Genomic DNA, 57,671 nt, shown 5'->3' on the forward strand with positions numbered 1-57,671 from the left:
GCGTGCATCTCAACCATACGGCCAATACGCTCAGTCTTACCAGTAGCACTGTTAAGAATGGTGTCACCTTTCTTCAGTTTACCAGAATAAATACGGATAAACGTTAGGGCACCAAAACGGTCATCCATGATCTTGAACGCAAGTGCACGGAATGGTTCGTCAACAGAAACTGTTGCAACTTTACCAGTAGGCTCACCTGTTTCAGGATCAGTCAGATCTTGAGGTACAACTTCAGCTGGAGCTGGAAGATAATCAACAACGGCATCTAGTAGAAGTTGCATGCCTTTGTTTTTGAATGCTGAACCACAGAATGTAGGGAAGAACGCTAATTCACGAGTACCCTTACGGATACAAGCTTTTAGTTGCTCAATAGTTGGCTCTTCGCCTTCCATATAAGCCATCATTAGCTCGTCGTCTTGCTCTACTGCAGTTTCGATTAGCATTTCACGGTATTCTTCAACTTGCTCTACCATGTCTGCTGGAATTTCTTTGATTTCGTAGTTTTCTGGCTGACCTGAATCATCCCAAACGTAAGCTTGACGGTTTAATACGTCAACAACGCCAACGAATTCGTCTTCACGACCAATTGGAAGAGTCATAACAAGTGGGTTTGCGCCAAGAACTTTCTTCACTTGTCCTACAACGCGGAAGAAGTCTGCACCCATACGGTCTAGTTTGTTTACGAAGATCAGACGAGCTACTTCTGAATCGTTCGCGTAACGCCAGTTAGTTTCTGACTGAGGTTCAACACCGCCAGAACCACAGAATACACCAACACCGCCATCAAGAACTTTCAGAGAACGGTAAACTTCAACTGTGAAGTCAACGTGCCCAGGAGTATCGATAACGTTAAAACGGTGATCTTTCCAGAAACAAGTCGTCGCTGCTGATTGAATTGTGATACCGCGTTCAGCTTCTTGATCCATGAAATCCATGGTAGAAGCGCCATCGTGTACTTCACCTGTACGGTGGATTTTACCAGTAAGCTTAAGAATACGCTCAGTGGTAGTGGTTTTACCGGCATCAACGTGCGCGAAAATACCAATGTTTCTGTATTTTGATAAATCTGCCATTGTCTTACTCTGTTAATAAGGTATAAAGTGCGCGCAGAGTATATCACAATCTGTCAAGACTGATACCCTTGCATACGCTTGCTTGAAAAAAAATATAGTACGGTTACGAACTGTCGGTGAAATATAGGTCATAACCGTAAAAGAGGCGAGTTTAATTAAGATTTATAACTCATCAAATGCTTCAATTGCTTCAGATAATTTCTTCACACCGTGCAATTGCATGCCAGGTATTCCACCTTTAGGCATATTCGCCATCGGAATAATTGCTTTCTTAAAACCATGTTTAAATGCTTCATTTAATCGCTCTTGACCACTAGGTACTGGGCGAATTTCTCCGGCCAAACCGACTTCGCCAAACACCACAACATCTTTAGCAAGTGGTTTATCTCTGAAGCTTGAAAGCAGTGCCATGAGAAGTGCTAAGTCGGCGCTTGTTTCCGTCACTTTAACGCCACCAACCACATTAACAAACACATCTTGATCGGACATTTGTAAGCCACCGTGCTTGTGAAGCACTGCCAACAATAAAGATAAGCGATTTTGCTCAAGCCCAACGGCGACTCGCCTTGGGTTCGCTAATTGTGAATAGTCAACCAGTGCTTGGATCTCCACTAGCAGTGGACGCGTTCCTTCCCATACGACCATCACCGAACTGCCCGAAGTATCTTCTTCGCCTCGCGAAAGGAAAATGGCAGAAGGATTACTCACTTCACGCAAGCCCTGTCCCGTCATGGCAAAAACGCCGAGTTCATTGACCGCACCAAATCGGTTCTTGTGACTGCGCAATGTACGAAAACGACTATCAGTCCCTCCGTCGAGCAATACCGAGCAGTCAATAATATGCTCTAGCACTTTTGGACCAGCCAAAGAACCGTCTTTAGTAACGTGTCCGACTAAAAATACGGCAACGTTGTTTTGCTTAGCATAGCGTGTGAGCGTTGTCGCAGACTCGCGCACTTGTGCCACCGTACCGGGAGAGGATTGGACGTCGGCCACATGCATCACTTGAATTGAGTCTATGACCATGATGCGGGGCTGCTCTTTTTCAGCGATTTGGCAAATGCGATCTACATTGGTTTCCGACAGCATTTTAAGCTTATCTTTAGGTAAACCAAGACGAGAGGCTCGCATCGCGACTTGCTGAAGCGATTCTTCACCCGTGACATACAAAGCAGGCATTGACGCCGCGAGCTGACACATGGTTTGCAGTAATAAAGTCGATTTCCCAGCGCCAGGGTTACCACCGATTAAAATCGCCGCGCCGGGTACGACACCACCACCCAATACACGGTCCAACTCTTTAAAGCCGCTAGAAAACCGTGGGACTTCCTGCAGATTAATATCCGACAGCACTTGGACTTGTGATTCCGTTACTGCCCCAGCGTAACCACCTAGTCGCTCATTACGTGCAACCTGCGGCGATGCTGCCAAGCGTACTTCGGTGATAGTATTCCATGCACCACAAGCACTACATTGACCTTGCCAACGCGGAAAATCTGCGCCGCAATCATTACATACATAGGCGCGTTTTGCTTTTGCCATGCTTCCTCAACAATTCCTGTTTCTTGTTGGTAACCTATACTTTTCAAGCTTAAAGATTAAACTGTTAAGTAATCATGAAGTGATATAGGTTGATTTACGTTTAAATAAAGGTTGAACCTTCGCAACAGATAACTAAAGATTATGATAACGATGCCGATTAATCTTTAAGACGGACACTCTAACAGAAAAGTATGCAGCAATCTGAAATTCTATCAATCGCAGAGCGTTTGATCCCAGCTTACCGTTTACCTGATTTTGAATACCTTCTTTCACAAATGACAGAAGATGAATCACCGTCGGCAAAATTACTGGTCAAAATGGAGCTCAATCGCATCATGGCTCCTTGTGTTAAAAGCATTGACTTGCGAGGTCGGGTACAAGGGGAATGCCGAGAATATGAATTAGATGGCCGCAAACATTGGTTCGACGATGTGGCCTTTAACGCCTATCACAAAGGGGTCAAAAAATTTGGTGCGTATACGGAAGGTGTATGGGAAGCATTAAACAATACGCCAAACAACTTCCGCGTGATGCAACAACGTGGTGCCCAAAACCCACAAAAAGACGGTGGTGGCAGTACGTTTTTTGAGGCTGAGCCAATTAAGCTTGGTTATGATCTCAAGCGTCAAGAAAATCGCTTAAAAGTCACCTCACAAGTTGAAATTCACCTACCTAGTAAACAGTTGGTCAATGGCCTCAGTGTTGATCTATCCGTTTCGGGTGCAAAATTTAAAGTTCCCGCCGCTTTTAACTACAAGCTTGGTGAGGTGATCCAAGTCTATTTTTCCGAACTCAACAAAACGTCAGAAGTGGTTGGACTGCACCACGCCATTGAATATCGTATTTTAGGTATTGATGAGTCTTACGATAACGATGCCGTGAAATTTCTGCGTACACTAAAACTTTCCGACACTAACATCATCGAAAAAGTGATTACTGAATCGCTGCAAAATAACACTCAAAAAGCGCGCCACGATAACCAAGATAAACTCATCCGAGCTCGAACCCGTGGTTACGAGCACACCTATTTAAAACACACCTGTAACTTACCAGTGTTTTTTAGTGGCAGTGAATTGAAGTTGGTGCTGCTGACTGAAAATAACCAACCGATCTGGCAATACTGGCACGACGAGCGTAATCAACAAGCACTCGGTTCGTTATTCAATAAAGAGCGGATGGAACAGTTAACCAAGCCGGGGATGCGGGGTAGCAATAATGTGCTTTATGCTTTTAAGCATGAACATCAGGAAAAAACGCTCTTTTTTTCAATGATGATGCCCGAGGCCAACCGTGAACAAAGAAAAATGTTTTGGCATGTTGGCGCTCGTCGACAAAGTTGGAAAGCGTTTCGCTTATTTGTCTTTGAACTCTCGGATGAAGAGCGTCAAGAACTTGCGGTTCATGCCCATGAATTGTCAGATCGCTCAAGCCACTTAACGCACTGTGGCGTTTTACAAGAAATTGGCGATGAGGATTCGGCAAAAGATTACCTATTGACTGACAAACCCAATTTACCCAATAGCGAACTCAATAAATTTCGTCATCCAAGGCAGATCATTGGCCAACCTACAGGCATTTATTTTGATGCTCGCTCGCGTAGAAAAGAGCCTCGTTACCAATTCAAGACACCGCTGACTATCACTTCAGGATCTGGGGTAAATGCAACTGGCCACACGATTGATTTATCCAAACGTGGTTTAAGCATTATTGTGGATACACCATTGCCCGTGAAAGCAGGCGATAACGTCACCATCAATTACCACGAATTACAGCTTTACGACAAAAAGCTGCCACTGCATAGCCTTCCCTATAATGTTATTCGTATTGGGCCCGAAGGTCGGCGTTTACAATTGGTGATAGAAGAAAATATACATACCATCAAAACAATCGCTTTTTTCAATAGCATTATTGAAAACAATCAAGATAAGTTGTTACAGAAAGAAGAAGTACTACCAAGTCATAACTTGCTGGAAGGGTTGCACAACATCTTGCTTGATAAGATGATAAGTTCGCCGATTTTCGTTGATAAACACGGTGCAAATTTACGCCCTAAAGTGATTGGCGTGAATTATCCCTTGCCGCCTCATCTTGTGTTACTGGCTAAATTAGGCCAAGAAAATCGCATCACGTTAGAGCCAATATTCAAAGGTCACACCAATACTCTACTGGCTAAACCGATGCGGCGCATTGAAGGAGCGATACCGCAATATCACGACGTTTATATTGCGGCAATCAAATTTGGCACGCGTATTCAATCAATCCAATCGAAATTATTAAGTGATTTTGAAAACACTAAAGAGCGTATTGATTTCATTCAAAAAGCGCAGCACATGGGTGAAATTTACATCTTGAGGATTTGCAGTGCACCCGTCTTTGACCCAATCACTACGCTGCTGCGCAGTGATCTCAATGAGTTGGCACAAATTAGTCTTCATCACGCTCGTACGCTAGAAAAAGAGATCACCTCGATCATTGGTTATGGAGAGGTGATCGATATTACAGAAGAAGTATTGATTCGCTTAGAGCTGACCTTGTAAAAGCGACTGACTTTTGTAAAAGAGAGTATGGGTAAAAGAGAGAGTGGGCATCGCACACTCTCTTATCTCTTGCTGTTGAGCTTTACTTAAGGCTTCACTTTCCAACTCAGTTTTTGCTGCTTCACCAATGAGGCAGAGAGAATACAGAGCACGCCACCAAGGCCTGCAAAACGGACCGCCGCTTGTGCTTTTTCTTCAACTTTAGGTTTAGCATGATAAGCAACGCCTAACCCCGCGGCAGCCATCATAACTAAATCATTCGCCCCATCGCCAACCGCGACAGTATTGTGCAATTCAATCTCATAACGTTGTGCTAACTCAACCAAAATATCGGCTTTAGTTTGTGCCGAAACGACATCACCTAGCACTTGACCAGTAAGCTTGCCATCAACAATTTCCAACGTATTGGATTGCGCATGATCAAGTTGCAGTTCGCTTTTTAAATAATCTGAAAAATAGGTAAAGCCACCGGATGCAATCGCCGTTTTCCACTCCAATGCATGCAGTGTCGCCACCAGTTCACGTAAATCGGACATCATGGGTAATGTAGAGCGAACCGCTTCAAGAATCGACTCATCGGCACCAGCAAGCTTTCCAACCCGCTGACGCAAGCTTTGCTCAAAATCCAATTCACCTTGCATCGCTCGCTCAGTGACTTCGGCCACCTCCTCTCCGACACCCGCTAACTTAGCTATCTCATCAATACATTCAATTTGAATCGCCGTGGAGTCCATATCCATCACAATCAAACCCGGTTTAGAAAGGTCTGGTACTTCACACAAACGGGCATAATCAATTTCGAGCCCTTGTAAAATTTTCTCGTGCTCTGTTGTCAGCTCACCTGACATCAACGCCACTTCATAATGCCCCACTTTCCACATATCGAGGACAGCGTTGTAGTAACCGGTAAAAAAGTCAATATCATCAAAATGTTGAGTGGAGAGATAAGGTGCAAAAACAATCCAACTTGCTTTTGCTTTATCAAATTGTGAAGAGAAACGAGTTTCAGGCAAGCGGTTGAGCAGCGTTGTGTGCCTTTTGATCGGCAATGTTTTGAGGGCATCCATGTTTATCATTCCTTAATCAATCCTTTTCCTTCAGCCTGCTTAAACGCACCACAAGCAAAAAGGGATCAACTCGATTCAATGCTCGAGTATCAATAAATGGGTGTATGCCCCTGACGTTACCCTATTGCAATTTAAAAACGCAAGTCTCAATATGAGTAAAGTTTTTATTTATCCAATCAGGTGGGTTATGGACGGCTCTTTATTTTCATTTCGCGTCGCAATTCGTGTGCTTACCGTCATTTTATTAGCAGGCATGTTCTTCTTTACCGTAAAAAACAGCGTTGTGATCAGTAAAGGTAACGAACGAATTCAGGCCAACCAACTAGAAACATTAACTAAGGTTTTGATTTCACAGGCATCATTATCTGCGGGCAGCATGATATCAGAGCAAGATCAAGAGCGCCTGCTAGCCCTCACCAACCAGTTAGCTCAAGACAAACTGGTGTTTGATGCCACCATTTATGATTCCGAAGGGGTCAAATTAGCCGCCAGCGATAACGCGTTAAGCGTACGCGAAGTATTAGGATTGGATACACCACTGCGCACGGCCAGCATTGGCCGTCAGCAACTGGTTGAGCCTGTCTATCATGAAAGCAGTATCATTGGTTTTATCCGCATTACTTTTGAAACTGGCCGCGTCACCGCAATTTCAGATCACCACTATCGTAAAAGTGATCGCTACATGTATCTCATGCTGCTAACCAGCTTTGTCAGCGGTGTATTGCTCACACTGCTACTGCTGCGCCGAAAGCCAAAGAGTGGTGGAGAGAACCTGCTGCTACAGAATGTGGATGATATGACCTAGCAGGCTTTGTAAATAAAAAAACCTCAGTTGCGACACTGAGGTTTTTTTATAAAAGAAGATTATTGAGCGTCGCCAATCAATACTGAATCTAACGCAATTTCAATCATTTCATTGAAAGTGTTTTGACGCTCTTCTGACGTCGTTTGTTCGCCAGTTTTGATGTGATCAGAGACAGTGCAAATCGTCAGTGCTTTTGCGCCATATTCCGCCGCTACGCCGTAGATTCCTGCCGCTTCCATTTCTACACCAACAATGCCGTATTTATCCATCACATCGAACATCTCTGGATCTGGCGTGTAGAAAAGCTCTGCGGAGAACAAGTTACCCACTTTCACGTTAATACCACGCGCCGTAGCCGCTTCTTCTGCGGCTTTAACCATTTTGTAATCGGCAATCGCAGCAAAGTCGTGGTCTTTAAAACGGATACGGTTAACTTTGGAATCAGTACAAGCACCCATGCCAATCACAACATCACGCACTTTGATATCGTTGCTGACCGCACCACAACTTCCAACACGGATCACTTTTTTCACGCCAAAATCTTTGATAAGTTCCGTAACATAAATTGAGCATGAAGGAATCCCCATGCCGTGGCCCATTACCGAAATTTTGCGACCTTTGTACGTGCCTGTATAACCAAACATGTTACGCACATCACACACTTGTACCACATCATCCAGGAAAGTTTCTGCGATGTATTTGGCACGAAGCGGGTCACCCGGCATTAAAACGACGTCTGCAAATGCGCCCATTTCAGCATTAATATGTGGAGTTGCCATTAAAAGTATCCTTTATCTAAATTGACCAAAGAATAGAGAGTGATCTCTCTATTCATCCTCAAAAAGTGAATCGCTACGCTTACTGTAAGAAATTGGTGCCGTAATCCATCGCAGACGTACCGAAATAGTGCGCCAGTGACTGGCCAATATCAGCAAACGTCTCGCGACGGCCCAACGAACCGGGTGCCACTTTGTGACCATAAACTAGCACTGGAATGTGCTCACGCGTATGATCCGTGCCCGGCCAAGTTGGATCGCAACCATGATCCGCCGTAAGAATAAGCACATCGTCCTCTTCCATTAACTCAAGCACTTGTGGCAGACGCTTGTCAAAGTACTCCAGTGCCGCAGCGTAGCCCGCTACATCACGGCGATGACCATAAGCGGAATCAAAATCAACGAAGTTAGTGAAGACGATAGTGTTATCTTTCGCTTGTTTGATTTGTTCTAGTGTTGCATCAAATAAAGCCGGGATGCCTGTCGCTTTGACTTTATGAGTGATGCCGCAGTAGGCGTAAATATCAGCAATTTTACCAATAGAAACCACGTTACCTTGCTTCTCATCAACCAATTTTTGCAGCACGGTCGCCGCTGGCGGCTCAACGGATAAATCACGACGGTTGCCAGTGCGAGCAAATTCTCCCGCTTTCGGGCCAATGAACGGGCGCGCAATCACGCGGCCAATGTTGTAATCCGCCAATTCTTCACGTGCGATCTGGCAAAGTTCTAACAAACGATCAAGACCGAACGTCTCTTCGTGACAAGCAATTTGGAACACTGAGTCAGCTGAGGTATAGAAAATCGGTTTACCCGTTTTCATGTGCTCTTCACCCAAATCATCTAAAACCTGAGTGCCTGATGCATGGCAGTTACCAAGAAAACCATCCAAACCTGCGCGTTCAATAATGCGATCTGTCAGCTCTTTCGGGAAACTATTTTGCTTATCGCTGAAATAACCCCATTCAAACAGCACAGGAACACCAGCAATTTCCCAGTGACCCGAAGGAGTATCTTTACCTGATGAAAGCTCAGCTGCGTGGCCGTACGCACCGATAATATCAGCGTTGGCATCAAGCCCCGGAGCAAAACGCCCCGTTGACTCTTTATGCGCCATGGCAAGCCCCAGTTTCGATAAGTTTGGCAGCGTCAATGGGCCCTGGCGATCCGCGTTATTCGCTTCGCCTTTAGCACATTGGTCTGCGATGTGGCCCAAAGTGTCAGCGCCAACATCACCAAATTGTGGTGCATCAGCGGTTTCGCCGATACCAAATGAATCTAATACTAAAATAAATGCTCTTTTCATTGCTCTCTCCAACCGATATTTTTATACGTCTTCTGCGCGAATTTGGCCGTAGACATCGGGTGTTGGTGTGTATTCTCCGCCAATTTGAATGGCGCTTTGTAATGCTTTGGCCGCTTGTTGCCATTGCGCTTCATTACGCGCATGGATCACCGCCAACGGCTTGCTGCTATCGGCAACTTCACCTAGGCGAATAAATTGGTCAAACCCAACCGCGTAATCAATAGTGTCAGTTGCGACGCGGCGTCCACCGCCCATCTCCACCACGGCCATGCCAATCGCGCGAGTATCCATTGCCGATACAACGCCACTTTCTAGAGCGTAAACGGGCTTAACCAGCTCGGTTTTTTCAAGATAGTGATCGTAATTTTCAACAAAATCAGCGGGGCCGCCTAACCCTTTGACCATTTTGCCAAAGCATTCAGCCGCTTTTCCGTTATTAAGAACGGACATCAGTTTCGCACGAGCATCATTGCTGTCTTTTGCTAAATTGCCTAACAACAACATCTCAACGCAAGAGGCCAAGGTAATTTCCAGTAAGCGAGGGTTGCGATATTCACCAGTTAAAAAGCGTACCGCTTCACGCACTTCAAGGGCATTACCTGCCGAAGAGGCCAGCACTTGGTTCATATCCGTCAAAATAGCCGTGGTTTTCGTACCTGCGCCGTTAGCCACTGCGACGATAGATTTAGCCAACTCTTCAGAAGCTTCGTAAGTCGGCATAAATGCGCCAGAACCGACTTTGACATCCATCACCAAGGAATCTAACCCAGCGGCTAATTTTTTAGAAAGAATCGAGGCGGTGATGAGTGAAATATTGTCGACCGTTGCGGTAATGTCACGTGTGGCGTATACGCGTTTATCCGCTGGCGCGAGATCACCCGTTTGGCCGATGATAGCAACGCCCGCTTCTTTGGTTACTTGACCAAATACGTCATTACTTGGCGTGATGTTATAACCGGGAATCGACTCCAATTTATCCAGCGTGCCGCCCGTATGACCAAGGCCACGCCCTGAAATCATAGGAACAAAACCACCGCAGGCTGCGACCATGGGGCCAAGCATCAGCGAAGTGACATCGCCTACGCCGCCAGTTGAGTGTTTATCAACGATAGGGCCACCGAAGTTCATCGCATCCCAGTTGATCACCATCCCAGAATCACGCATAGCGCACGTCAGTGCAATGCGCTCTGGCATAGTCATTTCATTGAAGAAAATCGTCATGGCAAAGGCCGCAATTTGGCCTTCGGAGACGGTATTATTCGCCACACCTTGAATAAAAAAGTTAATTTCTTCGGTGGTGAGGATCTCGCCGTCACGCTTTTTGCGAATGATTTCTTGAGGTAAAAAAGTTTGAGTTGAATACATTAGTTGCCTCCCAAGCATGATGCTTTGGTCAGTAAGGTAAAGAGGTAATCGGGAGCTGATGGCTCAGCTCCACGAGTCAGACTTATTATTATCAGTCCTACTTCAGCGCATAATTAATACGCAGCTGGATCGGCTTTTTGGTCTGTTACTTCTAATGTATTCAAAAGATTGGTTAGCAGGCTTGAAGCCCCAAAACGGTAGTGCATGCTGTCGGCCCAATCTGCGCCAAGTAGCTCATCAGCCATCGCGAGATACAATGCAGCATCTTGCGCTGTGCGTACACCGCCCGCAGGTTTAAAGCCTACAGTTTTGGCAACGCCCATATCGCGAATCACTTCTAGCATCATGCGTGCGTATTCTGGTGTTGCATTCACAGGGACTTTACCCGTTGAGGTTTTGATGAAATCAGCGCCCGCTTCAATACAGATTTGAGACGCTTTTTTGATTAATGCTTCTTCTTTTAGCTCACCAGTTTCGATGATAACTTTAAGCAGAATGTCACCACACGCGGCTTTACATTGCTTAACAAGAGCAAAACCGACTTGCTCATTACCGGCGATTAATGCGCGGTAAGGGAACACAACGTCGACTTCATCAGCACCGTACGCAACAGCGGCTTTAGTTTCCGCTACGGCAATCTCAATATCATCATTACCGTGTGGGAAGTTGGTAACGGTTGCGATACGAATCTCTGGCGTGCCTTGCTCGCGAAGTGTCTTCTTCGCAATAGGAATAAAGCGAGGGTAAATACAAATTGCAGCGGTATTACCTACAGCCGTTTTGGCATCATGACAAAGGGCAATCACTTTCGCATCCGTGTCATCATCGTTTAGCGTAGTCAAATCCATCAATTTCAGTGCACGTAGTGCGGCTGCTTTTAAATCGCTCATTTCTATCTCCGATCAATATATTCAAATAGTTCACTAGTAAACCACACTCAGTGTTGAGAGCGAGATGGCTTGCTAGCCACAAATGAACGGACTTGGTTCCTTGAAGACTCGAAATGCACTTGCATTTCAATTGCTATCCCTGTCACCGCACAGTACCAATTTGGCCTATGGCACAACCATGATATGCCGCTTATTTGCACTCATCGCCGTGTCTAACGTATATCCGTGTGTAACTTATACCCGTATCTAATTTATATCAAAGCAACACGACATGATAAAACGGGCTGCCTTTGCGTCAAATCATACTCCATGTATTGATTGGCGCTAGCTGATATCTTCACTCTTCTATTGAAAATGAATCTCACTGATACAGTATAGATTTTCACTACAAAACTGTAGCGTCATTCATAGAGCAAACGGTTTGTATCTCAAAAAAGATCAGCGTCAACGATAATCTCGTTTACCGATAAACTCTGATCTATCCATTAAAAGCTAACTTATAAAAGAGAGCTTGAGGTGATAAACACTGACCACCCGACTAAAGAGTGAATCAAAGTATTCCTTTCGCCAAAACAAAAAAGCCCCGCAGCAATCTCTTGCTACGGGGCGATGTTAAACGGCGTCTATATCTCTTTCTCTTATTTAATTAGAAAGAAAGGAAGAAGCCAGCAATGGTTGCTGCCATTAAGTTAGACAGTGTACCAGCACAAACGGCTTTTACACCCATCTTCGCGATATCGTGACGACGGTTAGGAGCAAGACCACCTAAACCACCGAGTAGAATCGCAACAGAAGAAAGGTTGGCGAAGCCACACAGTGCAAATGAGATGATAGCTTGAGTTTTCTCAGACATCACCGCACCAGTAGCAGCAACAATCTGTGCGTTCTCACCCACGTAAGGTACGAAGTTTAGATAAGCAACAAATTCGTTTACAACCAGTTTTTGACCGATGAAAGAGCCCGCTAGCGTTGCTTCTTCCCATGGCACACCAATTAGGAATGCTAATGGAGAGAAAAGCCAACCAAGCAGTAGTTCTAGAGTCAGTTCAGGCATACCGAACCAACCACCCACACCACCAAGCATACCGTTAACTAACGCGATTAGACCAACGAAGGCAAGTAGCATTGCACCTACGTTTAGCGCAAGTTGCAGACCAACAGAAGCACCACCTGCAGCAGCATCGATTACGTTGGCAGGTTTATCATTGCCATCCATATCGCTACCCAGTTCTTCATCTGGAGTATCGGTTTCTGGTTTGATGATTTTTGCAAACAGTAGACCACCCGGTGCTGCCATGAAAGAGGCCGCAACAAGGTACTCTAGCGGCACACCCATCGATGCGTAACCAGCAAGTACACCACCCGCAACTGAAGCCAAACCACCACACATTACTGCAAACAGCTCAGATTGAGTCATTTTAGGTACAAACGGACGAACCACGAGTGGCGCTTCTGTTTGACCTACGAAAATGTTGGCTGCAGCAGACATCGATTCCGCACGAGAGGTACCGAGTGCTTTTTGTAAACCACCACCTAGAATCTTAATTACCCATTGCATAACGCCAATGTAGTAAAGCACAGAGATAAGTGCCGAGAAGAAGATTAGAGTAGGTAGAACTTGGAAAGCAAAGATGAAGCCAATACCGTCAACTGAAAAGTTAACTAGGCTGCCGAATAGAAAACCAGTACCGTCTTTACCGAAGTCGATGACGTTTTGAACACCCGCAGAGAAACCTGCAAGGAGATCACGACCCCATGGTACGTAAAGAACGAAACCACCGATAATAAATTGGATAGCAAAAGCGCCACCCACTGTTCTTAGATTGATAGCTTTGCGGTTATCAGACAGTAGAACTGCAAGTCCTAGCAGAACTGCCATACCGACTAGGCTCATAAACAGGCTCATAGTTTATGATTTCCTTATTAGGTTATTGTTGGCGTGTTATAAAATGGAGCTCATGAAGCGGGGTGATTATACTCATCACCACCAAGATAAAGTAATGCCAGCCTCACACTTTCTTATAAGATTCACTGCCCATTCACTCATTTATGTGAGCACGTTCAATGTTTACTGACACTAGAATCATTAAACCTACATTTCATTTCGAATTTATTCACACCGGAAAGAACAGAGAATGGCTGTTTTTCCACAAAACATCAGCAACCGTTTGCTCTGATTGGTTCTTCAGCAACGCAAGCGTTTGCAGGATAATCGGCAGTTTTTGTGGGTGATTCGCTTGCCCTTGAAAACCATTGAGTGGCATATCAGGAGCATCCGTTTCTAGCACTAAACTTTCGATGGGGAGTGCCGCAATAGTAAGACGGGTTTTGTTGGCTCTTGGATAGGTAATAACACCACCCACGCCAATCTTAAAACCCAGTTCAATAAACTGGTTTGCCTGTTGAACGCTGCCAGAAAAAGCATGCAGCACTCCACCTTGGTTAAATTGATGCTTTTTTAACAGTTGTATTAAGCGGTTGTGCGCTTTGCGGCTGTGTAATATCAATGGAAGTCTGGTTCGTTTCGCAAGCTCTAGTTGCATTTCAAACATTGTTTCTTGCAAAGCAGGAGCAATATCAGTCGCAAAATCTAAGCCACACTCCCCCAGAGCCACGCATTGAGCTGGTTTTTGAAGTAGCTTTTGCTCAAGCTCGTCGATATCCGCAGGGGAAGAGGTTGATAAAAAACAGGGATGGAACCCGAGAGCAAAATAGAGTTCAGGATAACCGTTAGCAAGCTCGGCCACTCGTTGCCAGTTACTTGGACCAACGGCGGGAATCACTATTTTCTCAACCCCCTGCTGGCGAGCTAAGTGTAAATGGTGTTCAAACTCACGCTCAAAGATAGAAAAATCGAGATGGCAATGCGTATCAAATAAACGCAGCTTCTTATTCTCGCTCACGTTCTTTACTCTGAACAGGATCTTGACGATAAGGAACACAGCTACGTTTTTTATCTGGTGTTAAACCCATGTTCTCACACCAACGATCATAACGCGCAACCTGCTTTTTCAACCATTGCCACATAACCGCCTCTCTTACATCACTGCTCTTCGCGTTTAAAGACCAACTCAGTTGCTGATGACTCCTGTTCTACAAAATAGTAGCCAGCACTGTCAAACTGAGCCAATTGCTCTACAGAAGAGATTTGTTTATCGATAATGTAGCGCGCCATCATGCCACGAGCCTTCTTAGCATAGAAGCTAATGACTTTGTATTGCCCTTTCTTACAATCCTTAAATACCGGAGTAATGATGCTCCCCTTAAGCTTTTTCGGATTAACCGCTTTAAAATACTCGTTGGAAGCGAGATTAATCAACACATCATCGCCTTGCTCTTTCAGAGCTTGATTGAGTTTATCTGTAATGATATCCCCCCAAAACTGGTACAGGTTAGTCCCCCTCGGGTTACCCAATCTCGTGCCCATCTCTAAACGGTATGGTTGCATCAGATCCAGTGGTTTCAATACACCATACAAGCCAGAGAGCATTCTTAAATGCTGTTGTGCATGTTCAAATCCGGCATCCGATAATGTTTCTGCTTCAAATCCTGTATAAACATCCCCTTTAAACGCCAAAATGGCGGGACGTGCATTATCCAACGTGAAGGTTGGGCTCCACTGCGCAAAGCGAGCCACGTTGAGCCCAGCGATTTTATCGCTCACTTTCATTAACGCTGAGATGTCGGCAGGAGTCAATTGACGGCAAACATCGATCAACTGAGCTGAATGGTCAATAAGCTCCGGCTGAGTATATTTGCTTGTCACCAACGGGGATTCGTAATCTAACGTCTTGGCTGGGGAAACAACAATGAGCATAATTTTCCTTCCTTTCTATTCTTATTTTATGACTCACAGAGTACAAAAAAAGCCATGCGGTGTCTGCATGGCTTTTTCAATCTATTTAATCGTCAGTAACGATAACAGGCTATTTGTTGTTGTACCAAATACCATCTTCCAACTGAGATTTTAACTCAGGGTAATCATTAGCATCGAAGGTGGGAACCTTACCTGCGGCTAGCTGACGGTTATAATCTTTCGCGAGCTTAATCACAATGCCAGAGAGCAGAATGATCGCCACCAAGTTAACAATCGCCATTAACCCCATCGAGACATCCGCCATTGCCCATACGGTAGGCAAGGTCGCCAATGAGCCAAACATCACCATGGCAAGGAAAACAATACGGAACAACGTTAACCCTTTCTTATTGTTGTGCTCTAAGAAAATCAGGTTCGTTTCGGCATAAGAGTAGTTGGCAATAATTGAAGTAAAGGCGAAGAAGAAAATCGCAAAAGCAACAAAAATCCCACCCCAACTGCCCACTTGTGAGCTTAATGCGCGCTGAGTCAGCTCGATACCGGTAATTTCACCGTGTGGTACGTATTCACCCGACATCAAAATAATGGCGACGGTTGCTGAACAGATCACAATCGTATCAATAAAAACACCCAACATTTGCACGTAACCTTGAGAAGCAGGATGCGGCGGATAAGGCGTTGCAGAAGCCGCTGCATTAGGTGCTGAACCCATACCCGCTTCATTGGAAAACAGACCGCGTTTGATGCCGTTAATCATGGCTTGAGCAATCGCGTAACCTAAACCGCCTGCGGCCGCTTCTTGAAGGCCAAATGCACTTTTGAAAATAAGGCTTAATACGGCTGGTAGCTTTTCTATATTAGTGACCATGACAAACATCGCAATCGCTAAGTAAGCTAATGCCATGAAAGGTACAATCAACTCAGCGGTACGCGCAATTTTACGGATACCACCAAAAATGACGAAAGCCGAAATTGCAACGATGAAGATACCGACATACAGCGGATCAAATCCAAAAGCATTTTTCATAGCCCCTGCAATTGAGTTAGCTTGAACGGCATTGAATACTAGGCCAAAAGCAATAATCAGGAAGATGGAAAACAGCACACCCATCCAACGCATACCAAGGCCTTTTTCCATATAGTACGCAGGGCCACCGCGGTAGTTACCATCTTTGTCACGGGTTTTGTATAGCTGAGCCAACGTGCTTTCAGCAAATGAAGTCGCCATACCAAGCATAGCAATCAACCACATCCAGAAAATCGCGCCTGGACCACCCGCCGTTAAAGCAACGGCTACACCAGCCATGTTTCCCGTACCAACACGCGCAGCAAGGCTAGTACAAAGTGCTTGGAAAGAAGAAATACCGGCTTTATCTGCTTTGCGGCTGTTTTTCAACACACTAAACATGTGGCCGAAATGGCGAAATTGAATGAATCCTAGGCGAACGGTGAAGTACACACCAACACCGACTAAAAGATAAACAAGGATGGATCCCCAAAGTAAATCATTCATTAAATTGATTAAGTCTGTCACAAGAACCTCTCATAGAGTGATAGCGCTGACCTAAGCGAAAAGCTTCACGAAAAAATGCACATGCGGCGAGTCAACGTTCTAACCAGCATGTTTTTATCGATATTATGCAATGCATTTTATTCGTCCAAAAAGTGAGGAGTCTCAACTTTTGAAGGGGCAACGTATTTTTGACGGGCGGATAATGCAACCTGAAAGAACAAAAATCAATATGCAACAAGTTTAGTTAAAATGTTATTTTTCACTATAAAATCACCTTTGATTAACATTTAACAAACCAACACAGCAACAGATTGGCAACCAAAACAACCCAAACTGGAAACATTGAAAGATAAAAAACAACCATAAAAACCCAGTTGCACTCACTTAATCTCACCCCTTGAGAATAAAGGGCTAATCAGTTTCACCACTAAATCTTGCATAAATTTATGATAATTTTTTATTGAATGGTCATAAAACAACCAACTAGACAATTGTAAATTTTCAAAACAACATTTATTTAACATTTCAAAATGCAAATAAAATCGTTTGCGTCGCTTAACCGCTCCCTTTTTGTACTAAAGAATCCCACTGAAACTGTGAAATTCTGGTCAAAATCCAATAAAAGGTTCATCAAAAGGAAACAAATGAGAAACAAATCATAGCTAGGCTAGCGAAAACTGTGCTATCTAGAGAGCACGACATGGCGTAATAACAACAACAAGAGGTTGCTTATGGAAAGCTTGCAATTTGACGAAATGTTGGAAATGGAAATCACAAAACTCCGCTCTAGTCGCACTAAACCAGTAAAAAGAATGTGGCGAGAAATTGAAGCGATTCAGGATCAAAAACGGTTACAAAGAGAATTGATGGAAATGGATGTCTGCTTCGAGGCTGATCAAATAAAACTCTGAGTAAAAAGGCACTTCAACAGTGCCTTTTTTGTTTAACCGAATCAGCAGAGATTACTGGCACTCTTGTGCGGTTTGTCGAACTCGGTGAGCTAATTGTTGGTACTGCTCCGCAATTGTCTCACCAAATACTGGGTCATCTTCGGATTGTTGCCAGCTCGCCTCCACCGCTTGCCAATCAGTCACATTAAAGGTGCGGCTGATCAAGGGTAAAACCGATTGTTCTTCTAACTCCAGATGACGCTTCTGGGAAGAAATAAATGCATCAAGCTGCTCGATGAACACGTGCTGTGGTACAACAGCATCTTGCAAAATCATATCGACAATCTCTAGAAAAGCATGAGTTTTCTCAGAAAGTTCTACATGTTCTCTCGCTAAATTTTGAATATCATTATGTTGACCATAATGATCAATATAATAGTGATAGAGAATATCTTCTTTGGGGTGGTGTACTGACTCTGAATGCGTCGCCAAGTAGTCAATAATCTCTCTCACTAAAGAGTAGTTGATACTTTGTTCATTACTCAATTGCCGTTGTTTATCTCGCAAAATGGCAAGCAAACGCGCCATATACCCGTGTTCTCTACGGATCCTTTCAATCATCATTGTGCTTCTCCATTACACTTATTTTAGATAAGTGTATAAAAGCTTCAGCGTGCTTGTTTTGACCCTGCTCGAAAAAACATCAATTAATCACTTATCCAATACGGGTTGCCAATTCACAGGCGCTTTCCCCTGCTCAATAAGTAATTGATTAGTCTTTGAAAAATGTTTACAGCCCAAAAAGCCTCGATGCGCAGAAAGAGGAGAAGGATGCGGTGCTACTAATACATGATGTTTACTGCGATCAATCATGCTGCCTTTCTTCTGCGCGTGTGAACCCCACAACAGGAAGACAACACCTTCACGCTGCTGATTTACCGCCTCAATCACCCGGTCGGTAAAGGTTTCCCAACCAGTATTAGCGTGCGAATGCGCCATACCTTGTTCAACGGTCAATACGGTATTGAGCAATAGTACCCCTTGCTCGGCCCAACTTTTTAGGTAACCGTGCTGAGGAGTAACAAAACCGGGGATATCTTGCACCAGCTCTTTATAGATATTGACCAGTGAAGGTGGGGTTTTAACGCCGGGTAACACCGAAAAACATAACCCATGAGCTTGATTTGGCCCGTGATAAGGATCTTGTCCTAAAATCACAACCTTAACATCGCCAAATTCGGTAAAACGAAACGCATTAAACACGTCAGCAGCAGGTGGATAAATCACTTTCCCCGCCAGCCTTTCCTTTTCAACAAACGCTATCGTCTGTTGAAAATACTCCTGCTGTTTTTCATGGCCGATAACATCGTGCCAAGTCAATGATTGAGTCATAACAACGCTCTGCAAATTAACTAATTACAGCATTGTAACCATAAAAAGCCACCACTGCATGAGTCAATGTCACAGAGCTTTTGCCAGTTAATGTGATTTTTGTGGCGTTCGAGTATGCCCTTGACCGTTCACATGTCGGTTAGGTATAGGCAATCGGACTGGTGGTCGAGCTATTGATGGTGAACGTGAGATCATATGAAACATAGTGACATCCTCCTTCATTTTGACGCGGCTATGCCTTTGTCTTTATGAAAGAAAGATGCCAACTTATTTAAGATGCTACTGAATCTACTGATTGCGCGTGTAGATCTCTTAATGTTTGAATTTCTTGGGCCCAAATGTCAGGATCGATTGTCTCTAAAATCAATGGGATACCATCAAACCTTGCATCTTTGGCAATAAATTCAAAGCATGGCCAACCAATTTCGCCTTGCCCTAGAGAATGATGGCGGTCAACACGGCTGGCAAACTTTGCCTTTGAGTCGTTGATGTGCATTGCACGTAAGTAGTGCATTCCCACCACGCTATCAAACTCTGAAAAGGTTGCCTCGCACGCCTCAACTGTGCGCAAATCATAACCTGCAGTAAAAGTATGACACGTGTCAAGGCACACACCTACTCGCGATTTATCCTCAACTTGCTGGATAATTTCGGCTAAATGTTCGAAACGCCAGCCTAGATTCGTCCCCTGCCCTGCGGTGTTTTCAATCACAGCAACGACCTCAGGCACGGCTTGATGTGCAAGGTTTATCGATTCTGCAATTGTCGCAAGACATTCACTTTCTGAGACTTGTTTAAGGTGACTACCCGGATGAAAATTCAGAAGCGTTAGCCCCAGTTGCTGGCAACGTTGCATTTCATCAATAAAAGCTTCGCGTGACTTAGCAAGCTTATCGGCTTCTGGCGCGCCCAGATTAATAAGGTATGAATCATGCGGCAAAATGTGTTCACTTTTAAAACCAAGCATGTGGCAGTTAGCCTTAAAAGCGCGAATGGTTGCCTCTTCGAGCGGTTTAGCAACCCACTGGCGCTGGTTTTTAGTGAATAAAGCAAATGCATTTGCTCCAATTTCTCTCGCTCTCAATGGGGCTTGGTCAACGCCGCCAGAGGCCGATACATGAGCACCAATAAATTTCATTCCACAGCCCTGAATTCTATTTGTCATTAAATCACTTTGTACTTTCAACATTGGACTTCAATTGTCTGATTTTCTGTTACTTAGGTCAAACACGCGCTAAAAATGTAGTAAAATTACAACAAAACAATAAATAAAAAATATTTTATGTATTAAAAAAAAGTAGAACTCATTGTTTTTAAATGCTTTATTGATTTAAATCAATAAAATAAACCCCATATTATCAATGTTTATCGTTGTTTTTTGACCTAAATCAATATTAATTTTAAGGATATTAGCTATATAATAACCAACTCAACAAAGTTAGAAAATAAACACCAATAACGCCACTTAAGTGGACTAGGAGATAGTGATGATTCAAGGCATTCAAATTACAAAAGCAGCAAACGACAACCTACTAAATTCTATCTGGTTACTCGATAACGAAAAGAATGAAGCACGTTGCGTTGCCGCTAACGCAGGCTACCAAGCAGATCAAGTTATCGCGGTCAGCGACCTTGGTGAGTATGAAAGCCGTGAAGTTGCGATTGAAACAGCACCTCGCATCGAAGGCGGTCAGCACCTAAATGTGAACGTTCTTAAGCGTGAAACTCTTGAAGATGCCGTTGCACACCCTGAGAAGTATCCGCAACTGACGATTCGTGTTTCTGGTTACGCTGTTCGTTTCAACTCATTGACTCAAGAACAGCAACGTGACGTTATCGCACGTACCTTCACTGAGACGCTATAATCATAGCGTTGATGAGAATATTCATATCCAAAAATGGCGCTCAATGAGCGCCATTTTTATCGTTAGAGGAATATCATCCTGACTTCAATAAGATGAAATCAGGATCTCTTTAAGGCTGAACGCGTCTTAACACCGTTTTTAGAGCGTCAAAATCATTGTCTAACTCTTCAGAAAGCAACGCCATCACTGCATGTTTTGCAAGAGGAGCTGGTAATTCAATGTCAGTACCTAGCACATCGTCAACGACTTCTTTAAATTTGGCAGGGTGCGCAGTACACAAAAATAGCCCCGTTTCTCCCGCTTGTAACTGCTCATCCAAAACTCGATATGCAATGGCACCATGCGGTTCACACAAATAACCTTGCGCGTAAAGTTCACGAACTGAATCCGCACTTTGTGCATCAGATACCGCACCTTTACCTAAGGTATCTAGCCCCCAGCCCTTTAAGCGACAAAGCTCTTCGATGCGCGGCCAGTTGTTCGGCTGACTCACATCCATCGCATTCGATGTGGTCGCGATCGTGGGTTTTGGATCCCATTGACCCGTTTCTAAGTAACGAGGAACGGTATCATTGGCATTGGTTGCCGCGATAAAACGCTTGATAGGTAAGCCCAATGCTTTTGCCAACAGACCAGCGGTTAGGTTGCCAAAGTTGCCACTCGGTACGGAGATGACTAAGTTTTCACGCTGCGCTTTGCTTAATTGTGATGCGGCCTCAAAGTAGTAGCAAATTTGTGCCATTAAACGACTGATATTGATTGAATTTGCAGAGTTTAAACCGATCTCTTGGCGAAGCTTGGCGTCATCAAAAGCCTGCTTAACTAACGCTTGGCAAGCATCAAAGTCACCATTTATCGCGACAGTGTGAATATTGTTGCCCAGAGTGCAGAAGAGTTTTTCCTGTAACGGGCTGATCTTACCTTTAGGGTAAAGTATCACGACCTTGATATCGGGCATTCCATAAAAGGCATGAGCCACCGCAGCGCCAGTATCACCAGAAGTCGCGGTTAAAATGGTGATCTGTCCACCATTTGAAACGGCGGCCAGTGACTGCGCCATAAAGCGACCACCAAAATCTTTAAATGCCAGCGTTGGACCGTGGAAAAGCTCTAGAGCATAAATGCCGTCTTTCACTTGCTTAATCGGTGCTGGAAACTGAAAAGCCGCATCAACCATCGCATTCACTTGCTCTGCTGGTAATTCATCGCCAATTAAGGCGCTGAGAATTTTTGTACTACGAGAGATAAAATCTTCGGCTAGTAACGCGTCAATATCTTCAAACTGAGGCAACTCTGCTGGGAAAAATAGCCCTTGATTGCGTCCTAATCCTTGGCGTACGGCTTGGCCAAAAGAGACTTGTTCATCATTTTCTTTTATGTTGTAAAGCTTCATAGAGCACTTCCTGTAACGGTCGAGCCATTTTTGTCTAAGCGACAAATATGGACGAATCCTTCTTCATTTTGTACATAATGTTGTTCAAGCCAACGAGCAACTCGCTCGGCAACCTCTTTTTCTTTGCAAATACTGAACAGTGTTGGGCCACTGCCGGAAATGCCAGTGGTGAGCGCTCCGGCTGATGCAGCGTATTTACGCGCATCCGAAAAGCCGGGCAGAAGTTTCTCACGATACGGTTCAGCAATCACGTCTTTGATCAGTTTAGCCGCTAGCTCAGGCTGACCTGAGTGGCAAGCATGAATGAAACCTGCGAGATGACGGCCATGCGCAATGATGTCCTGTCGACGATATTGTGAAGGTAAGATCGCTCGCGCTTCGGCTGTGGAAACTTTAATCCCAGGATACGCCATCACCCAATACCAATCGTCAAAACAAGGCACTTCTTGGCTGATGATACCTAGCTCTTCAAGCATCAATTGCACGCCGCCTAAGTAGCAGGGGGCAACGTTATCATAATGTATACCGCCTGAAATTTTGCCTTCCATTTCGCCCATCAGCGCTAAAAGCTCGGTTTGATTAAGTGGGTTACCGTGAAACTGGTTCAACGCATCTAAAGCTGCAACAATTGAACAAGCACTCGAACCTAAGCCTGAACCAATCGGCATATTTTTTTCTAACGTCATTTGCAACGGCTTTACTGCAATGCTCTTTTTTTCAAGCTCTCTGGCAAAAACAAGCCAGCAATCGTAAACAATATTCTGCTTTGGATCTTCAGGCAGCTTGTCGACAAAGCGACCTGCTGTTTCGAGTACAAAAGGTTCGCTGCCCGCTTTAACTTCAACGCGATCCCCCAATAAACTGCCATCAATTGGCGACACGGCCGCCCCTAAAACATCAAACCCAACGCTCACATTACCAATTGAAGCTGGGGCATACACCACCACACTCATGTCACTTGAACTCATCAATTAAACCCCTAACTTCCAACCTAAGGTGCGCATCACATCAGAGAACACCCCTGCTGCTGTTACTTCTGTACCCGCCCCATAACCACGCAACACCAATGGAATCGGTTGATAATAACGGCTATAAAACGCCAATGCATTCTCACCATCTTTGACTTTAAACATTGGGTCATTTTCATCGACCACTGCAATTTTCACCTTGCATTGGCCCTCTGATATTTCACCAACATAACGTAATACCTTACCTTCGGCTGCTGCCTTAGTGGATAACTCTTGGAAATAAGCATCAGCCTGCGGCAAGCGCGCCATAAACTCTTCAACTGTACCCGAAATATCGAAACCCGGTGGCAAAGCAAGATCGACTTTTACATCATCCAGTTCTAAAGGCATTCCCGCCTCACGAGCTAAAATTAACAGCTTACGAGCCACATCCATTCCCGACAGATCATCACGAGGATCAGGCTCAGTGAAACCTTTGTCTTTAGCTAACTGCGTAGCTTGACTAAGTGTCATACCTTCATCCAGTTTGCCGAAAATAAACGAGAGAGAGCCAGATAAAATACCGCTGAATTTTTCCAACTCATCACCAGCGGCAATGAGATTTTGCAAGTTTTCAATCACAGGTAAACCAGCACCAACCGTCGTTTCGTACATCAGTTTACGGCGCGAGTTGCGCGCCACTTCACGCAGCTGGTGATAGTAGGCCATGCTTGCGGTATTGGCTTTTTTATTAGGCGTCACAACATGAAAACCCGCAGCCAGAAATTCGGCGTACTGGTTGGCAATCACTTCACTGGAAGTACAATCAACTAAGACAGGGTTAATGATATGGTTACGCTGCACTAGAGAGATAAGCCTTGCGAGGCTAAATTCTTCACTCGCGCTATGCATTCGATCACGCCAATGCTCCAGCGGCAAGCCTTCGCTATCCAGTAATAGTGCCTTACTATTCGCAAGGCCACACACTCGAATCACAATTCCTTTATCGGCTAGTTTGGCTTGCTGACGATGAATTTGGTCAACTAATTCGCCTCCGACACCGCCAACACCGACCACAAACACATCCAAGAAATGCTTAGAATTGAAGAGATTTTCATGACAAGCCTTGATCGCTTCTGAAATTTTATCTTCTGGAATCACCGCCGAAATAGCTCGCTCGGAAGAGCCTTGTGCAATGGCAACAATATTGACGTGAACTTCAGCCAGCGATGAGAAAAATTGAGAAGCCACTCCGCGCGAAGTGCGCATGCCGTCACCAACCAGAGTGACAATCGCAACGTCATCCATAAACTCGACAGGCTCAAGTAGGCCATCTTTTAATTCCAGTTCAAACGCTTCCGATAATGCTCTTTTGGCAAGGGCTTTATCTTGCGCCTCAATACAGAAACTGATGCTGTATTCTGAAGAGGATTGTGTAATCAGCACAATAGAAACGCCTGCGGCAGACATCGCGCCAAATACACGGCTGGCCATGCCGACCATGCCTTTCATGCCTGGGCCGGAGACGTTGACCATAGTCAAATTATTGAGTGTAGTAATACCTTTGATAGCCAGCTTATCTTCACCAGTATCTTGACCAATCAGCGTGCCTGCGCCTTGAGGGTTAAAACTGTTTTTGATAAGACACGGAATATGAAATTGTGCAATCGGTGCAATGGTTTTGGGATGTAACACTGACGCGCCAAAATACGAAAGCTCCATCGCTTCTTGGTAGCTGAGTGATTTTAATAAACGAGCATCCGCAACCAAACGTGGGTCACAGTTATAAACGCCATCGACATCGGTCCAAATCTCACAACAATCTGCACGTAAACATGCCGCAAGCACAGCCGCAGAGTAATCCGAGCCATTACGGCCTAGACAGACCAATTCACCCTTTTCATTACCAGCCGTGAAACCCGGCATAATATTAACATGCGCTTGCGGAAGTGGATTTTGTTTGAAATTTTGCGTGGAGATCTCAACATCGACCATTGCCTCAAGGTACTCACCTTTAGCAAAAAGATATTGTACTGGGTCAATCAATGCAGCCGCTTGTCCTTTTGCTTCAAGTACCGCTTTCATCAGTTGGATAGAAACTCGCTCACCTTTACTGATAATGCGCGCATTGACGTTGTCTGGGCACATACCGAGTAAATTAATGCCGTGTACAAATTGACGCAGCTGAGAAAGTGACGTTTTTACTTGATTGTCAAAAGCGGCCGAATCCACATTAGGCAATTGTGCTTTGATGCCAGCGAGTAGATCGAAAAATGAGAATTCAAGCTCCGCTATTTGGCGTTCTGCTTCGCCATTACGCAAAGCACTCTCAATAACTGCCACTAATTTATTGGTGGTTTTTCCCGGTGCAGAGAGCACAACGGCGACTTCTTCTTGCTGTACATTGTTAACGATGATATCTGCCGCCCTTAAAAAACGATCAGCATCGGCTAACGATGAACCTCCAAACTTTAATACTCGCATCCCTTCCTCCAAAACAGTTCAAATTGGTATAAAAAAAGGCCTGTATCTGGTGGGATACAGGCCTTTTTTGTAAAAACTTTTCGCTCAGCGGCCCGCCCCAACATGTGTCATGTCGGTAATAATAATGGTGGTTGTCATTACTACTAGGCTGCGCTGTAACATAGAAAAATTTAAATACTCGTGTGTTTAATTGCCTTTACGTTTACCTTACTTCGTCATCATTAGTCAACGAAAATCTGCTATTTTTTATAGTCATTCCGAATTAATCAAATTAAAAAACACAACACAAATAAGATACTTATTGCACATTAAGTGCAACCATTTTACACATAAGCAAATAACAAAATGCTATATACATAACGCTGTCATCGTGTGAAATTTGTGCTTTAATTGTTGTTACCGCAGTGGACGCAGTAACTCAAAACAAGAATAAGGAGAGGCAGATGAAACTAAAAGTTGCACTATGTTTATTTCTGCTTGTTTCTTTATCTAGCATGGCCAATACCTTACCTGCACTTCCTTCTTCACAGAGCCAATCTCCACATCGCTTATTTCTTTCAAGCGAAAGTGATGGTCAACAATTTGATAGTTGGACTATTGATGGCGGTTATTCTTATAACCTTTTTGACAATTTAGATCTGTACATTGGAGCGAGGATAAATAATTCCGACTACGGATCCGAAAGTGGTTTTTTAAGTGGCCTTAGCTACCAGCTAACCCCAAAATTATCACTAAAAAGCACCTTACGGTCAGCCGCCAGTAATCCGAATGATACGAGCAGTGCCGATGCTATGGCGGCGGAGCTATCTAGCAGACTTCAACTGTCAGAAAACGTTGATTTACATGCCACCCTTGATTATCAAGAGTGGCAACAAGGCGTTCAATTTGGGGTGGGTTTCAGATTCTAGTGCCAGTCTAGCGCTTGAGTTGACGTTAAAACACCATTCCAATCGGCATAAACATAGTCACCCGGCTGAATCATCTGGTTGAGGATAGTCAGCGTCACATTAATTTCGCCTGCACCTCTCTTATCGGTCTTAAGTGGACAACTAGCTAACGCTTTCACGCCTAAATCCATTTGCGATAACGCAGCAACATCGCGTATCGCTCCATAAATGATGACCCCTTCCCAACCGTTTTCAATCGCCATGATCGCCAGTTGGTCACCCAATAAGGCTCTTTGACACGAACCGTTACCATCGACGACTAAAACTTTCCCTTTACCATTTTGGCTTAATATGTCACGAACTTTAGAGTTATCGTGATAGCAACGCACGGTGACAATTTGCCCCCAAAAAGCACTCCTTAAACCAAAAGTTTGCAAAGGCAAATCCAATATATTGATTTGCGATTCAAATTTATCGCAAATATCTGGTGTGATATCTATCATCCTTCTTCCTTGATTATTGTTTATTATTTTCATCTGACACATTAGACGCGCTGTAAAACCACAGCTCAATCAACCATAATGCCAGATACTTTACTCACCTATTCATACAAACGATGCAAAGAAAAACCCGCTGAGAATGAGCATAACTTGGCGGCCAACTGCATTTAAAAGACTGAATATTCATATTGGTGACATCCATAATAGTGCGATATCCCCCGCTGTAAACGTTGATTTTTTACGCAATTCCCATTTTTTGACAAGTATCGAGTTAACAAGTTCTTTGCTGGTAAATTTCTATGTGAGGTAAAGCCCATTACGCCTAATGCTACCATCCCCAGCGAAAATCCCCAAAAAGCATGCTATTTGCATGGGTAATGTGGTGTAAATTTACAACTGCTTAAGACGATTAATATTTGTTACATTAGAACTCTTGATGTAAATCAACAAAGTGATTGGAATTAACATTCTGCCGTTGTTAGCATGCTGTTAACATTATAGAATCCGCCTTAAAGACTAGTAGAACACCGAGGGTATGGAGACCTCAATGCAAGATATGCCTAAGGACGGCGGGCAACTGAAGTAAGTGTTTTTTTCAAAACTTTAGTTTATTATCGGCAGCAGATTACCTGTATGTTGCAATTTTTTGCCTACAATTAATTCTATTAGCACAATTTTTTCACAAGTTTAGGTACCGCCAATGCAAACCCCGCAGATTCTTATCGTTGAAGATGAGCAAGTAACTCGTAACACTCTTAAGAGTATTTTTGAAGCAGAGGGATACGCTGTTTTTGAGGCCAGTAACGGTGAAGAGATGCACCATGTGCTGTCTGATAACCCCATTAACTTGGTCATTATGGACATCAATTTACCAGGTAAAAACGGCCTTCTGTTAGCTCGTGAGCTTCGTGAACAGGCTAATGTTGCACTGATGTTTTTGACTGGTCGTGATAATGAAGTTGATAAAATCCTCGGTTTAGAGATCGGGGCTGATGACTACATCACCAAACCATTTAACCCACGTGAACTGACGATTCGTGCTCGTAATCTTCTAGGTCGTTCAATGAATACCAATACGACTCAAGAAGAGAAACGCAGTGTGGAAAAATATGAGTTCAACGGTTGGGTATTGGATATCAATAGCCGCTCTTTAGTGAATCCGGATGGTGAAGGCTACAAGCTTCCTCGCTCAGAATTCCGCGCTTTACTGCACTTCTGTGAGAACCCAGGAAAAATCCAAACTCGCGCAGATTTGCTTAAAAAGATGACTGGCCGTGAATTGAAACCACACGACAGAACAGTAGATGTGACGATTCGTCGTATCCGTAAACACTTTGAATCAGTATCAGGTACGCCAGAGATCATCGCCACAATTCATGGCGAAGGCTACCGCTTCTGTGGTGATCTAGAAGACTAAACGTCTACCCCCAGATAGTTAGAAGCCCTTTAACCTCAGGTTAAAGGGCTTTTTTCATGGCTGACTACTGCGCGTGGAGCCGTTCTATAAATCTAATAGACTTTGTCGATGAAGACGCTCTTTTCGATAAGCCACTGCGCTGTTGTACCATCGCTCAATTGCAAAGCTACATTAACGGGCTTATCCACATTAAGCTGCATCGGCCATTCAAACACAACTTCCCATTGATCTTCACTTTGAGTCCGTAAATCTAACGATTCACTGCCCACCAGCCAATTTTTATCCCTTTGCTGGACCATCAACGCGTCAATCGTTAAATTGGCAGGTAATATTGCCGACGAATCCAATCTTAATGTCCCATGCACAAGAGGTATTTCGCTCTCATTAGCTGTAGGCATTTGATTGATCCAAAGGTTACTTTTCAACCCAATGGTGATATTTGATATCACGGCACTGCTGTCCTGCAGCCAATTCACTTGCGGTGAACTACAGCCAGATAGTAGCGCCATGACTAATGAAGCCAACCCGATTTTTTTCATACCATTACCTTTGAGTTAACCATTGTTTCAAGACTTGAATATCGTGTTGATACCCATTTTTAATTTCATCTATCCAGTCACCAATATTTTCCCACCAAGCAGGTAGCTCTGGTGACTGTGCCTTTTGTGCAACGTTTTGGATGTGTTTCAAACCAATTGAACCCGCAGCACCCTTGATTTTGTGTGCTTCTGAAACAATGCCTGCTTGATCTTTTGCTACCATATTGGAGTCTAGCACTTCAACGTAACTGGGCATCATCTGCTCGAACATTTGGATACTTTCCAGCACAGGTTTCGGGCCAACAATATCGATATAAGACTCAAGCATTTCAAGATCGAGCAAATGCGTGTTCAACTCACTGTGTTCTTCTGAGGCAGCCTTAACCTTAGCGTCGGCAAGTTGAATCGCCTCACTATGGGTGAATTTTGCAATCACCTCTTGAATCGCCAGTACTGACAATGGTTTACTGATCGCGTCATCCATCCCTTTCTCTAGATATTCAGCTTTATTTTTCAATACGTTGGCGGTCAATGCGACTAATGGCGGAAGGTTATCATAAGTTTCTCGGTAAAACGCAGCGACATCAAACCCGGTCATGTCTGGCAATTGAATGTCGAGGAAAACCAGATCGTACTCTTGCGGCACAAATTTTTGTTTGGCTTCTTCACCTGTCATAGCGACGGTAACCGTGTGTCCTAAACTTTCTAGCAAAGAACGAGCAACTGTAATATTGAGCTCAATATCTTCAACCATAAAAATGGCTAAACTTTTTTGAGGAACGGGTAACGTTGGTTTGAATTGGGCATCTTGTGCCAAAGGCACACGAATTGAAACGGTGAAGGTGCTACCAAAACCTTCTTCACTGCTCACAGAAATATCACCATCCATTAAGTTGATTAACTGGCGAGATACCGCTAAGCCAATCCCCGTGCCAACAGCGTGCAAATTGTCCTTACCTGATTTAACTTGGTAATACATGGCGAAGATTTTATCGAGTTCAGCCTCTGGTATACCAATGCCTGTGTCTTCAACTTCCATGGTAATGTGCGCAAACTTATCCTCAATGTCAGCGCAGACCGTCATGACGACGCCACCTTCTTTGGTAAATTTCATCGCATTACTTATCAGGTTCCACAATACCTGACGCAGGCGCGTAGCATCCACTTCAATCGCAACAGGTAAATCACTGAGCCGTTCGAGATCAAACCTAAGCCCTTTTTGCTCTGCCATCAACGCCGAGATGCTTTCAATTTCAGCAACAAATTCTTCAAAATTCAACGGCGCTGGCAGTAGTTCTAGTTTCCGGCGGTCAAACTTATCCATATCAATGATATCGTTGAAGATATTACCTAACGTAATGGCACTGACATTAATGGTCTGCATGTACTTACGCTGTTCTGGGGTCATGGGGCTATCGAGCAACATGCGGCTCAAACCAACGATACCGTTGAGTGGTGTGCGCAATTCGTGGCTGATGGTCGAAATAAAGGTGGTTTTATCCCGGCTCGCTTTTTCCAAAGACTCTTGATTGCGTTTACGTTCGGTAATGTCTCGCCCAAAGCCCACCAACCCTAAGTGGCGGCCATCTTTGCTATAAAAAGGGACTTTACGCAGTTCAAAATAGTTTTTGCGGCCATCAGGGTATTCAAGCCACTGCTCATAAGTGATGGCTTGATTGTCAGCAAACACTTTTTCGTCAGTTTCAACGATCTGTTGCGCGACTTCTTTGCTATAGACATCCCACGGAGTTAACCCAACCAACTGATGCTCACGCTTGCCCGTTAGCTCTTCCATCGCTCGGTTGCAGCCAGAAAAAACGCCGTTCGCATTACGGTAGTAAATCAGATCAGGAGAGGCATCGATAAAAGAGCGCAATAAGGCGGTTCTTTCTGCCAATTCAAGCTGCGTTTTTTCGCGTTGATAGACCTCGTTTTCTAAATCGGCCATCGCCTCTTCACGCGCTTCCTCTGCCTTAATTCGCTCTTCAATTTCTTGGTTGAGTTTTTCGATATTTTGCTGAAGCTTATAATTGAGCTCTTGATCGCGTGAGCGCATGTCTTTGAGCTTAGAAACCAACTTCGAGAGACGTTGACGTGACTCTTCTAACTGATCGACCACCACAGAAAGGAAATAGACCGCCCAAGGCGTGATCAATAAACCAAAAAAGACGGAACGAACGATGTCGATATCATCAACATAACCATTGAGCACCAGCGTGATACCAACTTGCACCACCACTGCCAAGGCCACTAAAGCGAGCGCAAGAAGAATGGAGAAACGGAGAATGCCCAGTTTGACCAATAGGTCGACATAGTACTGGGCAAGGTTTTTCATGGGTTTCATTAAACACTTCCATGTAATAACAGTGCCACTAGTCTAACGCGTTTAACGTCGATTCGTCAGCCAAGTTAATCACAAGGATTTGCGAAATTGCTTGAATCTTTAGCTGTTTGGAAGCGTATAGACAAACGGTCGACTTAAGAGTGAGCCTTGTGCGCCACCTTGATTAAGTGCTCGACCTATTTCGGTCATCGCAAGCCAACGATTTTCACACCACAGTGGCGCAAGCAGGGTCGGCCGCCGGGCGGCTGACGAGACTCGGTGATAAATGATCTCAGGCGGCGTCATTTGAATCAATTCACTCGCAATGGAAACATACTCTTCTAACGTTGGCGCTTGTAATTTTCCTGCTCGCCACGCTTTGGCCATAGTACTGCCTTCAACAATATGCAACCCATGTAACTTGATACCATCAGTGCCTACCGCTAAGACTTGCTTTAAGGTTTGAAGATTATCGGTACGAGTTTCTTTAGGTAGCCCCACAATGAGATGCGTGCATACTTTGATCCCCAAGGCTCGAGCGCGCTCAGTGATCAACGCATAACATTCAAAATAATGACCACGGTTGATCCGTTTGAGTGTTTGATTATTGGCGGTTTGCAAACCCAGTTCGAGCCAAATTTCAAAACCTTGTCGCACATAATCGGCCAATAAATCGAGCACAGCATCGGGTACACAATCAGGCCGAGTGCCGACGCATAACCCAACAATGTCAGCCGATTGAAGCGCTTGCTGATACATATTTTTCAACACCTGCACTTCCGCATAGGTACTGGTATAAGCTTGAAAATACGCGAGATATTTTTTGGCACGTTTGATTTCACCAGCGCGTTCTGTCAATTGCTGCTCAATACTTTGGGCTTGTGTTTCTTCATCAGCAAAAGAAGCGACATTACAGAAGGTGCAACCACCTCGCCCAATCGTGCCATCTCGATTCGGACAGCTAAAACCACCATGCAGGGTCAGCTTGTGAACTTTTTCGCCATAACGGCGCTGCAGATCTTGGCCGATCGTGTTAACCAGTTGATGTAATTGCATTGAAGAAATACCGCTTATAGATAGTAATGAATCTCAGTTAGATTTATGTAACTAAATTACATCCCTGCAAAATAAATTCACAAAGAGTAGCCGTATCAAACACTATCCAACCTAACAAAAATCAATAAACATTCATAAAAACAGCGTTATTTGCTTAATGTTGCACCAATGTTAAACAGTGCATGCATTTTTAACGAAAAAAATGGGCGACTAAAATGAGTTTTCGTTGGAATTCCTATAAACAAAATTGTAGGATACTTACACATCCGCCCTATTTTTTGTGATATTCCTTACATAAATAGTTGTGGAAAAATCGGTGATATTCGCACCCCTCCTATACAAACCACTAGCAAGTGGCATAAATAAATTGAATATCACTAAGGAATGTTTTTCTCGCCATATTTTTCCGGCGAGAGACGGAAAGGATTCGAACCCGCCAACACAGGCAGGTTTAGATTGATAACAATTAAAGGACAAGTCGCATCGCTAAGTATGCCTTAGCACACGTGCGTCTAAATTGAACTGGAAGGATGTATCTATGGTAGATAGAGAGCAGGATTCACGAGGTCTATATACTCCTGAATTGGAGCATGACGCTTGTGGTATCGGTTTTGTTGCCCACCTGAAAAACCGTAAGTCTCACCAAGTTGTGACTCAAGCTTTAGACATGCTTGCTCGTATGGAACACCGTGGTGGCCAAGGCTGTGACCCATGTTCTGGTGATGGCGCAGGTATCTTATTACAAAAACCCCATGAGTTTTTACTTGAAGAGACCGTTAAACTTGGCTTAAAACTGCCTTCGTTTGAAAAGTACGGCGTCGGCGTGGTGCTGTTTCCAAGAGATGAGCACAAACGCGCCCAGTGTCGTGATATTTTAGAACGCAACGCCAAGAGACTCGATTTAGAAGTACTGGGTTATCGCGTTTTGCCAACCGATAACTCCATGATTGGCGCAGACCCACTTAGCACTGAGCCTCAATTTGAGCACGTTTTCATCTCCGGTGGCCCAAGTACCACCCCCGCAGAATTAGAGCGTAAATTGTACGTTCTGCGTAATTACACCGTTCGCGTATGCTTAGAAAGTGTATCTAACATTGGTGATGATTTTTACATCAACTCCATGTCTTACAAAACCTTGGTGTATAAAGGTCAGCTCACCACTGAGCAAGTACCACAGTACTTCCTTGATCTACAAAATCCGACCATGGTGACCGCGCTGGCACTGGTGCATTCTCGTTTTTCGACCAATACATTCCCTAAATGGCGCTTAGCTCAGCCTTTCCGTTACATTGCTCACAACGGCGAAATCAACACAGTACGCGGCAATTTAAACTGGATGAAAGCGCGCGAAGCGATCCTCGAATCAGATTTGTTTACACAAGCTGAAATCGACATGCTGCTGCCAATTTGCCAAGAAGGCAGTTCAGATTCCGCCAACTTCGATATGGCATTAGAGTTATTGGTTCTGTCTGGCCGCAGCCTGCCACACGCCCTGATGATGATGATCCCTGAAGCGTGGCAAGAAAATAAAAATATGGATCCAACCCGCCGCGCATTTTACCAATACCATGCTAACGTTATGGAACCGTGGGATGGCCCAGCATCAGTATGTTTTACTGATGGTGTACAAGTTGGCGCAACACTGGACCGTAACGGCCTGCGCCCATCACGCTATACCGTGACTAAAGATGATTTTCTGATCATGGCTTCCGAATCTGGCGTGGTTGAAATTGCACCAGAGAACGTGGAATACCGTGGCCGTTTACAGCCCGGACGTATCTTTGTCGCTGATTTAGAGCAAGGACGCATCATTTCTGATGAGGAAGTGAAAGACAGCATTGCGAATGCGCAGCCCTACGCCAAATGGGTTGAAGAGAACCTCCTCAGCTTGAAAAAACTGCCTGAAGCGAGCAACCAGTACAGCCAACCTGCTCCTGAGCGTCTAATGTCACGCCAACAGTCGTTTGGCGTCAGCTCAGAAGAGGTGAATGAAATCATTCTTCCTTTGGCAAAAACCGGTTATGAACCGCTTTCGGCTATGGGTGCAGACTGGCCTCTAGCAGTGCTTTCGCATCAATCACAGCATCTCTCCAACTACTTTAAGCAACTGTTTGCTCAGGTCACCAACCCACCGATCGACCCGATCCGTGAAAGAATGGTGATGTCGCTCAATACTTACCTCGGTAAAGATCAGAACTTACTGACAGAGACCCCCCTGCACTGCTTAAAAGTCGAATTGGAATCTCCGGTTCTTTCCAACTCTGAGCTTGAGAAACTGCGCGCTATTGATAACGAACATCTGCAAGCGAAAACCTTAGATATCGTATTTCAAGCCAGTGAAGATCAAGGCAAATTGGAGCGCGCGCTGAAACGCATTTGCCAATATGCAGAAGATGCGGTTATCGATGGTTACTCGATTATTTTATTGACTGACCGCGCGGTAAACTCAAACCATGCGGCGATCCCTGCAATGCTCGCTGTCGGTGCAGTTCATCACCACCTGATCCGCAAAGGCTTACGAGCTAAATGTGACATAGTGGTAGAAACCGGCGACGCGCGTGAAACGCACCACTTTGCGACATTGATTGGCTATGGCGCAAATGCGGTTAACCCGTATTTAGTCATTGAAACCATTATCGATTTACAACGAGTCAAAAAACTCGACCCGACCATTGCAGCGAAAGATCTGTTTGACAATTACCGCAAAGGCATCAACGGCGGGCTGCTGAAGATCTTCTCCAAAATGGGCATCTCCACATTGCAGTCTTACCACGGTGCGCAAATTTTTGAAGCGTTGGGCATCAGCAAATCAGTGGTAGATAAGTACTTTACTGGCACTGTATCGCGCATCCAAGGTTTGACCATTGATGACATCGCAAAAGAGGTGTTAGTTCGCCATCGCGTGGGCTACCCGACTCGCGAAGTTCCAGTGCAAGTGTTGGATGTGGGCGGCGTTTATCAGTGGAAACAGCGTGGCGAAAAACACCTGTTTAACCCAGAGACGATTTCGTTGCTGCAACAATCAACACGCAACAAAGATTATGTGCAGTTCAAGCAATACGCGAAAGCGGTAGATGACCAAGGCGACAACGCTGCCACGCTGCGTAGCCAGCTTGATTTTGTTAAAAATCCAGCCGGTTCGATTCCCATTGAGGAAGTGGAACCGATTGAACGTATTTTAAAACGCTTCGCAACCGGTGCCATGTCGTTTGGTTCCATCTCCTACGAAGCACACTCAACGTTAGCCGTGGCGATGAACCGTATTGGCGCGAAATCCAACTCGGGTGAAGGCGGTGAAGATCCAGCACGCTTTGAACGCAAAGAAAATGGCGATTGGGAACGCTCTGCAATTAAGCAGGTCGCTTCTGGTCGTTTTGGCGTGACCTCCTACTACCTCACCAATGCCGATGAACTACAGATCAAAATGGCTCAAGGCGCGAAACCAGGTGAAGGTGGGCAACTGCCGGGTGATAAAGTCGATGATTGGATCGGCGCGACACGCCACTCGACTCCGGGAGTCGGTCTTATTTCACCACCACCACATCACGATATCTATTCGATCGAAGATTTGGCGCAGCTGATCTTTGATTTGAAAAACGCGAACCGTACCGGCCGCGTCAACGTGAAATTAGTTTCCGAAGCCGGGGTTGGTACTATCGCCTCCGGTGTGGCTAAAGCCAAAGCGGATGTGGTATTAATTGCTGGCTATGATGGCGGCACGGGTGCATCACCGATGTCTTCGATTCGTCACACAGGCTTACCTTGGGAGCTCGGCCTTGCTGAAACGCACCAAACCTTGCTTAAAAATGGCCTGCGTAATCGCATTGTGGTGCAAAGTGACGGTCAGATGAAAACACCACGTGACCTTGCAATGGCGACATTGTTAGGCGCGGAAGAGTGGGGAATTGCCACCGCTGCGCTAGTGGTTGAAGGGTGTATCATGATGCGTAAGTGTCATAAAAACACCTGCCCAGTAGGGATTGCGACACAAAACAAAACCTTGCGTGAGCGCTTTGATGGCCGCGTAGACGATGTCGTCACCTTCTTCCAATACATGGCGCAAGGCTTACGTGAAATCATGGCTGAACTGGGTTTCCGTACTATCGATGAAATGGTTGGCCAATCGCATAAACTGAAAGTGCGTGACAACATCAACCACTGGAAATACAAAAACCTCGATTTGTCACCAGTGTTGTACATTCAAGAGCCTCGTGCAGAAGATGGTGTTTATTGCCAAACCAAGCAAAATCATCATCTAGAAAACGTGCTAGATCGTCAGCTAATTCAAGTAGCCAACCCCGCGCTTGAGAAAGGCGAAGCGGTTAACGCAGTCTTCCCTATCGTCAACACTGACCGTAGTACGGGTACTATGCTGTCGAACGAAATATCGAAGGTATATAAAGACCAAGGTCTACCTCAGCCAATGAAAGTTAAATTCAACGGCTCCGCAGGACAATCATTCGGGGCATTCCTTGCTAAAGGGGTGACGTTTGAAGTGGAAGGTGATGCCAACGATTATTGGGGTAAAGGCTTATCTGGCGGTACCTTAGTGCTCTACCCTGACACGCGCTCAACCATCATTGCGCAAGATAACATTGTGGTGGGTAACGTCTGTTTCTATGGCGCAACTTCTGGTGAATCCTATATTCGTGGCCTTGCTGGAGAACGTTTCTGCGTGCGTAACTCAGGAGCTAAAGTGGTCGTAGAAGGTATCGGCGATCACGGCTGTGAATACATGACAGGTGGAGTCGCAGTGATCCTCGGTTCGACAGGACGTAACTTTGCGGCTGGTATGAGCGGCGGTGTAGCCTACGTGTGGAATCGACATGGAGACTTCGAAACTAAGCTTAACGCTGAATTGGTTGATCTCGACCCACTGCAACAAGAAGATACCGATCTGCTACGTGAGATGCTCAACAAGCATGTTCAGTTCACAGGAAGTGAAGTGGCTCAGTTATTCCTTGATAATTTTGAAGCAAACCTCACCCAAATGGTGAAAGTGATGCCGCGTGACTACAAAGCGGTTCTTCAAAAACGCAAGGCTGCAGCTGCGCAAGTACAAACGGAAGAAGTGGAGGCCGTATAAATGGGTAAGCCTACTGGATTTTTAGAACATGGCCGCGAGCTGCCAAAAAAGCTCGATCCAACGGTTCGCATTCAAAACAACCAAGAGTTTGTCCTCAACGAAGAGTTTGGTAGCAAAATTAATACTCAAGCGTCTCGTTGCATGGACTGCGGAGTACCGTTTTGCCATAACGGTTGCCCTATCGGTAACATTATTCCTGAATTTAACGATGCCGTTTATCGTGATAGTTGGGAAGAAGCTTGGAAGATCTTAAGCTCAACCAATAACTTCCCCGAGTTTACTGGTCGCGTGTGCCCTGCTCCTTGCGAAAGTTCGTGCGTACTCGGGATCAACCAAGATCCCATTACCATCTGTAATATAGAAAAAACCATCGTGGAAACGGCTTATCGCGAAGGCTATGCCAAAGCGAAAAAGCCGCGTTCTCGTACTGGAAAAACCATCGCCATCATTGGCTCTGGCCCGGCGGGTTTGGCCGCAGCTGAGCAGTTGAACAGCGCGGGTCACTCAGTTACTGTGTTTGAACGTGATGAAAAAGTCGGCGGTCTGCTGCGTTTTGGCATTCCGGATTTCAAACTGGGTATGGACGTTATTGATCGCAAAATCAATTTGATGGCAGAAGCGGGCGTCAAGTTTGAAGTAAACGCACATATCGGTGTTGATATCAACGCACAGCAACTGCGCCAAGAGTTTGATGTCATCTTGCTTACTGGTGGCTCTACCGTGCCTCGTAACCTGCCGATTCCGGGGCGAGAGTTAAAAGGGGTTCATTTTGCGATGGAGTTTCTGGCACAAAATAACCGCCGCGCGAATAACATGGATCTTAAAACTGACGAGATCCACGCTAAGGGCAAACATGTGGTGGTAATTGGTGGTGGGGATACTGGTTCTGACTGTGTCGGAACCTCAAACCGACACGGCGCCGCAAGCATCACGCAAGTTGAAATCATGCCGATCCCGGCCAATAAACGCCCAGCCAACATGCCTTGGCCGCAATATCCAATGATTTTGCGCACCTCAACCTCCCACGAAGAGGGCTGCGAACGTCATTGGAATATTCTAACCAAAGAGTTCCTCGGCAACGAGCAAGGTCAAGTCACGGGGCTACGTGTTGCTGATATCGTTTGGCAAGATGCAAAACCGGGTGAGCGCCCGAACTTTGATGAAGTCGCGGGCAGTGAACGTATTATTGCGTGTGATATGGCTTTCCTTGCTATGGGCTTTTTACATCCAGAACCACATGGTGTACTTGCTCAGCTTGATATCAAGTTAGATGAGCGTGGCAATGTGGCAACACAAGGTTTTGCGACCAACCAAAAAGGTGTTTTCGCTGCAGGTGATATGCGCACAGGACAATCGTTAGTCGTACGTTGTATCAATGAAGGGCGCGAGTGCGCACGCGAGATCGACGCTTACTTGATGGGCAACACCAACTTAGAAGCGAAAGCCGACTCATTGATGCTTTCAGCCTAGTGCCTCGCGCTCTTTTCGCTGGTTCAAGGTGATCCAGAGCGCTAAGCAGCGATGATTCCTTCCAACGTTCTACTTTTTGGCCAGCATTTAATGCTGGCCTTTTTTATGGCTAATTCTTATTCCATGAGATTACCCACGTTAACAAACTGTAACAACAAAAATTCTATCTCATTGAATATATTATATTAATCTAGATGATTAGGTGGTAAATCCCATTGCAACATGATTTTTCACCAACAACTTGACCTTTTGCACCATAAGCTATAGGTTGTGAAGTCAGTGAAAATTAAAATAATCATTTTTGTTAAAATTTAAATTGAGAATGAACGCATAATTACCCACTTAAAACAACAAAAATAGAATAGTTAGTCATTTACTGTCTGGATGACAGAGAAGCAAAGGGAGAATTGCAATGGCTCTATATGATCCAAGTTTAGAGAAAGACAACTGTGGATTTGGTTTGATCGCCCACATGGAAGGCCAAACCAGCCATAAATTAGTCAGAACCGCGATTTCAGCATTAGATCGCATGACCCACCGTGGCGGCATCGCAGCCGATGGTAAAACCGGTGATGGCTGTGGTCTATTACTACAAAAACCAGATAGTTACCTACGACTCATCGCTGAAGAAAAAGGCTGGAAGCTCGCCAAACAGTATGCGATTGGTATGATTTTCTTCAGCCAAGATCCGGTCAAAGCGCAATCAGCGCGCGATATTATCAACAAAGAACTGGCGCAAGAAACACTCACAGTGACAGGCTGGCGAACCGTACCAACAAACCAAGCTGTACTTGGCCCTATTGCTGCCGAATCCGTGCCTGATATTCAACAAGTCTTTATTAGTGCTCCAGCGGGTTGGCGTGAACGAGACATTGAACGACGCCTTTACATTGCTCGCCGTCGCATTGAAAAACAGATCACCGAAGATCGTGATTTCTATATTTGCTCACTATCGACTCAAGTCATTGTTTACAAAGGCTTGTGCATGCCTGCAGACCTACCGCGCTTTTATCTTGACCTAGCTGATCTACGGATGGAATCAGCCATTTGCTTGTTCCACCAGCGCTTTTCAACCAATACTCAGCCACGTTGGCCACTGGCACAGCCGTTCCGCTACTTAGCGCACAATGGTGAAATCAATACTATCGAAGGGAACCGTCAATGGGCGCGAGCACGGGCTTACAAATTTGCCTCTCCCCTACTACCGGATCTGCAAACCGCCGCGCCATTTGTCAATGAAACAGGTTCCGATTCATCAAGCTTAGACAACATGCTCGATCTGTTTTTAGCGGGGGGAATGGATATTTTCCGTGCCATGCGTATGTTAGTGCCGCCGGCGTGGCAAAATCACCCTGATATGGACCCAGACCTTCGTGCCTTTTACGACTTTAACTCAAAACACATGGAGCCGTGGGATGGCCCGGCTGGCATTGTGTTATCGGATGGCCGTTATGCTGCCTGTAACCTTGATCGCAATGGCCTTCGCCCTGCGCGTTATGTGATCACCAAAGATAAACTCATCACCCTCGCCTCTGAAGTCGGAATTTGGGATTACGCGCCCGATGAAGTGGCTGAAAAAGGCCGCGTTGGGCCCGGTGAACTGCTGGTGATCGACACCCGCCATGGGAAATTGTGGCAATCTAGTGAAATTGATAACGATCTCAAAAGCCGCCACCCTTATGGCGAGTGGATGAAAAATAACGTCCACCGATTAACGCCATTTTCTGAACTCAGTGACGACTTGGTGGGCGAGCGCAGCTTTGACAATGACGAGCTGAAAACCTATCAAAAACAGTTTGCAATGAGCAACGAAGAGATTGATCAAGTACTGCGCGTACTGGGAGATGTAGGCCAAGAAGCGGTGGGATCAATGGGTGATGATACGCCGATGGCGGTGCTCTCTTCGAAAGAGCGCTTGGTTACCGATTATTTCCGCCAAAAATTTGCCCAAGTTACGAACCCGCCTATCGATCCACTACGTGAAAAGCACGTGATGTCACTGGCCACCAGCATCGGCCAAGAGATGAACGTGTTCTGTGAAACCGATGGTCACGCTTATCGTGTTACCTTTGATTCACCTATCTTGCTCTATTCCGACATGCAACAGCTATTGGAGCTCAGCGACAAACACTATCGCAATACCATTTTAGACATCAATTACGATCCACAGCATAAGGATCTCAAGCAAGCTTTGCTCGAACTTTGCCAACAAGCAGAGGAGGCCGTACGCCAAGGATCGGTATTGATCGTACTATCTGACCGCGCTTTGCATAAGGATAAACTGCCGATCCCAGCGGCAATGGCCGTGGGCGCAGTACACACTCGCTTAGTCGAAGCCAATTTACGCTGCGATGCAAACATCATTATCGAAACCGCCACCGCACGTGACCCTCATCAATTTGCAGTCTTAATCGGCTTTGGCGCAACAGCCGTCTACCCTTACTTGGCCTACGAAACGCTCGGCAAAATGATTGATGATGGCACGTTGGAAAAAAGCTATCGCGAGGTGATGCAAAACTACCGGTACGGTATCGACAAAGGTTTATTGAAAATCATGTCGAAAATGGGCATTTCAACCGTTGCCTCTTATCGCTGCTCGCAGCTGTTTGAAGCGGTTGGCCTACATAGCGACGTAGTTCAGTTGTGTTTTAAAGGCGTCACCACGCGTATTCAAGGTGCTAACTTCGAAGACTTCCAACAAGATCTATTTAATTTAGCGCGCAAAGCGTGGACCAAACGTAAAACACTCGAACAAGGTGGCTTATTAAAATACGTGCATGGTGGTGAATACCATGCCTATAACCCAGATGTGGTTGGTACCTTACAAGCCGCAGTTAAATCAGGTGAAAGCGCCGATTACCAAAGCTTTGCCCAGCAGGTCAACGCACGCCCCGTTGCGATGCTACGCGATTTACTGCGCTTAAAAAAATCAGCGATACCGCTAGCACTGGAAAAAATCGAACCCAGTACGGAGCTATTTAAACGTTTTGATTCTGCGGCGATGTCGATTGGCGCCTTAAGCCCAGAAGCTCATGAAGCGTTAGCGACCGCAATGAACCGCTTAGGTGGCTACTCCAACTCTGGTGAAGGTGGAGAAGATCCACGCCGTTTTGGCACTGAACGTAACTCCCGTATTAAGCAGGTCGCATCAGGGCGTTTTGGCGTGACTCCGCATTACCTCACCAATGCTGACGTACTGCAAATTAAAGTGGCGCAAGGAGCGAAGCCAGGTGAAGGTGGCCAACTTCCCGGCCATAAAGTGACCGCAGAAATTGCCAAGTTGCGCTATTCAGTACAAGGCGTAACCTTAATTTCGCCACCGCCGCACCACGATATTTATTCGATTGAAGATTTAGCCCAGCTGATTTTCGATCTCAAACAAGTTAACCCAAAAGCTTTGGTTTCGGTCAAATTGGTTTCAGAGCCGGGCGTTGGTACCATTGCCACTGGCGTTGCCAAAGCCTACGCCGATCTTATCACTATTTCTGGTTATGACGGCGGTACAGCGGCTAGCCCACTCACCTCGGTAAAATACGCTGGTAGCCCTTGGGAACTCGGCCTTGCTGAAACCCAACAAGCGTTAGTCGCAAACGGCCTGCGCCACAAAATTCGACTTCAAGTTGACGGTGGTCTAAAAACAGGACTGGACGTGATTAAAGGAGCGATTTTAGGTGCCGAAAGCTTCGGTTTTGGCACAGCTCCTATGGTCGCGATGGGCTGTAAATTCTTACGGATTTGCCACCTTAATAACTGTGCGACGGGCGTAGCAACGCAAGATGAAACGCTGCGTAAAGAGTATTTCAAAGGCTTACCTGAGATGGTGATGAACTATTTCATCGGTCTTGCCGACGAAGTCCGTGGTTACTTGGCGCAGTTGGGCGTTGAAAAGCTCACCGATCTGATTGGCCGCACCGATTTACTAGAAGTACTTGAAGGGATGACCGCCAAGCAAAGCAAATTGGACTTATCCGGTTTATTGGAAGCGCCAGTATCCGCTCAGGGTCATCCGCTTTACTGGACTCAACCCAATACACCGTTTGATAAAGGACAACTTAACCAACAATTTGTCGATGACGCTTTAGCGGCAGTTGAAGCACAACAATCGATCAGCTTGTATTACAACGTACAAAATACTGACCGCTCGCTCGGTGCTCGCCTATCTGGTGAAATCGCCAAACGTTATGGTAACCAAGGCGTAGCCGCCTCGCCGATTAAAATTTATCTCGATGGCACAGCAGGTCAGTCATTTGGTGTATGGAACGCGGGTGGTGTTGAGCTTTACCTTACTGGCGATGCCAATGACTATGTTGGTAAAGGGATGGCAGGCGGAAAGCTGGTCATCAAACCCCACCTTGGTACCGCTTTTAACTGCAACGACGCTACGATCATCGGCAACACCTGTTTATATGGCGCAACGGGCGGCAAGCTGTTTGCGGCAGGCAAAGCGGGAGAGCGTTTTGGTGTGCGTAACTCTGGCACTATCACAGTTATCGAAGGCGCTGGTGATAACGCTTGCGAATACATGACAGGCGGAATCGTCGCCATTTTGGGCGCAACAGGCGTTAACTTTGGCGCGGGTATGACGGGCGGCTTTGCTTACGTCATGGATGAAAACGGTGATTTCCAAGGTCGAGTCAACAGTGAATCAGTAGAGGCTATTTCATTGCAAGATCTCTACATTCACCAAGAACATTTACGTGGTTTAATTGCCGAGCATTTGGAAGAGACGGGGTCGGTGCATGCTGAACAGATCTTAGCGAACTTTGATGAATGGATTCCAAAGTTCTATCTCATCAAACCCCAAGCGGCGGATCTGCAAACCCTACTCGGCCATCAAAGCCGCAGTGCCGCCGAACTTCGCGTTCAAGCGCAATAATTGGAAGGAGCCAGATTAATGAGCCAGAACGTATACCAATTTATTGATGTGAATCGAGTTGATCCGGCAAAAAAGCCGCTCACTATTCGCAAAATCGAGTTCGTCGAAATTTACGAACCCTTTACTAAACAGCAAGCGACTGCTCAAGCGGATCGCTGCTTAGATTGCGGCAACCCTTACTGCGAATGGAAATGCCCAGTGCACAACTACATTCCGCAATGGCTAAAACTGGCCAATGAAGGGCGCATTATTGAAGCCGCTGAACTATCGCACCAAACCAACAGCTTGCCCGAAGTCTGTGGGCGAGTCTGCCCACAAGATCGCCTCTGTGAAGGCTCTTGTACCCTAAACAATGACTTTGGTGCGGTCACCATAGGTAACATCGAAAAATACATTAACGACAAAGCGTTTGAGATGGGCTGGAAACCAGACATGTCACACGTGGAGTGGACGGATAAGAAAGTGGCGATCATTGGTGCAGGCCCAGCTGGCCTAGCCGCAGCCGATATTTTAGTGCGCAACGGAGTAAAGCCCGTGGTGTTTGATCGCTATCCTGAAATTGGTGGTTTGCTAACCTTTGGTATTCCCTCTTTCAAACTTGAAAAAGGCGTAATGGAAAACCGCCGCCGCATTTTCAGTGAGATGGGAGTCGAATTTCAGCTCAACATCGAAGTAGGTAAAGACATCACACTGCAAACGCTGCTTAATGAATATGATGCCGTTTTTCTCGGTGTCGGGACTTACCAAAACATGCGCGCAGGGCTAGAAAATGAAGAAGCAAACGGTGTTTACGATGCTCTACCCTTCTTAGTGTCAAATACTTATAAAGTGATGGGTTTGGAATCACCCCAACCATTTATTGATATGGCGGGCAAAAAAGTCGTGGTACTTGGAGGCGGAGACACTGCGATGGATTGCGTGCGTACTTCCATTCGCCAACATGCCGCCAAAGTGATTTGTGCCTACCGACGCGATGAAGAGAACATGCCGGGTTCGCGCCGAGAAGTGAAAAATGCCAAAGAAGAAGGCGTAGAATTTATGTTCAACCTGCAACCGCTCGCCATTGAGGTCAATGAACAAGGCCAAGTGAGTGGCGTTAAAGTGGTGCAAACCGCTTTAGGGGAGCCTGACGCCGCTGGGCGTCGCAAGCCCGAGCCCGTTGCGGGTAGCGAACATGTGTTGGCAGCCGATGCCGTTATTATGGCGTTTGGTTTTCAGCCACATGCCATGCCATGGCTTGAGCCATTCGGTGTTGAACTTGATCAATGGGGACGCATTAAGGCCGCGTCGCAGCAATCGTTCCAGTACCAAACCAGTAATGAAAAAATTTTTGCTGGTGGGGATGCCGTACGCGGCTCCGATCTGGTCGTCACGGCCATTGACGAAGGGCGCAAAGCCGCAGAAGGAATACTTGACTACTTAGGCCTTTAAGCCTTAACTGCTTAATATCCTTGAAGGATTCATGGTAACGTGAATCCTTTTTTCTTAGGCCATTTTCCTTCAGCCATCGACACTGCAGCTCGTTTGTATTTTGGCGATTGGTAATGAGGATTCATTTGATAAGGACTATCATGCGCGTAGTACTAAGTTTACTGATGTTTGCCACACTAACCGCTTGCAGCCAAGGAGTGACAACTATGACCGATCGCACTGCGACCCCTTGCGGAAATAAACCGAATTGCGTTTCGACTCAAGATGAGCGTAACGCGTTCTCGCTCTCTCCCTTTATCCTCAAAACAGGCGTCTCTTTAGATAAAATTGAAGCGGTTGCGCTTTCTATTCCTCGCTCTAAAACGGCGGTGAAAGAGGACAATTATCTCCGCATTGAATGCACCAGTCGTATTTGGCGATTTGTGGATGATCTTGAACTTAAGATAGAGAACGGGCGTTTAATCGTACGATCTGAATCGCGCATTGGTTATTCAGATATGGGCGTCAATCGTAAGCGAGCAGAAACACTGCGAGAAAACCTCACCAAAGCAGGCTTGATTGAATAGTTGCTCAATATCGCACTGGCGGAAAGTTTCGTGCTAAACTTCGGCCAATTTTGCTATACCCAAACAACTTGGAGTTGCAGGTAGGCGACAAGTGAGTGAGTCCCCATGAGCATAGGCAAACTATGTGATTGGGGTGAGCGAACGTAGCCAACACCGCTGCGGCCTCAAGTAGGAAGGGCATATTCACCAGATATTTACTATTAAACGAATATTTACTACTAACCGAATAAGAGAAACCTCATGAAAATCGGCATTATTGGCGCGATGGAGCAAGAAGTCGCGATATTAAAAAACGCAATCGACAATGTTCAAGAAGTCAGCAAAGCGGGCTGCACCTATTTTTCAGGTCAAATCCATGGGGTGGATGTGGTGCTGCTACAATCTGGCATTGGTAAAGTCGCCGCAGCCATTGGCACCACTATTTTACTTAATGAATACCAACCAGATGTAGTGATTAACACCGGTTCTGCAGGTGGTTTTGATTCAAGCTTAACCATGGGTGATGTAGTCATTTCAAGCGAAGTTCGTCACCATGATGCCGATGTAACAGCATTTGGCTATGAAATGGGGCAAATGGCAGGTCAACCAGCCGCTTTCAAAGCGGATGATGCATTGATCCGCGTTGCAGAACAAGCACTCACACACATCAAAGATAAGCACGCGGTACGCGGCCTGATTTGTACCGGGGATGCTTTCGTTTGTACCGCTGAGCGTCAAAGCTTTATTCGCCAACACTTCCCAACCGTGATTGCCGTTGAGATGGAAGCTTCAGCAATTGCACAAACTTGCCACCAATTCAAAGTGCCTTTTGTGGTCGTTCGCGCCATTTCAGATGTAGCCGATAAAGCGTCGCCGATGTCCTTTGATGAATTTTTACCGCTTGCCGCACAAAGCTCATCAGAAATGGTGATTAAGATGGTCGAACTGCTTAAGTAAGCAGTGACAGACTCAACATGGACGAGTTAATCACCTACTTGTATGCCAACGGTACGCTCCTCGTTATGTGGGGAGCGGTTGCCTTTCATCTTATTTTACCCATCCCGCGTAACGCTCATCCCGTCACTTTGTGGCGAAAATTTGCGGAAATATTAGCGGATAAAGTCAATACCAGTAGCAGTTATTCACAAAGCCTACTTTCCGGCACACTGGCTTGGCTATTGATGTGCCTACCCGCATGGGTCACCTTAGTCGCGTTAAAACCTTTGGTATGGCAACCTCAACTATTTGATTTAGCGCTACTATTACTCGCATTTGATTGGCGTAGCCAAGAATTATTAGCCAATCAGCTTATCGGCGCACTCAGCAAAGAAGACAAAAAATACGCTCGCAGCGTGCTTGCCCCTTTTGTGAATCGTGAAACCGATAGCTTGTCTGCGCTGGGGTTAGGTAAGGCGGGGGCTGAAACCGTCATTGTTGGCTATGGGCGCAACGTGATTGCAGTGCTATTTTGGTACGCCTGTTTTGGCGGTATTGGCGCGTTGATGTACCGTCTCATCGCTGAACTCGCCAGAGCTTGGGCGCCTTCGCGAGCGGCGTTTCATCCTTTTGGTATTCCATCGGTACGCTTGCTGGCTGTGCTTGACTTTGTGCCACTGCGCCTATTTAGCTTATTGATTATCATTGGTCGCAACGCATCAAACACCTTCTCAGCCATGTTACAACAAAGCCGCTTATGGCCACTCCCGGGGCCTGCATGGTTGTTAACCGCCGTCGGCAATAAACTATCACTGGCCTTAGGTGGCCCAGCTATCTACGGTGATAAAAAAGCCCTGCGCGTAAAAATAGGCGGACGTATCGCCCCATCAGCCTTCCACCTTGCGCAAATCCAAAAACTGTTAGCTTGGCGTATTTTCGCGTGGATAGCATTAGAGAGCGTGATACTGCTGCTCGTCCATCAAGGATTTTAGATGCGTTTACTGTTTCTCAATGTTGTCATCACGCTGTGCGTGGCTTTTCCAGTTCAAGCGCAAGTTAAACGCATCATTAGCTTAGCGCCTCACGCCACGGAATTGGCCTTTTCGGCTGGCCTTGGTGATAAATTGGTGGCCGTCAGCGAGTACAGTGACTACCCAGCACAAGCACTCAAACTCGAAAAAGTGGCCAATTACCAAGGGTTGAATATAGAGCGCATTCTTACCCTAAAACCGGATTTAGTGATTGCTTGGCCTGCGGGCAATCCGGCGAAGGAGCTCGATAAATTAAAGCAGTTAGGGCTGAGGATTTATACGACAAAAACTCAAAAACTCGATGACATTGCCAATAATATTGAAGCACTTAGCCAATTTGCCGATGATCCGAGTATCGGCCAGCAAGCGGCGCGTGATTTTCGTCAATCACTCATCACTCTGAAACAGAGTTATGGCAGCCAAAGTAAAGTTCGTTATTTCTATCAACTCAGTGAAAAACCGATCATCACACTGGCCAAAGGCAGTTGGCCCAGTGAGGTCTTTGAATTTTGTGGCGGCGAAAATATTTTTGCCAACAGCGCATCCCCCTACCCTCAAGTTGGGATTGAGCAAGTGCTGCTGGCTAAACCTGATGTAATTTTCACCTCTGAACATGCGATAAAAAATGGCACGATGTGGCAAAAGTGGCAACAGCAACTACCCGCTGTAAAAAACGGGTTTGTGTGGGCACTGACCTCAGATTGGTTAAATAGACCAACGCCCAGAACACTGCAAGCGATAGAAGAAGTGTGTGAGTACTTTTCCGTCGTTCGCCAAAAACGCTAACGCTTGCGTAATAAAATCTCGTACAATTCCTGCCCGAATTTTGTTCCATTAACGACTAAAGAGAACCCAGTAACATGGACTCCATGCTGCTCTATCTTATTGACTTATTTGGTACGGCTATCTTTGCCATTTCTGGCGTATTATTAGCTGGTCGATTAAAAATGGACCCGTTTGGCGTGGTCGTGCTTGCGAGCGTTACTGCAATTGGCGGTGGAACAATTCGTGATATGGCATTGGGTGCGACGCCAGTTTTCTGGATAAAAGACACCACTTACCTTTGGGTCATTTTCATCACTTGTTTACTCACCATGCTGCTGGTTCGCAGGCCTAAACGCGTTGCTTGGTGGATCTTACCCGTTTGTGATGCAATCGGTTTAGCGGTGTTTGTTGGCATTGGTGTTGAAAAGGCGATGAACTATCAAGACTCGGCCATGGTTGCGGTAATCATGGGCGTTATTACTGGCTGTGGCGGCGGTATTATTCGTGATGTACTGGCCCGTGAGATTCCAATGGTGCTACGCAGCGAAGTCTATGCTACAGCTTGTATCATCGGCGGTCTGTTTCATACCACAGCACTGGCGATGGACTACGATAGCTCAAGCGCCTTTCTGGCCGGAGTCGCCTCAACCTTGATCATTCGACTTGGCGCGATCCGCTGGCACTTATCACTGCCCACTTTTGCACTGAATAAATAAAGCCGATCTCATCAAAACCACAAACAGTAACATGTACAGACGCTATGGGTTATGGTCGCTTTGCGATAAGATGAGCTAATCTATTCCTCATCGTCATTAATTATGTTGCTAGAAGGTATCGAAACTTTGCTGGTGCTGAGCAAAGAAAAAACCATGGGGCGTACGGGCAGCCTACTCTACATTAGCCAGTCCGCCGTTAGTAAGCGGATTGCTAATTTAGAAAAAAGGGTCGGTAAAAAGCTGATTGAGCCTGATGGCCGACAGATTAAATTAACCACAGATGCACAGGCCTTGGTTGAAACTATTGGCCCAAGCTTTAGTGAGTTATGCGGTTTAATTTTCGATCAGCAATCTTTTACGGATGCAACACTGATCAGGATAGACTGCTCAGAAACGTTAGTCGCTGGCTATATTAATACCACCATGGGGCAGTACCTCAAGCACGATAAGTTCATCACCATCACCACGAACCATACGCCGAGGATTGTTCAGCACGTTCAATCAGGCAAAGCGACATTAGGATTTTGCGCAGGCTACTTACCCGCTAATCATGGGCTAATGACGTTTCATCTGGTAGATGAACCCTTTTACATTGTCAGCCAAACACCCTTATCTTCGTTACCTAAACAGCTCGTTACCAATGATTTATCCAACCCAGCGAACGCCTATCAAGTCGATATATTGGCGAAACTCGCCATCACGCCACAGATGGAAATGGACTCGTATACGGCCGCAGCACAATTGGCATTAGGAGGCATGACGCCTGCTTTAGTACCACTTTCAGTGATTAAAGCGCTGAACATTGAACCTCGCTATTACTTTGATTTTGATGAACTGCAACCTTTGGTTCGGCCTGTTCATCTCTGTCTGCGCAGCAATAGTTATCGCTCGCCAAGGGTCAAAAGATTGATAACAACCATTGCTGATGCTGTTGCCAAAGAAGTTTTATTGCCATCAACATCGACATCACAATAACTAATGGGCGGATCCATTTCTGCCCTTTAGTCACCACTATCTTTGCGCCCATTCTCGCCCCTAAAAAACCACCAACGGCCATCACCAGCCCTATCTTCCAAATCGGCAAGCCAGCAATAACAAAAAAAAGCAGCGCAGCAATGTTTGAAGTGAAGTTGAGAACCTTGGTTCTTGCAGTCGCTTCAATCAACGAAAAATGACCTAACACGACAAAACAGACCGTAAAAATAGACCCGGTGCCCGGACCGAAAAAACCATCATAAAAACCGATACCAAAACCGACCGTAAAAGCAAAAGCCGTTTCAGACAATGGAGCAGGCCCATTGTGGGTTTTCGTCGCGGGTGCAAGTAGAAAATAGAGTGAAATACCGATCAGCAACAGCGGGATTAAGCTGGTCAACAAACTGGCATCCATATGCTGCACAAGTTCAGCCCCACACGCAGCGCCGATAAAAGTACAAGCTATCGCCAACTTCATCTCTTTTAGGTTCACAATGCCATTGCGTACAAAATACCAAGTGGCGGAGAAACTGCCAAATGAGCTTTGCAGCTTATTGGTAGCCAGCGCTTGAGTCGGTGGCACGCCTACTGCCAGCAAAGCCGGCAAAGTAAGCAAACCGCCACCGCCAGCCATCGCATCAATGAACCCTGCAATCCCTGCAACCAAAAACAACAGGCCTAATACTTCCAGTGAAAGTTCCATTTCTTATCAACGCATTGAACAATAAAAACCAACAATAGCACCACTTAAAAGGTGAAAACAGCGAAAGCCAAGACAACAACCCATTCCCATTTTTCATCAATTAAAAAGCTATCCTCTAAGCCAAATCTCTTCTTCATTGGTAAAACGATTCAATTCGGCCGAATAAAAAAAGCCCGCTTAATTCAGCGGGCAATGAGGTTGTCATGTAGGTCTTAGACCTACTGATTTATTATTTTTTAACGCTTATGCTAAGTGTGCTTTCACTTGCGCGTGTAACTCTTGCACTGACGTAACTGATGACTTCGCATCGGCCGTATGAGACATACAGGTTGCAAAGGCAGCATTCAGTGTTGTGGTGTAGTTGACTTTTTGTGCTAATGCTCCACGACGAAGAACTTTAGAATCTTCAATCGCTTGACGCCCCTCGGCTGTATTAATGATGTAGGTGTATTCATTATTCTTAATACGGTCAAGAATATGAGGGCGACCTTCATGCACTTTATTCACCAAACGTGGGTTAATACCGGCTTCACCTAAAATTACAGCTGTACCGTGGGTAGCATCAAGCTGATAACCTAATTTCACCAGTTTCGACGCTAAATCAACCACACGCTGTTTATCACCTTCACGTACAGAGAGCAGAGCTCGGCCGCCTTCAGGATAAACATTACCGCAACCTAATTCCGCTTTTGCATAAGCTTCAGCAAACGTTGCACCCACACCCATCACTTCACCCGTTGAACGCATTTCAGGGCCAAGCAGTGGGTCAACACCAGGGAATTTATTAAATGGCAGAACCACTTCTTTCACTGAGTAGTAAGGAGGAATGATCTCTTTAGTAAAGCCTTGTGACTCTAGAGACTGCCCTGCCATCACGCGCGCGGCAATTTTGGCAAGCGGTGCGCCCGTTGCTTTTGACACAAACGGTACAGTACGAGCGGCACGAGGGTTAACTTCAATCAGGTAAACTTGATTATCTTTAACCGCAAACTGCGTGTTCATCAAACCACGAACGCCTAATTCAAACGCCAGCTTCTCAACTTGTTCACGCATCACATCTTGGATTTCTTGGCTTAACGTGTAAGCCGGTAGAGAGCATGCTGAGTCACCAGAGTGAACACCCGCTTGTTCAATGTGCTCCATGATGCCGCCAATGACGACACGCTCACCATCACAAATCGCATCGATATCGACTTCAATTGCATCATCAAGGAAGCGATCAAGCAGTACTGGGGATTCGTTAGACACACTGACCGCTTCGTTAAAATAACGACGCAGATCTTGTTCGTCATAGACGATTTCCATCGCGCGGCCACCAAGAACGTAAGACGGGCGTACCACCAGCGGGAAGCCGATGTCTTTCGATTTTTCAATCGCCTGTTCCATTGTGGTCACTGTTGCGTTTTCTGGCTGCAGCAGACCTAAACGATCAACCGCTTGTTGGAAACGCTCACGATCTTCGGCGCGGTCAATCGCATCTGGGCTAGTACCAATGATAGGCACTCCAGCAGCTTCAAGTGCACGAGCCAATTTCAGTGGTGTTTGACCACCGTATTGCACGATGACGCCTTTAGGTTTTTCAACACGAACAATCGCCAATACATCTTCGAGTGTCACTGGTTCAAAATAGAGGCGATCGGAAGTGTCATAGTCTGTTGAAACCGTTTCAGGGTTACAGTTAACCATGATGGTTTCATAACCATCTTCGCGTAGCGCGAGTGAGGCATGAACACAACAGTAATCAAACTCGATACCTTGACCAATACGGTTTGGACCACCGCCGAGCACCATGATTTTGTCTCTATCGGTCGGTTGTGCTTCACATTCGTCATCATAAGAGGAGTACATGTAAGCCGTATCAGACGAAAACTCCGCCGCACAAGTATCGACACGCTTGTAAACCGGATGAATATTATATTGGTCACGCATACGACGAATTTCACTTTCAGCCACGCCAAGCAGTGAAGAGAGACGCGCATCCGCAAAACCTTTGCGCTTCATCTTGCGTAGAACATCCGCATTTAAGCCAGCAAAACCGCCCGCTTTGACTTCTTGTTCCATTTTGACCAGTTCTTCGATTTGTACCAAGAACCAGCGATCAACGTTAGTCAGGTTGAAGACCCCATCCACAGACAAACCAGCGCGGAAAGCATCTGCGATATACCAAATACGCTCAGCACCCGCTTCTTTCAGCTCATGGCGAATTTTAGTCAGTGCATCTGGTGCGTCTAAATCAACCATTTCATCTAGGCCGTTTACGCCAATTTCCAGCCCACGCAGTGCTTTTTGCAGCGATTCTTGTTGGTTACGACCAATCGCCATCACTTCGCCCACCGACTTCATTTGCGTGGTTAAGCGATCGTTAGCACCGGCAAATTTTTCGAAGTTAAAGCGAGGGATTTTCGTCACAACATAATCAATAGTTGGCTCAAACGACGCTGGGGTTGCACCACCAGTAATGTCGTTCATTAACTCATCAAGTGTGAAACCTACCGCCAATTTGGCTGCAACTTTGGCAATAGGGAAGCCCGTCGCTTTCGATGCAAGAGCCGAAGAGCGAGAAACACGTGGGTTCATCTCGATGATCACCATGCGGCCATCTTTCGGGTTGATACCAAACTGTACGTTCGAACCCCCCGTTTCCACACCGATTTCACGCAGTACGGCTAGCGATGCGTTACGCATGATCTGATATTCTTTGTCAGTTAGCGTTTGCGCAGGAGCTACCGTGATCGAGTCCCCCGTGTGAATACCCATTGGGTCAAAGTTTTCAATCGCACAGACTATGATGCAGTTGTCCGCTTTATCGCGAACCACTTCCATTTCGTACTCTTTCCAACCGATGAGTGATTCATCAATCAACAACTCGTTGGTTGGCGAAAGATCAAGGCCACGGCGGCAAATCTCTTCAAACTCTTCTTTGTTGTAAGCGATACCGCCGCCGGTTCCACCCATAGTAAATGAAGGGCGAATAATGCAAGGGAAACCCACCATCTCTTGAACGCGGTAAGCTTCTTCCATAGTTTTTGCCGTATCAGCGCGAGGACAAGCTAAGCCGATTGACTTCATCGCTTTATCAAAGCGAGAACGATCTTCCGCTTTATCAATCGCATCAGCCGTTGCGCCAATCATCTCAACGCCAAACTCAGCCAGAACACCATGCTTTTCCAGTTCAAGTGCACAGTTCAATGCAGTTTGGCCACCCATGGTCGGTAATACCGCGTCTGGGCGCTCTTTTTCGATGATTTTACGCACGACTTCCCAATGGATAGGCTCAATATAAGTCGCATCGGCCATCTCTGGGTCAGTCATGATAGTGGCAGGGTTCGAGTTAACCAAAATCACTCGGTAACCCTCTTCACGCAGGGCTTTACATGCTTGAGCGCCAGAGTAGTCAAACTCACAAGCCTGACCGATTACAATTGGGCCAGCACCTAGAATTAGAATACTTTTAATGTCAGTACGTTTTGGCATTGTCTACTACTCCGAATTACGCTGTGTGCTTTTTAATTAGTTCAATAAAATGGTCAAACAAAGGGGCGGCATCGTGCGGGCCAGGACTCGCTTCAGGGTGTCCCTGAAAGCTAAAGGCTGGTTTATCGGTGCGGTGAATTCCTTGTAGTGAACCATCAAATAGCGATTTGTGCGTTGCACGAAGTGTGACAGGCAGCGTTGCTTCATCAGCAGCAAAACCGTGGTTTTGTGCCGTAATCATCACCACATTACGATCCAAATCTTTCACTGGATGGTTCGCGCCATGGTGGCCAAATTTCATTTTTACTGTTTTCGCACCAGACGCCAATGCCAAAATTTGGTGTCCTAAACAGATACCAAAAATAGGCAGCCCTTTCTCCATGAACACTTTGGTTGCTTCAATCGCATAAGTACATGGTTCTGGGTCACCAGGGCCATTTGATAAAAAGACACCATCAGGTTTCAGCGCTAGAACTTCTTCAGCCGAGGTTTGTGCTGGTACCACAGTTAGGCGGCATCCTCGGTCAACCAACATACGGAGGATATTGCGCTTTGCACCGAAATCGTAGGCAACAACGTGATAGGGCAACTCGCTGTCATCTTTCGCTTCAGGAAGTCCACCTTCGAGCGTCCACGAACCTTGTTTCCATTGGTACGCTTCTTTTGTTGTAACTTCTTTCGCAAGATCCATTCCTTTTAAACCGGGGAACTCTTTGGCTTTTACCAACGCCAATGCTTCATCTAAATGGTCACCTGCCATAATGCAGCCATTCTGAGCTCCTTTTTCACGCAAAATGCGCGTTAGCTTGCGCGTGTCGATATCGGCAATGCCCACAATATTTTGTGATTTAAGGTAGTCAGAAAGGGAAAGTTCATTACGGAAGTTAGAAGCGATAAGAGGGAGATCGCGAATCACAAGGCCTTGTGCATGGATAGAAGAGGATTCTTCGTCTTCGGAATTGGTTCCGGTATTGCCTATGTGGGGGTAAGTAAGAGTAACGATTTGTTGAGAATAGGAAGGATCAGTGAGGATTTCTTGGTACCCCGTCATCGAGGTATTAAAGACGACTTCACCAACGGATATTCCATCAGCGCCAATGGATACACCGTGGAACACCGTCCCATCTTCTAGGACTAACAGTGCTGACTTACTCAAGACAACCTCCAGAATAAAAATGCAAAAAATATAAATTAAACTGCAAACTTGTCTTCCTTAAGGCCATTGAGACGCGCCATAGGGTGATTTAGACAAATTGGCGGTATTCTAATGACCACCATGATTACTGTCAACATTTCATAATAAATTAAGGCAACATTTAAAGCGTTAGAGATAAAAAGCGAACCTAAGACAGTAAAAAAATAGGTTTGATGAGTAAAAAAATGAGAATGGAGGAATTAGAATCAGCAAACTGAAACTCTTTGATGCATTTTAAACAATCAACGATAAACAAAATCACGCAAACGTTAATCAAGCAGAGAATAAGTGCAATTTCAGAGATCTAAAACAAAAAGAAAGCAATACCCACCTAAAACACAACAAAAGTAAGTCAGTAAAGTAAAAATAAAGAGAGATAATTAAATCGGTAAAAAGAGGTGTAACAAAGATGCGCCAGCAAACACTGACGCATAATTATGTAATCAAAGATCGTTCAAACCTAACACGTCAGTCATGCTATAAAAACCCGCAGGTTTATCAGCAAGCCAAACCGCCGCTCTCACTGCACCATTGGCAAAAGTCATACGATCCGTCGCTTTATGGGTGATTTCTACACGTTCACCGATATCAGCGAACATCGCGGTATGCTCACCCACGATATCGCCAGCACGAATCGTAGCAAAACCAATCTCATTTTTAGTACGTTCTCCGGTAATACCTTCTCGCGCATAGACGGCAACGTCACTCAGTTGGTTACCCATAGCATTAGCTATCGCCTCTCCCATGCCAATTGCGGTTCCTGACGGAGCATCCACTTTATGACGATGGTGGGCTTCAATTATCTCAATATCACAGTAATCACCCATCACTTTAGCCGCTTTTTCAAGCAATTTGAAAACAAGGTTAACCCCAACGCTGTAGTTAGGAGCCATGACAATCGCAATCTGTTGTGCGGCAGCATTGATTTGTGCTCTTTCTGCTTCAGAAAAGCCCGTTGTGCCAATCACTAGCTTCTTACCGTGTTTTTTACATAACTCAATATTGGCTAAGGTGCTCACAGGAGCTGTAAAATCAATGATGACATCGAAGTTATCTACGGCATTCTCTAGGTTATCTACCAACGCGATATCAAATCGCCCTTCACCGCATAACTCACCGATATCAACACCAACCAACGAGGACTCAGGACGCTCTGAGCCCGCACCCACTCGAGCATGGTTATTTTGATAAGTGGCTTTCACCAAATTGCGGCCCATTCGACCCGCCGCTCCTGCAATCGCAATTCTCACCATTGCGTTATTCTCCATTGTGACGACATCAGCTTAAGCTTGCATCGTTTCTCTTCGTTCAAGGTGTTTCTGTAAACTATCAACATTTGCTTGTGGTGGCTAGCGACTTAGGCAAACTCTTTCATGACGCGCTCGACGATGGGCGCATTGGCTTCAGGAAATGAATAGTTTGCCAACTCAGAAACCGCTACCCATTCTCCTTGCTGCCCTTCTTTACCATACGGCTGATGATCAAATTGTGTCACGCAAATAAAATCAAAAGTTAAGGACTTGTCTGAATAGTCAAACTCAAGGTATTGGTAAGGAGATTGCTCAGTAATATGAATACCAATCTCTTCATCTAGCTCGCGGAAAATGGCTTGTTCAATCGTTTCTCCCGCTTCAACTTTGCCGCCAGGGAACTCCCAAAAACCGCCTTTGTGAAGATGATCTGGTCGTTTGGTAATGTAAATTTCTGATTTATCGCTATTGAAGATAATAGCCGCAACAATATGAACACGTTTCATAAAGACTCCGATTCGCCGACTTCCCAACCTAGAAAAGAAAGATGAGAAATATTGAGTTAAAAAAAGAGTCGCCTAAGCGACTCTTGGGGTGATCATTCAAGGGATTAGTTGATCTGTCCGTGGCACTGTTTGTACTTTTTACCGCTACCACAAGGGCAAGGCTCATTACGACCAACTTTGCGCTCTTCACGAACCATAGGCTGGTGTCCTTGATCTTCTGAAGCTTCATCTGCAACCGAACTATCGGCACTTTGGTGCTGGAACTGTTGGCGACGCGCGGCTTCTTCCGCTTGCGCTTGACGCTGTGCTTCCATACGTTCAACTTCTT

The 57,671-nt window shown here is 45.6% G+C and carries 45 protein-coding genes and 1 other annotated feature (2 of these 46 only partly in view); of the genes, 16 read left to right on the plus strand and 29 right to left on the minus strand.

What is annotated here, in order from left to right:
* Positions 1 to 1,073 carry the 5' portion of an elongation factor G gene (gene fusA / locus AACV12_RS05245; protein WP_017043055.1) on the minus strand. 1,021 nt of this gene lie to the left of the window's left edge, so 1,073 of the gene's 2,094 nt are visible here — the first part of the coding sequence; its start codon is at positions 1,071 to 1,073; its stop codon lies off the left edge, out of view.
* A 162-nt stretch (positions 1,074 to 1,235) separates the two neighbouring features.
* Complete coding sequence (gene radA, locus AACV12_RS05250; protein WP_013856131.1) at positions 1,236 to 2,615, minus strand: DNA repair protein RadA; 1,380 nt, start codon at positions 2,613 to 2,615, stop codon at positions 1,236 to 1,238.
* Between the two features lie 191 nt (positions 2,616 to 2,806).
* On the opposite strand from radA, the gene AACV12_RS05255 reads away from it, so the two are divergent.
* Positions 2,807 to 5,152: a PilZ domain-containing protein gene (locus tag AACV12_RS05255; protein WP_170900010.1), complete on the plus strand. Its 2,346-nt coding sequence runs from the start codon at positions 2,807 to 2,809 to the stop codon at positions 5,150 to 5,152.
* A gap of 86 nt (positions 5,153 to 5,238) precedes the next feature.
* On the opposite strand, the gene serB is transcribed toward AACV12_RS05255, so the two are convergent.
* Positions 5,239 to 6,219, minus strand: coding sequence for a phosphoserine phosphatase (gene serB, locus AACV12_RS05260; RefSeq protein WP_170900011.1), 981 nt, complete (start codon positions 6,217 to 6,219; stop codon positions 5,239 to 5,241).
* A gap of 187 nt (positions 6,220 to 6,406) precedes the next feature.
* On the opposite strand from serB, the gene AACV12_RS05265 reads away from it, so the two are divergent.
* Complete coding sequence (locus AACV12_RS05265) at positions 6,407 to 7,024, plus strand: YtjB family periplasmic protein (RefSeq protein WP_026027378.1); 618 nt, start codon at positions 6,407 to 6,409, stop codon at positions 7,022 to 7,024.
* 59 nt (positions 7,025 to 7,083) lie between these two features.
* Here AACV12_RS05265 and deoD read toward each other — a convergent pair whose 3' ends face one another.
* The 9 genes from deoD to AACV12_RS05310 all read right to left on the minus strand — a co-directional run bounded on the left by deoD (position 7,084) and on the right by AACV12_RS05310 (position 16,712).
* Positions 7,084 to 7,803, minus strand: a complete 720-nt coding sequence (gene deoD, locus AACV12_RS05270; RefSeq protein ID WP_088732819.1) for a purine-nucleoside phosphorylase — start codon at positions 7,801 to 7,803, stop codon at positions 7,084 to 7,086.
* A gap of 79 nt (positions 7,804 to 7,882) precedes the next feature.
* Positions 7,883 to 9,106, minus strand: a complete 1,224-nt coding sequence (locus tag AACV12_RS05275; RefSeq protein WP_047691612.1) for a phosphopentomutase — start codon at positions 9,104 to 9,106, stop codon at positions 7,883 to 7,885.
* Positions 9,107 to 9,127: 21 nt separating this feature from the next.
* Positions 9,128 to 10,489: a thymidine phosphorylase gene (deoA, locus tag AACV12_RS05280; RefSeq protein ID WP_017046546.1), complete on the minus strand. Its 1,362-nt coding sequence runs from the start codon at positions 10,487 to 10,489 to the stop codon at positions 9,128 to 9,130.
* A gap of 95 nt (positions 10,490 to 10,584) precedes the next feature.
* Positions 10,585 to 11,361 carry a deoxyribose-phosphate aldolase gene (deoC, locus tag AACV12_RS05285; RefSeq protein WP_170900012.1) on the minus strand — a complete coding sequence of 259 codons (777 nt, stop codon included), beginning with the start codon at positions 11,359 to 11,361 and terminating at the stop codon, positions 10,585 to 10,587.
* Between the two features lie 646 nt (positions 11,362 to 12,007).
* Positions 12,008 to 13,267 carry a NupC/NupG family nucleoside CNT transporter gene (locus AACV12_RS05290; protein WP_013856123.1) on the minus strand — a complete coding sequence of 420 codons (1,260 nt, stop codon included), beginning with the start codon at positions 13,265 to 13,267 and terminating at the stop codon, positions 12,008 to 12,010.
* A gap of 208 nt (positions 13,268 to 13,475) precedes the next feature.
* Entirely contained in the window at positions 13,476 to 14,264 is a 789-nt protein-coding gene (locus AACV12_RS05295) for a TatD family hydrolase (protein WP_170900013.1), read from the minus strand.
* Positions 14,251 to 14,388 (minus strand): DUF5363 family protein, encoded by a 138-nt coding sequence (locus AACV12_RS05300; protein ID WP_013856121.1) that lies wholly within the window; start codon positions 14,386 to 14,388, stop codon positions 14,251 to 14,253. The genes AACV12_RS05295 and AACV12_RS05300 overlap by 14 nt, the downstream gene beginning before the upstream one ends.
* 16 nt (positions 14,389 to 14,404) lie before the next feature.
* The gene (yaaA, locus tag AACV12_RS05305; protein ID WP_026027382.1) at positions 14,405 to 15,178 is read right to left on the minus strand and encodes a peroxide stress protein YaaA; all 774 of its coding nucleotides are present in this window, start codon (positions 15,176 to 15,178) and stop codon (positions 14,405 to 14,407) included.
* Between the two features lie 109 nt (positions 15,179 to 15,287).
* Complete coding sequence (locus AACV12_RS05310) at positions 15,288 to 16,712, minus strand: alanine/glycine:cation symporter family protein (protein WP_013856119.1); 1,425 nt, start codon at positions 16,710 to 16,712, stop codon at positions 15,288 to 15,290.
* A gap of 710 nt (positions 16,713 to 17,422) precedes the next feature.
* Between AACV12_RS05310 and AACV12_RS05315 the strand changes: the two genes are divergently transcribed.
* On the plus strand, positions 17,423 to 17,602 hold the full coding sequence (locus AACV12_RS05315; RefSeq protein ID WP_010318284.1) for a DUF3545 family protein: 180 nt from the start codon (positions 17,423 to 17,425) through the stop codon (positions 17,600 to 17,602).
* Between the two features lie 51 nt (positions 17,603 to 17,653).
* Here AACV12_RS05315 and AACV12_RS05320 read toward each other — a convergent pair whose 3' ends face one another.
* The 3 genes from AACV12_RS05320 to nfo form a co-directional block, all read right to left on the minus strand.
* Positions 17,654 to 18,205, minus strand: a complete 552-nt coding sequence (locus tag AACV12_RS05320) for a hemerythrin domain-containing protein (RefSeq protein WP_017047477.1) — start codon at positions 18,203 to 18,205, stop codon at positions 17,654 to 17,656.
* 87 nt (positions 18,206 to 18,292) lie between these two features.
* Positions 18,293 to 18,973, minus strand: a complete 681-nt coding sequence (ung, locus tag AACV12_RS05325) for a uracil-DNA glycosylase (RefSeq protein ID WP_026027958.1) — start codon at positions 18,971 to 18,973, stop codon at positions 18,293 to 18,295.
* Positions 18,974 to 19,244: 271 nt separating this feature from the next.
* On the minus strand, positions 19,245 to 20,162 hold the full coding sequence (gene nfo / locus AACV12_RS05330; RefSeq protein WP_088732823.1) for a deoxyribonuclease IV: 918 nt from the start codon (positions 20,160 to 20,162) through the stop codon (positions 19,245 to 19,247).
* A gap of 298 nt (positions 20,163 to 20,460) precedes the next feature.
* On the opposite strand from nfo, the gene grcA reads away from it, so the two are divergent.
* A complete protein-coding gene (gene grcA / locus AACV12_RS05335) occupies positions 20,461 to 20,838 on the plus strand; it encodes an autonomous glycyl radical cofactor GrcA (RefSeq protein ID WP_026027385.1) in 378 nt (125 codons plus the stop codon).
* A gap of 109 nt (positions 20,839 to 20,947) precedes the next feature.
* Here the strand turns inward: grcA and thrC are convergent, their stop codons facing one another.
* The 4 genes from thrC to thrL all read right to left on the minus strand — a co-directional run bounded on the left by thrC (position 20,948) and on the right by thrL (position 25,824).
* On the minus strand, positions 20,948 to 22,231 hold the full coding sequence (thrC, locus tag AACV12_RS05340; protein ID WP_170900014.1) for a threonine synthase: 1,284 nt from the start codon (positions 22,229 to 22,231) through the stop codon (positions 20,948 to 20,950).
* The gene (gene thrB, locus AACV12_RS05345) at positions 22,228 to 23,184 is read right to left on the minus strand and encodes a homoserine kinase (RefSeq protein ID WP_026027386.1); all 957 of its coding nucleotides are present in this window, start codon (positions 23,182 to 23,184) and stop codon (positions 22,228 to 22,230) included. Before thrB ends, thrC begins: the two co-directional genes overlap by 4 nt.
* Positions 23,185 to 23,202: 18 nt before the next feature.
* Positions 23,203 to 25,662: a bifunctional aspartate kinase/homoserine dehydrogenase I gene (gene thrA, locus AACV12_RS05350; protein ID WP_026027387.1), complete on the minus strand. Its 2,460-nt coding sequence runs from the start codon at positions 25,660 to 25,662 to the stop codon at positions 23,203 to 23,205.
* 29 nt (positions 25,663 to 25,691) lie between these two features.
* Positions 25,692 to 25,809: a sequence feature (Thr leader region), on the minus strand.
* Positions 25,747 to 25,824, minus strand: coding sequence for a thr operon leader peptide (thrL, locus tag AACV12_RS05355; RefSeq protein ID WP_100208354.1), 78 nt, complete (start codon positions 25,822 to 25,824; stop codon positions 25,747 to 25,749). (Overlaps the previous feature by 63 nt.)
* Positions 25,825 to 26,066: 242 nt before the next feature.
* Here thrL and AACV12_RS05360 point away from each other — a divergent pair, with 242 nt between their 5' ends.
* Positions 26,067 to 26,570 (plus strand): hypothetical protein, encoded by a 504-nt coding sequence (locus AACV12_RS05360; RefSeq protein ID WP_017043071.1) that lies wholly within the window; start codon positions 26,067 to 26,069, stop codon positions 26,568 to 26,570.
* Here the strand turns inward: AACV12_RS05360 and AACV12_RS05365 are convergent.
* Complete coding sequence (locus AACV12_RS05365) at positions 26,567 to 27,052, minus strand: putative 4-hydroxy-4-methyl-2-oxoglutarate aldolase (RefSeq protein ID WP_170900015.1); 486 nt, start codon at positions 27,050 to 27,052, stop codon at positions 26,567 to 26,569. The two genes, AACV12_RS05360 and AACV12_RS05365, sit on opposite strands and share 4 nt — an antisense overlap.
* Before the next feature lie 697 nt (positions 27,053 to 27,749).
* Between AACV12_RS05365 and arcA the strand changes: the two genes are divergently transcribed.
* Entirely contained in the window at positions 27,750 to 28,466 is a 717-nt protein-coding gene (gene arcA / locus AACV12_RS05370) for a two-component system response regulator ArcA (protein ID WP_013856108.1), read from the plus strand.
* Between the two features lie 92 nt (positions 28,467 to 28,558).
* On the opposite strand, the gene AACV12_RS05375 is transcribed toward arcA, so the two are convergent.
* The 3 genes from AACV12_RS05375 to AACV12_RS05385 form a co-directional block, all read right to left on the minus strand.
* Entirely contained in the window at positions 28,559 to 29,005 is a 447-nt protein-coding gene (locus tag AACV12_RS05375) for a hypothetical protein (RefSeq protein ID WP_013856107.1), read from the minus strand.
* A gap of 4 nt (positions 29,006 to 29,009) precedes the next feature.
* Positions 29,010 to 31,349 carry an aerobic respiration two-component sensor histidine kinase ArcB gene (arcB, locus tag AACV12_RS05380; RefSeq protein ID WP_170900016.1) on the minus strand — a complete coding sequence of 780 codons (2,340 nt, stop codon included), beginning with the start codon at positions 31,347 to 31,349 and terminating at the stop codon, positions 29,010 to 29,012.
* Between the two features lie 99 nt (positions 31,350 to 31,448).
* Positions 31,449 to 32,384: a TIGR01212 family radical SAM protein gene (locus AACV12_RS05385; protein ID WP_170900017.1), complete on the minus strand. Its 936-nt coding sequence runs from the start codon at positions 32,382 to 32,384 to the stop codon at positions 31,449 to 31,451.
* Positions 32,385 to 32,922: 538 nt separating this feature from the next.
* On the opposite strand from AACV12_RS05385, the gene gltB (AACV12_RS05390) reads away from it, so the two are divergent.
* The 10 genes from gltB (AACV12_RS05390) (at position 32,923) to AACV12_RS05435 (ending at position 50,215) form a co-directional block, all read left to right on the plus strand.
* Positions 32,923 to 37,470, plus strand: coding sequence for a glutamate synthase large subunit (gene gltB / locus AACV12_RS05390; RefSeq protein ID WP_029189889.1), 4,548 nt, complete (start codon positions 32,923 to 32,925; stop codon positions 37,468 to 37,470).
* Complete coding sequence (locus tag AACV12_RS05395) at positions 37,471 to 38,940, plus strand: glutamate synthase subunit beta (RefSeq protein ID WP_013856103.1); 1,470 nt, start codon at positions 37,471 to 37,473, stop codon at positions 38,938 to 38,940. It abuts the gene before it with no gap.
* 412 nt (positions 38,941 to 39,352) lie between these two features.
* Positions 39,353 to 43,816 carry a glutamate synthase large subunit gene (gene gltB, locus AACV12_RS05400; RefSeq protein WP_170900018.1) on the plus strand — a complete coding sequence of 1,488 codons (4,464 nt, stop codon included), beginning with the start codon at positions 39,353 to 39,355 and terminating at the stop codon, positions 43,814 to 43,816.
* A gap of 18 nt (positions 43,817 to 43,834) precedes the next feature.
* Positions 43,835 to 45,247, plus strand: a complete 1,413-nt coding sequence (locus AACV12_RS05405) for an FAD-dependent oxidoreductase (RefSeq protein ID WP_026027954.1) — start codon at positions 43,835 to 43,837, stop codon at positions 45,245 to 45,247.
* A gap of 140 nt (positions 45,248 to 45,387) precedes the next feature.
* A complete protein-coding gene (locus tag AACV12_RS05410; RefSeq protein WP_081244961.1) occupies positions 45,388 to 45,813 on the plus strand; it encodes a DUF1499 domain-containing protein in 426 nt (141 codons plus the stop codon).
* Positions 45,814 to 46,053: 240 nt separating this feature from the next.
* Positions 46,054 to 46,749 carry a 5'-methylthioadenosine/S-adenosylhomocysteine nucleosidase gene (mtnN, locus tag AACV12_RS05415; RefSeq protein ID WP_088732830.1) on the plus strand — a complete coding sequence of 232 codons (696 nt, stop codon included), beginning with the start codon at positions 46,054 to 46,056 and terminating at the stop codon, positions 46,747 to 46,749.
* A gap of 17 nt (positions 46,750 to 46,766) precedes the next feature.
* A complete protein-coding gene (locus tag AACV12_RS05420) occupies positions 46,767 to 47,720 on the plus strand; it encodes a cobalamin biosynthesis family protein (RefSeq protein ID WP_013856097.1) in 954 nt (317 codons plus the stop codon).
* Entirely contained in the window at positions 47,721 to 48,545 is an 825-nt protein-coding gene (gene btuF / locus AACV12_RS05425) for a vitamin B12 ABC transporter substrate-binding protein BtuF (protein WP_170900019.1), read from the plus strand.
* 74 nt (positions 48,546 to 48,619) lie between these two features.
* The gene (locus tag AACV12_RS05430) at positions 48,620 to 49,240 is read left to right on the plus strand and encodes a TRIC cation channel family protein (RefSeq protein WP_017046526.1); all 621 of its coding nucleotides are present in this window, start codon (positions 48,620 to 48,622) and stop codon (positions 49,238 to 49,240) included.
* A 102-nt stretch (positions 49,241 to 49,342) separates the two neighbouring features.
* On the plus strand, positions 49,343 to 50,215 hold the full coding sequence (locus AACV12_RS05435) for a LysR family transcriptional regulator (RefSeq protein ID WP_017047463.1): 873 nt from the start codon (positions 49,343 to 49,345) through the stop codon (positions 50,213 to 50,215).
* Here the strand turns inward: AACV12_RS05435 and AACV12_RS05440 are convergent.
* The 6 genes from AACV12_RS05440 to secA form a co-directional block, all read right to left on the minus strand.
* Complete coding sequence (locus AACV12_RS05440; RefSeq protein WP_017047462.1) at positions 50,139 to 50,918, minus strand: TSUP family transporter; 780 nt, start codon at positions 50,916 to 50,918, stop codon at positions 50,139 to 50,141. The two genes, AACV12_RS05435 and AACV12_RS05440, sit on opposite strands and share 77 nt — an antisense overlap.
* A 243-nt stretch (positions 50,919 to 51,161) precedes the next feature.
* On the minus strand, positions 51,162 to 54,392 hold the full coding sequence (carB, locus tag AACV12_RS05445) for a carbamoyl-phosphate synthase large subunit (protein WP_017046523.1): 3,231 nt from the start codon (positions 54,390 to 54,392) through the stop codon (positions 51,162 to 51,164).
* A 16-nt stretch (positions 54,393 to 54,408) separates the two neighbouring features.
* On the minus strand, positions 54,409 to 55,548 hold the full coding sequence (gene carA, locus AACV12_RS05450) for a glutamine-hydrolyzing carbamoyl-phosphate synthase small subunit (protein WP_170900020.1): 1,140 nt from the start codon (positions 55,546 to 55,548) through the stop codon (positions 54,409 to 54,411).
* 482 nt (positions 55,549 to 56,030) lie between these two features.
* Positions 56,031 to 56,840: a 4-hydroxy-tetrahydrodipicolinate reductase gene (gene dapB, locus AACV12_RS05455; protein WP_026027267.1), complete on the minus strand. Its 810-nt coding sequence runs from the start codon at positions 56,838 to 56,840 to the stop codon at positions 56,031 to 56,033.
* Between the two features lie 104 nt (positions 56,841 to 56,944).
* On the minus strand, positions 56,945 to 57,343 hold the full coding sequence (mutT, locus tag AACV12_RS05460) for an 8-oxo-dGTP diphosphatase MutT (protein ID WP_026027953.1): 399 nt from the start codon (positions 57,341 to 57,343) through the stop codon (positions 56,945 to 56,947).
* A 104-nt stretch (positions 57,344 to 57,447) separates the two neighbouring features.
* Positions 57,448 to 57,671: the 3' portion of a preprotein translocase subunit SecA gene (secA, locus tag AACV12_RS05465; RefSeq protein WP_013856087.1), read on the minus strand. It continues 2,503 nt past the right edge of the window; the window shows 224 of its 2,727 coding nt (coding positions 2,504-2,727); its start codon lies beyond the right edge, outside the window — the gene reads right to left on this strand; its stop codon occupies positions 57,448 to 57,450.

It is taken from the genome of Vibrio sp. 2-2(8) (genome assembly GCF_963888495.1).
Lineage (GTDB): Bacteria > Pseudomonadota > Gammaproteobacteria > Enterobacterales > Vibrionaceae > Vibrio > Vibrio anguillarum.

Excerpts from the sequence above, each read along its gene's own strand:
- radA (WP_013856131.1), bottom strand. The coding sequence starts at position 2,615 with ATGGCAAAAGCAAAACGCGCCTATGTATGTAATGATTGCGGCGCAGAT.
- AACV12_RS05255 (WP_170900010.1), top strand. The coding sequence starts at position 2,807 with ATGCAGCAATCTGAAATTCTATCAATCGCAGAGCGTTTGATCCCAGCT.
- serB (WP_170900011.1), bottom strand. The coding sequence starts at position 6,219 with ATGGATGCCCTCAAAACATTGCCGATCAAAAGGCACACAACGCTGCTC.
- AACV12_RS05265 (WP_026027378.1), top strand. The coding sequence starts at position 6,407 with ATGGACGGCTCTTTATTTTCATTTCGCGTCGCAATTCGTGTGCTTACC.
- deoD (WP_088732819.1), bottom strand. The coding sequence starts at position 7,803 with ATGGCAACTCCACATATTAATGCTGAAATGGGCGCATTTGCAGACGTC.
- AACV12_RS05275 (WP_047691612.1), bottom strand. The coding sequence starts at position 9,106 with ATGAAAAGAGCATTTATTTTAGTATTAGATTCATTTGGTATCGGCGAA.
- deoA (WP_017046546.1), bottom strand. The coding sequence starts at position 10,489 with ATGCTTGGGAGGCAACTAATGTATTCAACTCAAACTTTTTTACCTCAA.
- deoC (WP_170900012.1), bottom strand. The coding sequence starts at position 11,361 with ATGAGCGATTTAAAAGCAGCCGCACTACGTGCACTGAAATTGATGGAT.
- AACV12_RS05290 (WP_013856123.1), bottom strand. The coding sequence starts at position 13,267 with ATGAGCCTGTTTATGAGCCTAGTCGGTATGGCAGTTCTGCTAGGACTT.
- AACV12_RS05300 (WP_013856121.1), bottom strand. The coding sequence starts at position 14,388 with ATGTGGCAATGGTTGAAAAAGCAGGTTGCGCGTTATGATCGTTGGTGT.
- yaaA (WP_026027382.1), bottom strand. The coding sequence starts at position 15,178 with ATGCTCATTGTTGTTTCCCCAGCCAAGACGTTAGATTACGAATCCCCG.
- AACV12_RS05315 (WP_010318284.1), top strand. The coding sequence starts at position 17,423 with ATGGAAAGCTTGCAATTTGACGAAATGTTGGAAATGGAAATCACAAAA.
- AACV12_RS05320 (WP_017047477.1), bottom strand. The coding sequence starts at position 18,205 with ATGATGATTGAAAGGATCCGTAGAGAACACGGGTATATGGCGCGTTTG.
- ung (WP_026027958.1), bottom strand. The coding sequence starts at position 18,973 with ATGACTCAATCATTGACTTGGCACGATGTTATCGGCCATGAAAAACAG.
- nfo (WP_088732823.1), bottom strand. The coding sequence starts at position 20,162 with ATGTTGAAAGTACAAAGTGATTTAATGACAAATAGAATTCAGGGCTGT.
- grcA (WP_026027385.1), top strand. The coding sequence starts at position 20,461 with ATGATTCAAGGCATTCAAATTACAAAAGCAGCAAACGACAACCTACTA.
- thrC (WP_170900014.1), bottom strand. The coding sequence starts at position 22,231 with ATGAAGCTTTACAACATAAAAGAAAATGATGAACAAGTCTCTTTTGGC.
- thrB (WP_026027386.1), bottom strand. The coding sequence starts at position 23,184 with ATGAGTGTGGTGGTGTATGCCCCAGCTTCAATTGGTAATGTGAGCGTT.
- thrA (WP_026027387.1), bottom strand. The coding sequence starts at position 25,662 with ATGCGAGTATTAAAGTTTGGAGGTTCATCGTTAGCCGATGCTGATCGT.
- thrL (WP_100208354.1), bottom strand. The coding sequence starts at position 25,824 with ATGTTACAGCGCAGCCTAGTAGTAATGACAACCACCATTATTATTACC.
- AACV12_RS05365 (WP_170900015.1), bottom strand. The coding sequence starts at position 27,052 with ATGATAGATATCACACCAGATATTTGCGATAAATTTGAATCGCAAATC.
- arcA (WP_013856108.1), top strand. The coding sequence starts at position 27,750 with ATGCAAACCCCGCAGATTCTTATCGTTGAAGATGAGCAAGTAACTCGT.
- AACV12_RS05375 (WP_013856107.1), bottom strand. The coding sequence starts at position 29,005 with ATGAAAAAAATCGGGTTGGCTTCATTAGTCATGGCGCTACTATCTGGC.
- arcB (WP_170900016.1), bottom strand. The coding sequence starts at position 31,349 with ATGAAACCCATGAAAAACCTTGCCCAGTACTATGTCGACCTATTGGTC.
- AACV12_RS05385 (WP_170900017.1), bottom strand. The coding sequence starts at position 32,384 with ATGCAATTACATCAACTGGTTAACACGATCGGCCAAGATCTGCAGCGC.
- gltB (WP_029189889.1), top strand. The coding sequence starts at position 32,923 with ATGGTAGATAGAGAGCAGGATTCACGAGGTCTATATACTCCTGAATTG.
- AACV12_RS05395 (WP_013856103.1), top strand. The coding sequence starts at position 37,471 with ATGGGTAAGCCTACTGGATTTTTAGAACATGGCCGCGAGCTGCCAAAA.
- gltB (WP_170900018.1), top strand. The coding sequence starts at position 39,353 with ATGGCTCTATATGATCCAAGTTTAGAGAAAGACAACTGTGGATTTGGT.
- AACV12_RS05405 (WP_026027954.1), top strand. The coding sequence starts at position 43,835 with ATGAGCCAGAACGTATACCAATTTATTGATGTGAATCGAGTTGATCCG.
- AACV12_RS05410 (WP_081244961.1), top strand. The coding sequence starts at position 45,388 with ATGCGCGTAGTACTAAGTTTACTGATGTTTGCCACACTAACCGCTTGC.
- mtnN (WP_088732830.1), top strand. The coding sequence starts at position 46,054 with ATGAAAATCGGCATTATTGGCGCGATGGAGCAAGAAGTCGCGATATTA.
- AACV12_RS05420 (WP_013856097.1), top strand. The coding sequence starts at position 46,767 with ATGGACGAGTTAATCACCTACTTGTATGCCAACGGTACGCTCCTCGTT.
- btuF (WP_170900019.1), top strand. The coding sequence starts at position 47,721 with ATGCGTTTACTGTTTCTCAATGTTGTCATCACGCTGTGCGTGGCTTTT.
- AACV12_RS05430 (WP_017046526.1), top strand. The coding sequence starts at position 48,620 with ATGGACTCCATGCTGCTCTATCTTATTGACTTATTTGGTACGGCTATC.
- AACV12_RS05435 (WP_017047463.1), top strand. The coding sequence starts at position 49,343 with ATGTTGCTAGAAGGTATCGAAACTTTGCTGGTGCTGAGCAAAGAAAAA.
- AACV12_RS05440 (WP_017047462.1), bottom strand. The coding sequence starts at position 50,918 with ATGGAACTTTCACTGGAAGTATTAGGCCTGTTGTTTTTGGTTGCAGGG.
- carB (WP_017046523.1), bottom strand. The coding sequence starts at position 54,392 with ATGCCAAAACGTACTGACATTAAAAGTATTCTAATTCTAGGTGCTGGC.
- dapB (WP_026027267.1), bottom strand. The coding sequence starts at position 56,840 with ATGGTGAGAATTGCGATTGCAGGAGCGGCGGGTCGAATGGGCCGCAAT.
- mutT (WP_026027953.1), bottom strand. The coding sequence starts at position 57,343 with ATGAAACGTGTTCATATTGTTGCGGCTATTATCTTCAATAGCGATAAA.